This window comes from Bradyrhizobium sp. 186, assembly GCF_023101685.1.
Taxonomy (GTDB): domain Bacteria; phylum Pseudomonadota; class Alphaproteobacteria; order Rhizobiales; family Xanthobacteraceae; genus Bradyrhizobium.
This window is the reverse complement of sequence record NZ_CP082164.1, coordinates 4,572,292-4,629,174: the sequence shown is the minus strand read 5'-3', so window position 1 is coordinate 4,629,174 and position 56,883 is coordinate 4,572,292. Positions and strand designations below refer to the sequence as shown.

General features: G+C 63.4%; 51 protein-coding genes and 4 pseudogenes (1 of these 55 only partly in view). 21 read left to right on the top strand and 34 right to left on the bottom strand.

The window, feature by feature from the left end; translation table 11 throughout:
• Positions 1-108: 108 nt before the first annotated feature.
• Positions 109-735 (bottom strand): TetR/AcrR family transcriptional regulator, encoded by a 627-nt coding sequence (locus IVB18_RS22035; RefSeq protein WP_247991051.1) that lies wholly within the window; start codon positions 733-735, stop codon positions 109-111.
• A 64-nt stretch (positions 736-799) separates the two neighbouring features.
• On the bottom strand, positions 800-1,333 hold the full coding sequence (locus IVB18_RS22030; RefSeq protein ID WP_247991050.1) for a PaaI family thioesterase: 534 nt from the start codon (positions 1,331-1,333) through the stop codon (positions 800-802).
• A 155-nt stretch (positions 1,334-1,488) separates the two neighbouring features.
• On the opposite strand from IVB18_RS22030, the gene IVB18_RS22025 reads away from it, so the two are divergent.
• The 3 genes from IVB18_RS22025 to IVB18_RS22015 all read left to right on the top strand — a co-directional run bounded on the left by IVB18_RS22025 (position 1,489) and on the right by IVB18_RS22015 (position 5,052).
• The gene (locus tag IVB18_RS22025) at positions 1,489-2,259 is read left to right on the top strand and encodes an enoyl-CoA hydratase (RefSeq protein WP_247991049.1); all 771 of its coding nucleotides are present in this window, start codon (positions 1,489-1,491) and stop codon (positions 2,257-2,259) included.
• A 167-nt stretch (positions 2,260-2,426) separates the two neighbouring features.
• Positions 2,427-3,623: an acetyl-CoA C-acyltransferase gene (locus IVB18_RS22020; RefSeq protein WP_247991048.1), complete on the top strand. Its 1,197-nt coding sequence runs from the start codon at positions 2,427-2,429 to the stop codon at positions 3,621-3,623.
• A 112-nt stretch (positions 3,624-3,735) separates the two neighbouring features.
• The gene (locus IVB18_RS22015; protein WP_247991047.1) at positions 3,736-5,052 is read left to right on the top strand and encodes an MFS transporter; all 1,317 of its coding nucleotides are present in this window, start codon (positions 3,736-3,738) and stop codon (positions 5,050-5,052) included.
• Between the two features lie 160 nt (positions 5,053-5,212).
• On the opposite strand, the gene IVB18_RS22010 is transcribed toward IVB18_RS22015, so the two are convergent.
• The 8 genes from IVB18_RS22010 to IVB18_RS21975 form a co-directional block, all read right to left on the bottom strand.
• Positions 5,213-5,758 carry a hypothetical protein gene (locus tag IVB18_RS22010; protein WP_247991046.1) on the bottom strand — a complete coding sequence of 182 codons (546 nt, stop codon included), beginning with the start codon at positions 5,756-5,758 and terminating at the stop codon, positions 5,213-5,215.
• A gap of 193 nt (positions 5,759-5,951) precedes the next feature.
• Complete coding sequence (locus IVB18_RS22005) at positions 5,952-6,620, bottom strand: TadE/TadG family type IV pilus assembly protein (protein WP_247991045.1); 669 nt, start codon at positions 6,618-6,620, stop codon at positions 5,952-5,954.
• A gap of 18 nt (positions 6,621-6,638) precedes the next feature.
• Positions 6,639-7,190 carry a TadE/TadG family type IV pilus assembly protein gene (locus IVB18_RS22000; RefSeq protein WP_247991044.1) on the bottom strand — a complete coding sequence of 184 codons (552 nt, stop codon included), beginning with the start codon at positions 7,188-7,190 and terminating at the stop codon, positions 6,639-6,641.
• Between the two features lie 10 nt (positions 7,191-7,200).
• Entirely contained in the window at positions 7,201-8,610 is a 1,410-nt protein-coding gene (locus IVB18_RS21995) for a pilus assembly protein TadG-related protein (protein WP_247991697.1), read from the bottom strand.
• Between the two features lie 308 nt (positions 8,611-8,918).
• Positions 8,919-10,625, bottom strand: coding sequence for a response regulator (locus IVB18_RS21990; RefSeq protein WP_247991043.1), 1,707 nt, complete (start codon positions 10,623-10,625; stop codon positions 8,919-8,921).
• Positions 10,622-12,136, bottom strand: a complete 1,515-nt coding sequence (locus IVB18_RS21985; RefSeq protein WP_247991042.1) for an ATPase domain-containing protein — start codon at positions 12,134-12,136, stop codon at positions 10,622-10,624. The genes IVB18_RS21990 and IVB18_RS21985 overlap by 4 nt, the downstream gene beginning before the upstream one ends.
• 153 nt (positions 12,137-12,289) lie before the next feature.
• Positions 12,290-13,849 (bottom strand): carboxyl transferase domain-containing protein, encoded by a 1,560-nt coding sequence (locus IVB18_RS21980; protein WP_247991041.1) that lies wholly within the window; start codon positions 13,847-13,849, stop codon positions 12,290-12,292.
• Positions 13,779-14,753, bottom strand: a complete 975-nt coding sequence (locus IVB18_RS21975; RefSeq protein ID WP_247991040.1) for a helix-turn-helix domain-containing protein — start codon at positions 14,751-14,753, stop codon at positions 13,779-13,781. Before IVB18_RS21975 ends, IVB18_RS21980 begins: the two co-directional genes overlap by 71 nt.
• 95 nt (positions 14,754-14,848) lie before the next feature.
• Between IVB18_RS21975 and IVB18_RS21970 the strand changes: the two genes are divergently transcribed.
• The 4 genes from IVB18_RS21970 to glsA all read left to right on the top strand — a co-directional run bounded on the left by IVB18_RS21970 (position 14,849) and on the right by glsA (position 20,365).
• A complete protein-coding gene (locus IVB18_RS21970) occupies positions 14,849-15,070 on the top strand; it encodes a biotin/lipoyl-containing protein (protein ID WP_247991039.1) in 222 nt (73 codons plus the stop codon).
• A 146-nt stretch (positions 15,071-15,216) separates the two neighbouring features.
• A complete protein-coding gene (locus IVB18_RS21965) occupies positions 15,217-16,383 on the top strand; it encodes a TAXI family TRAP transporter solute-binding subunit (protein ID WP_247991038.1) in 1,167 nt (388 codons plus the stop codon).
• A 36-nt stretch (positions 16,384-16,419) separates the two neighbouring features.
• On the top strand, positions 16,420-18,495 hold the full coding sequence (locus IVB18_RS21960; protein WP_247991037.1) for a TRAP transporter permease: 2,076 nt from the start codon (positions 16,420-16,422) through the stop codon (positions 18,493-18,495).
• A 22-nt stretch (positions 18,496-18,517) separates the two neighbouring features.
• The gene (gene glsA, locus IVB18_RS21955) at positions 18,518-20,365 is read left to right on the top strand and encodes a glutaminase A (protein WP_247991036.1); all 1,848 of its coding nucleotides are present in this window, start codon (positions 18,518-18,520) and stop codon (positions 20,363-20,365) included.
• A 16-nt stretch (positions 20,366-20,381) separates the two neighbouring features.
• Here the strand turns inward: glsA and IVB18_RS21950 are convergent, their stop codons facing one another.
• Together IVB18_RS21950 and IVB18_RS21945 are read right to left on the bottom strand one after the other, a co-directional pair.
• On the bottom strand, positions 20,382-20,684 hold the full coding sequence (locus IVB18_RS21950) for a nucleoside triphosphate pyrophosphohydrolase family protein (protein ID WP_247991035.1): 303 nt from the start codon (positions 20,682-20,684) through the stop codon (positions 20,382-20,384).
• Between the two features lie 24 nt (positions 20,685-20,708).
• Positions 20,709-21,236: a carboxymuconolactone decarboxylase family protein gene (locus IVB18_RS21945; RefSeq protein WP_247991034.1), complete on the bottom strand. Its 528-nt coding sequence runs from the start codon at positions 21,234-21,236 to the stop codon at positions 20,709-20,711.
• Between IVB18_RS21945 and IVB18_RS21940 the strand changes: the two genes are divergently transcribed.
• The gene (locus IVB18_RS21940; protein ID WP_247991033.1) at positions 21,235-21,480 is read left to right on the top strand and encodes a hypothetical protein; all 246 of its coding nucleotides are present in this window, start codon (positions 21,235-21,237) and stop codon (positions 21,478-21,480) included. The genes IVB18_RS21945 and IVB18_RS21940 overlap by 2 nt on opposite strands.
• A gap of 245 nt (positions 21,481-21,725) precedes the next feature.
• Here IVB18_RS21940 and IVB18_RS21935 read toward each other — a convergent pair whose 3' ends face one another.
• From IVB18_RS21935 to ugpC, 14 genes and pseudogenes are all read right to left on the bottom strand, one after another.
• On the bottom strand, positions 21,726-22,085 hold the full coding sequence (locus tag IVB18_RS21935; protein ID WP_247991032.1) for an OB-fold domain-containing protein: 360 nt from the start codon (positions 22,083-22,085) through the stop codon (positions 21,726-21,728).
• Positions 22,082-23,011: pseudogene (locus IVB18_RS21930) on the bottom strand (thiolase family protein); the annotation flags it as partial. The gene IVB18_RS21935 and the pseudogene IVB18_RS21930, both read right to left, overlap by 4 nt.
• A gap of 12 nt (positions 23,012-23,023) precedes the next feature.
• On the bottom strand, positions 23,024-24,439 hold the full coding sequence (locus tag IVB18_RS21925; RefSeq protein WP_247983252.1) for an IS4 family transposase: 1,416 nt from the start codon (positions 24,437-24,439) through the stop codon (positions 23,024-23,026).
• Between the two features lie 110 nt (positions 24,440-24,549).
• Positions 24,550-24,765 (bottom strand): annotated as a pseudogene (locus IVB18_RS21920) (thiolase family protein); the annotation flags it as partial.
• Between the two features lie 149 nt (positions 24,766-24,914).
• Positions 24,915-26,114: a CoA transferase gene (locus tag IVB18_RS21915; protein WP_247991031.1), complete on the bottom strand. Its 1,200-nt coding sequence runs from the start codon at positions 26,112-26,114 to the stop codon at positions 24,915-24,917.
• 125 nt (positions 26,115-26,239) lie between these two features.
• Entirely contained in the window at positions 26,240-26,440 is a 201-nt protein-coding gene (locus tag IVB18_RS21910) for a hypothetical protein (protein WP_247991030.1), read from the bottom strand.
• 124 nt (positions 26,441-26,564) lie between these two features.
• On the bottom strand, positions 26,565-27,734 hold the full coding sequence (locus IVB18_RS21905; protein ID WP_247991029.1) for an acetyl-CoA acetyltransferase: 1,170 nt from the start codon (positions 27,732-27,734) through the stop codon (positions 26,565-26,567).
• 58 nt (positions 27,735-27,792) lie between these two features.
• Positions 27,793-28,443 (bottom strand): bifunctional 4-hydroxy-2-oxoglutarate aldolase/2-dehydro-3-deoxy-phosphogluconate aldolase, encoded by a 651-nt coding sequence (eda, locus tag IVB18_RS21900; protein ID WP_247991028.1) that lies wholly within the window; start codon positions 28,441-28,443, stop codon positions 27,793-27,795.
• A gap of 22 nt (positions 28,444-28,465) precedes the next feature.
• The gene (locus tag IVB18_RS21895; RefSeq protein WP_247991027.1) at positions 28,466-29,452 is read right to left on the bottom strand and encodes a sugar kinase; all 987 of its coding nucleotides are present in this window, start codon (positions 29,450-29,452) and stop codon (positions 28,466-28,468) included.
• A 23-nt stretch (positions 29,453-29,475) separates the two neighbouring features.
• Positions 29,476-30,462: a D-erythronate dehydrogenase gene (denD, locus tag IVB18_RS21890; RefSeq protein WP_247991026.1), complete on the bottom strand. Its 987-nt coding sequence runs from the start codon at positions 30,460-30,462 to the stop codon at positions 29,476-29,478.
• A 79-nt stretch (positions 30,463-30,541) separates the two neighbouring features.
• Positions 30,542-31,417 (bottom strand): carbohydrate ABC transporter permease, encoded by an 876-nt coding sequence (locus IVB18_RS21885; protein WP_247991025.1) that lies wholly within the window; start codon positions 31,415-31,417, stop codon positions 30,542-30,544.
• 2 nt (positions 31,418-31,419) lie between these two features.
• Positions 31,420-32,367: a sugar ABC transporter permease gene (locus tag IVB18_RS21880; RefSeq protein ID WP_247991024.1), complete on the bottom strand. Its 948-nt coding sequence runs from the start codon at positions 32,365-32,367 to the stop codon at positions 31,420-31,422.
• A gap of 69 nt (positions 32,368-32,436) precedes the next feature.
• Entirely contained in the window at positions 32,437-33,750 is a 1,314-nt protein-coding gene (locus tag IVB18_RS21875; RefSeq protein ID WP_247991023.1) for an ABC transporter substrate-binding protein, read from the bottom strand.
• 49 nt (positions 33,751-33,799) lie between these two features.
• Positions 33,800-34,861, bottom strand: coding sequence for a sn-glycerol-3-phosphate ABC transporter ATP-binding protein UgpC (gene ugpC, locus IVB18_RS21870; protein WP_247991022.1), 1,062 nt, complete (start codon positions 34,859-34,861; stop codon positions 33,800-33,802).
• A 203-nt stretch (positions 34,862-35,064) separates the two neighbouring features.
• Here ugpC and IVB18_RS21865 point away from each other — a divergent pair, with 203 nt between their 5' ends.
• From IVB18_RS21865 to IVB18_RS21840, 6 genes are all read left to right on the top strand, one after another.
• Positions 35,065-36,165 carry a LacI family DNA-binding transcriptional regulator gene (locus tag IVB18_RS21865; protein ID WP_247991021.1) on the top strand — a complete coding sequence of 367 codons (1,101 nt, stop codon included), beginning with the start codon at positions 35,065-35,067 and terminating at the stop codon, positions 36,163-36,165.
• Positions 36,166-36,278: 113 nt separating this feature from the next.
• Positions 36,279-38,108, top strand: a complete 1,830-nt coding sequence (locus IVB18_RS21860; protein ID WP_247991020.1) for an IlvD/Edd family dehydratase — start codon at positions 36,279-36,281, stop codon at positions 38,106-38,108.
• Between the two features lie 133 nt (positions 38,109-38,241).
• Positions 38,242-38,973: an SDR family oxidoreductase gene (locus IVB18_RS21855; RefSeq protein WP_247991019.1), complete on the top strand. Its 732-nt coding sequence runs from the start codon at positions 38,242-38,244 to the stop codon at positions 38,971-38,973.
• Between the two features lie 20 nt (positions 38,974-38,993).
• Positions 38,994-39,740 carry an SDR family NAD(P)-dependent oxidoreductase gene (locus tag IVB18_RS21850; RefSeq protein ID WP_247991018.1) on the top strand — a complete coding sequence of 249 codons (747 nt, stop codon included), beginning with the start codon at positions 38,994-38,996 and terminating at the stop codon, positions 39,738-39,740.
• Positions 39,741-39,768: 28 nt separating this feature from the next.
• Positions 39,769-40,926 (top strand): serine hydrolase domain-containing protein, encoded by a 1,158-nt coding sequence (locus IVB18_RS21845; protein WP_247991017.1) that lies wholly within the window; start codon positions 39,769-39,771, stop codon positions 40,924-40,926.
• A gap of 3 nt (positions 40,927-40,929) precedes the next feature.
• Positions 40,930-41,322 carry a GFA family protein gene (locus IVB18_RS21840; RefSeq protein WP_247991016.1) on the top strand — a complete coding sequence of 131 codons (393 nt, stop codon included), beginning with the start codon at positions 40,930-40,932 and terminating at the stop codon, positions 41,320-41,322.
• A gap of 11 nt (positions 41,323-41,333) precedes the next feature.
• On the opposite strand, the gene IVB18_RS21835 is transcribed toward IVB18_RS21840, so the two are convergent.
• Positions 41,334-42,245: a DMT family transporter gene (locus IVB18_RS21835; RefSeq protein ID WP_247991015.1), complete on the bottom strand. Its 912-nt coding sequence runs from the start codon at positions 42,243-42,245 to the stop codon at positions 41,334-41,336.
• Between the two features lie 91 nt (positions 42,246-42,336).
• On the opposite strand from IVB18_RS21835, the gene IVB18_RS21830 reads away from it, so the two are divergent.
• From IVB18_RS21830 to IVB18_RS21820, 3 genes are all read left to right on the top strand, one after another.
• The gene (locus IVB18_RS21830) at positions 42,337-43,275 is read left to right on the top strand and encodes a LysR family transcriptional regulator (RefSeq protein ID WP_346732653.1); all 939 of its coding nucleotides are present in this window, start codon (positions 42,337-42,339) and stop codon (positions 43,273-43,275) included.
• 3 nt (positions 43,276-43,278) lie between these two features.
• Positions 43,279-43,959, top strand: a complete 681-nt coding sequence (locus IVB18_RS21825; protein ID WP_247991014.1) for a site-2 protease family protein — start codon at positions 43,279-43,281, stop codon at positions 43,957-43,959.
• Positions 43,960-44,021: 62 nt separating this feature from the next.
• Entirely contained in the window at positions 44,022-44,444 is a 423-nt protein-coding gene (locus tag IVB18_RS21820; protein ID WP_247991696.1) for a hypothetical protein, read from the top strand.
• Here IVB18_RS21820 and IVB18_RS21815 read toward each other — a convergent pair.
• The 6 genes from IVB18_RS21815 to IVB18_RS21790 all read right to left on the bottom strand — a co-directional run bounded on the left by IVB18_RS21815 (position 44,432) and on the right by IVB18_RS21790 (position 50,356).
• The gene (locus tag IVB18_RS21815; RefSeq protein WP_247991013.1) at positions 44,432-45,226 is read right to left on the bottom strand and encodes a TonB family protein; all 795 of its coding nucleotides are present in this window, start codon (positions 45,224-45,226) and stop codon (positions 44,432-44,434) included. The genes IVB18_RS21820 and IVB18_RS21815 overlap by 13 nt on opposite strands.
• A gap of 16 nt (positions 45,227-45,242) precedes the next feature.
• Positions 45,243-45,716, bottom strand: coding sequence for a TonB system transport protein ExbD (gene exbD / locus IVB18_RS21810; protein WP_247991012.1), 474 nt, complete (start codon positions 45,714-45,716; stop codon positions 45,243-45,245).
• Between the two features lie 3 nt (positions 45,717-45,719).
• Positions 45,720-46,634, bottom strand: a complete 915-nt coding sequence (gene exbB / locus IVB18_RS21805) for a tonB-system energizer ExbB (protein ID WP_247991011.1) — start codon at positions 46,632-46,634, stop codon at positions 45,720-45,722.
• Positions 46,631-47,320 (bottom strand): Fe2+-dependent dioxygenase, encoded by a 690-nt coding sequence (locus IVB18_RS21800; protein ID WP_247991010.1) that lies wholly within the window; start codon positions 47,318-47,320, stop codon positions 46,631-46,633. The genes exbB and IVB18_RS21800 overlap by 4 nt, the downstream gene beginning before the upstream one ends.
• Positions 47,321-47,342: 22 nt before the next feature.
• Positions 47,343-49,889: a TonB-dependent receptor gene (locus tag IVB18_RS21795; protein ID WP_247991695.1), complete on the bottom strand. Its 2,547-nt coding sequence runs from the start codon at positions 49,887-49,889 to the stop codon at positions 47,343-47,345.
• 227 nt (positions 49,890-50,116) lie between these two features.
• Positions 50,117-50,356 (bottom strand): hypothetical protein, encoded by a 240-nt coding sequence (locus IVB18_RS21790; protein ID WP_247991009.1) that lies wholly within the window; start codon positions 50,354-50,356, stop codon positions 50,117-50,119.
• Positions 50,357-50,752: 396 nt separating this feature from the next.
• Between IVB18_RS21790 and IVB18_RS21785 the strand changes: the two genes are divergently transcribed.
• The 4 genes and pseudogenes from IVB18_RS21785 to IVB18_RS21770 form a co-directional block, all read left to right on the top strand.
• On the top strand, positions 50,753-51,925 hold the full coding sequence (locus tag IVB18_RS21785) for an efflux RND transporter periplasmic adaptor subunit (RefSeq protein ID WP_247991008.1): 1,173 nt from the start codon (positions 50,753-50,755) through the stop codon (positions 51,923-51,925).
• Positions 51,922-55,068: an efflux RND transporter permease subunit gene (locus tag IVB18_RS21780; RefSeq protein ID WP_247991007.1), complete on the top strand. Its 3,147-nt coding sequence runs from the start codon at positions 51,922-51,924 to the stop codon at positions 55,066-55,068. The genes IVB18_RS21785 and IVB18_RS21780 overlap by 4 nt, the downstream gene beginning before the upstream one ends.
• Positions 55,069-55,130: 62 nt before the next feature.
• On the top strand, positions 55,131-55,703 hold the full coding sequence (locus IVB18_RS21775; protein WP_247991006.1) for an invasion associated locus B family protein: 573 nt from the start codon (positions 55,131-55,133) through the stop codon (positions 55,701-55,703).
• Between the two features lie 72 nt (positions 55,704-55,775).
• Positions 55,776-55,967, top strand: a pseudogene (locus IVB18_RS21770) (hypothetical protein); the annotation flags it as partial.
• Between the two features lie 63 nt (positions 55,968-56,030).
• On the opposite strand, the pseudogene IVB18_RS21765 reads toward IVB18_RS21770, so the two are convergent.
• Positions 56,031-56,883, bottom strand: a pseudogene (locus tag IVB18_RS21765) (DUF262 domain-containing protein); its annotated part runs 815 nt beyond the window's last position; the annotation flags it as partial.

The window sequence follows — 56,883 nt, the reverse complement described above, 5'->3', positions numbered from 1 at the left end:
GTAGGGTGGGCAAAGCGACGGGACGCGGCGTGCCCACCGCTTCTGTTGCGATCATGGAGAGATGGTGGGCACGGCGCAAGGGCGCCTTTGCCCACCCTACGGCATCCCCTAGTTCTGCTTCTCGCGCGGCTTCTTCGCTACCGCCTTCACCGGCTCGCGGCGCGCGCCGTCGAGCGCACTATCCTTGCCGGCCTTCAGCACCTCGTCCGACAGCTCGCTGGTGCCGGCAATGCGCGCCAGCAGCATGGTGCCGGCCATCGTCGCCAGCGTGGCGATCGCCTGCTTGCGTGCGGCCTTGCGCGGCAGGCCGGGAATGTAGTCCACGATCATCTCGATCATCTCGTCGAGCTTGCCGGCAAAAGCCTTGCGCGTCTTCGGGCTCTCGCGGGAGATCTCCGCGCCCAATGAGGCGATCGAGCAGCCGTGGCCGGGATTGTCGCGATGTAATGCTGAGAGATAGGTCTCGACGATCTGGGTGAGCTGCTTCTCCGGCGCGACCTGATCGGACTGCTTGCGCCAGTGCTCCATCGAGCGGTCCATAGCGTAGGCAAAAGCCTCGATCACCAGCGCCTCGCGGGAATCGAAATGCGCATAGAACCCACCATGGGTGAGGCCCGCCTGTTTCATGAGATCGGCGACGCCGATGCCGTGGGCGCCCTTTTCGCGCAGCCGCACGGAAGCCTTCTTCACGATGCGGTCGTGGGTTTCCTGCTTGTGTTCCCGGGAGTAGCGCATGCGGTTCTCATTGGATGTCGGAAGTCATTTCATAACACGCAAATGCCGAAATGGCTGCATTAATTCATGTTAAGTTGTTGCCGATCATGGAAAAGGTTGCAGTTGCATGGACCGCGAGCGCCCCCTTGCCGTCGCGGACGAAGCCCTCGGCGTAGCTGGTCTGCCGCCCCAACTTGATCACCTTGCCTTCTGCCGAAATCAGCCCCGAACGGACCGAGAGCGGACGCAGGAAGGTCAGCTTCAGATCGAGCGTAACGGATCCCTGCCCGGCCTCTAGCCTGGTCGAGATCGCACAACCCATGGCGGTATCGAGCAGCGCCGCGGCGGTCGCCCCGTGCAGGAGGCCGATGGTATTTTCGAGATCCTCCCGGGGCGCCAGTTCCATGACAATCCGCCCCGGCTCGACCACGGCCATCGTGAAACCAATCAGCTTTGCGAAGGGTGGCGGCGGCAGGCGGCCGTCGCGAATCCCGAGCATGGCGTCCATGCCGGAAAGCCCCATCGCCGCCTTCGCAACCGGCGTCGGCACCTGCCAGTCCACCACACGCTCGCGCCGGAGCTCGGGCGAAAACAGATCGAGTTGATCGATGTCGGTCATGGTCGCCTCTTGGTATGATTTACATCATACTATGCTGCGGACTTCACGCTGGCAACTCCGTTTCCCCGCCCGCTTGACAAGCACCCCGTTTCGGCCCGGAAGTGATCTCGACCGGCGCGCTATCGCGTACGTCCACGAAACTTCGAGATCCCACAATGGAAATGCTCAATCATCACTGCGGCGTGACGCGCGATGCGCGCGGCGTCGTTCATGTCACGATCTGCAATGCCGGCTCGCTCAACATCCTGGGCTCGCCCGTGACCGACGCGGTGCGCGAAGGGTTGCAGCAGCTTGCCTCTGACCGCAGCATTCGCGTCGTGGTGCTGCGCGGCCAGAGCGAGAAGAGCATGATCGGGGGCGCCGACATCAAGGAGATGGCGAAGCTCGATCAAAAGTCGGCGGAGGCCTTCATCAGCCGCCTGCGCGATCTCTGCGAGGCCGTACGCGCCTTCCCCGCCCCCGTGATCGCGCGGATGCCCGGCTGGTGCCTCGGCGGCGGGCTCGAAGTCGCGGCCGCCTGCGATTTCCGGATCGCCGCGCACGATGCACATTTCGGCATGCCGGAAGTGCGTGTCGGCATCCCCTCGGTGATCCACGCAGCGCTGCTGCCGCGCCTGATCGGGTGGGCCCGCGCGCGCTGGCTGGTGATGACGGCGGACAACATCGACGCGCCGAAGGCGCTGGCCTGGGGACTGGTCGACAAGGTCGCGCCGGAGGGCGGGTTGGATACGGCCGTCGAGCACACCGTAAAGGCGCTGCTCGAATGCGGCCCCGAGGCGCTGCGGTCGCAGAAGGCGCTGCTGCGGCAGTGGGAGGAGCTGCCGCTGACGGAGTCGGTAAATTTGAGCGTGAAGGTATTCGGCGAGTCGTTTCTGACGGACGAGCCGACGCGGCTGATGCAGGCGTTTGTGAGTCGGAAGCGGTAGCCTCTCTCCCACATGCGGTGTCATGCCCGCGAAGGCGATCTCCCGAACAGCACAACAAATCTCATCCGAACCACGACAATTTCTCATGCCCTGCGCAGTTGCATTTTTTGCGCTGCATCATATGATGGTAATAATCTTACCTACCCGCCATCGCAGGGAGCTCCACCATGGCCGAAGCCGCCGATCCCGTCGTCATCGTCTCCACCGCGCGCACCCCGCTCGGCCGCTTTATGGGCGAATTGTCGCCGCTGGCTGCGCATAAGCTCGGGTCGCACGTGATCGGCGCGGCGCTGGAGCGTGCAAAGCTGGCGCCCGAGAAGGTCGACGAGGTCTTCATGGGCTGCGTGCTGCCGGCCGGCCAAGGCCAGGCGCCGGCGCGGCAGGCGGCACGCGCGGCCGGCCTGCCCGATTCCACCGGCGCAACCACGGTCAACAAGGTCTGCGGCTCCGGCATGAAGGCGACCATGCTGGCGCACGACATCATCCGCGCGGGCTCGGCCGAGATCGTCGTCTCCGGCGGCATGGAGAGCATGAGCAATGCGCCCTATCTGCTGGCGAAAGCGCGCGGCGGCTATCGCGCCGGCCATGACCGCATCATCGACCACATGATGATGGACGGACTGGAGGACGCCTACGAGACCGGCCGCTCGATGGGCGATTTCGGCGAGGCCACGGCAGAAGCCTATCAGTTCACCCGCAAGGACCAGGACGCCTATGCGATGGAAACGCTCAGCCGCGCCCGCAAGGCGGTCGAGGGCGACGCGTTCAGGGCAGAGATCGCGCCGATCACGCTGACCGAGAAGGCGGGTCCCCGAATCATCGCCAATGACGAGCATCCGCTGAAGGTCGATCCTGCAAAAATCCCCGGATTGAAGGCAGCCTTCCGCGCGAATGGCACCATCACGCCAGCAGCCTCCTCCGCGAATGCCGACGGCGCCGCCGCGCTCGTCCTGACGAAACGGTCGCTCGCCGATCGCAACGGCCTGCCGGCGCTGGCCGAGATCAAGGGCCACGCCACGCACAGCCAGGAGCCGCAATGGTTCACCACGGCGCCGATCCCGGCGATCCGCAAGCTGCTCGACAAAGTCGGCTGGAGCGTCGGCGACGTCGACCTGTTCGAGATCAACGAGGCCTTCGCCGTGGTGGCGATGGCGGCGCAGCGTGATCTCGGCATTCCCCGCGACAAGCTGAACGTCAATGGCGGCGCCTGTGCGCTCGGCCATCCCATCGGCGCCACCGGTGCGCGGCTGATCGTGACGCTGCTGCACGCGCTCGAGGCACAGAACCTCAAGCGAGGTGTGGCGGCACTCTGCATCGGCGGCGGCGAAGCCACCGCGATTGCGGTCGAGCGTCTCGCGCACTGACGCAACAAAGTCCGAAAATGAGGGAACTCCGTCATTTCCGACAGGCCGTTCCCGTGCCATTCTGCAACCTCGCGCAGTCTCCCAAAAGCCTGCCCATCAACGTTGAGGCCCAATGATCTCGAACTGGCTCGCGGCATCGCTCAGCCGCCGCAATATCCACTACGGCTGGGTGATGGTCGGCGTGACCTTCCTCGCCGCGCTGATCAGCGCCGGCACGGTCGGCGCGCCCGGCGTGTTCATCGTTCCCCTGCAGAAGGAGTTCGGCTGGAGCACGGCGGAGATCTCGTCCGCGCTATCGATTCGCTTCATCCTGTTCGGGCTGATGGCGCCGTTCGCGGCAGCCCTGCTCAACCGCTACGGCCTGCGCAACGTCACGCTGACCGCGCAGCTCATCGTCGTCTCGGCGTTGGTAGCCTCGCTCGGCATGACCGAGGTCTGGCAGCTCGTTCTGCTGTGGGGCGTCGTGATCGGCATCGGCACCGGCATGACCGCGCTGGTGCTTGGCGCCACCATCGCCACGCGCTGGTTCGCAGCAAGCCGCGGCCTTGTCGTCGGCATCATGACCGCGAGCGTCGCCACCGGCCAGCTCGTGTTCCTGCCGCTGCTGGCAAGCTTGACCGAACGCTTCGGCTGGCGGCTTGCGCTCGGCTTCGTCTGCATCATGCTCGGCGTTTCCGCGCTGGCGGTGCTGCTTGCGATGCGTGACCGCCCGAGCGATCTGGGCCTGCGTCCGTTCGGCGACAAAGGCACCGAGCCGCTGCCCGCGCCGCCCGTCAGCCACGGCTCGATCACGGCCGTGGCGCTCGGCACGCTGCGCGACGCCTCGAAGTCGCGCGCGTTCTGGATCCTGTTCGCGACCTTCTTCGTCTGCGGCGCTTCGACCAACGGTCTCGTCCAGGTCCACCTGATCCCGATGTGCCTCGACTTCGGCATCCCGCAGGTGCAGGCGGCGAGCCTGCTCGCTGCAATGGGCATCTTCGACTTCTTCGGCACCATCATGTCGGGCTGGCTGTCTGACCGCTACGACAATCGCTGGCTCTTGTTCTGGTACTACGGCCTGCGTGGGCTCTCGCTGATCTTCCTGCCGTTCAGCGACTTCTCGTTCTACGGCCTGTCGATCTTCGCGATGTTCTACGGGCTCGACTGGATCGCCACGGTGCCGCCGACGGTACGCCTCACCGCGCAAAAATTCGGTCCCGAGCGTGCCAATCTGGTGTTCGGCTGGATCTTTGCCGGCCATCAGCTCGGCGCCGGCACCGCCGCTTTCGGTGCGGGCCTGTCGCGAACGCTACTCCAGAGCTACCTGCCCGCCTTCTTCATCGCCGGCGCGCTCTGCGTGTTCGCGTCGCTGATCGTGCTGGCGCTGTCGCGGCAGCCGAAGCCGCAACCCGCAATGGCGCAGGCCGCGCGTGCAACTGGGCCGGCGTGAGCCGGCTCAGTACCTGATCGTGGTGGTAACCCCGAACACCGCGGCGTCGCCGATCCGGGAGGTCCGCCATCATCACGCACTCCGCAATGCGCCCATGCCCTGCCCGTCAACAGGCGCTTCGCGGAGCGACAGGTATCGACATTGATGTCGGCTGTAGTCCTCAGGTCGCCGCACCGCGCGGGTTGACGACCGTATAACCCCGCAATGAACGCGCGTGTATTCTCGTTGCGCGTCCGCCCGAGTTGGCGTCATACGCCATCCAGGTGTCTCCTTCGAGATGCTGCTCCAGGACGAAGAGGTGTCCGCGTCGTGCCGCAACCATTCCCGGCGCCGGCGATGCACGGGGAAAGCGTAGCCAGTTGGCCGCCAGATTCAATTCCGGCACCACACGACCGAACACGCGCAGGGCCGCGCCACAGCCACAGAAGGACGACGGGCAGCCGGCCGGTCGACCGCCGACGATCTGGCCGGCAGCGACATTCACCGCCGCAGCGGCGCCACCAGCGTCGGCCACTGAGAGGTGTGTTGAGCGGAGCGTTTGCAATGAGGACCGGGAAACGCGCTCGCGACGCGGTTGCGAATACGAGAAGTCGCAGGGCATGATCACGTTGCATTCGGGCACGCGGTTGATGCGGTAGGGTCGCGCTTCCGAAGCGGTCGAGCAGGCAGCAAAAATGAGAAACGCAGAAAGGACTAGCTTGAACATTGCAGGACTCCGAATTGAAGGGTCCTGCCCCGGACAAGGAGCAACCAATAACAGTTCGGCCGAAACGCGCCTAAAGGACGGCTGAAAATGGCCGAATTTGCGCGCCGCCTTTTCAAATCTCCTAAGCTACACGTTGCGATCGAACTTACTAACCCGCGGAGTACGAAGCTCTGCCTCTACCCCCTGCGCGCAGCTAACAGGTCTTCAGTTGCAGATGCTGGATGCATGTGCACGTCGTCGTCGTCGCCGCGGAATACTTCACGTCGTAGTATGGAAATGTCGACGTGCTCGGGCTGTTCGTCGAGCAGCGCGGGAACAGGTAATAGCTGTCGGTCAATTTGACGGTGCCGGCGATCGTGTAGCCGAGGTTGGGCGTGTAGTCGTAGGACACCTCGCTTAGAATAAGCGAGATGTTGGCATTGCTGGGATTCTTGGTATCAGGTGCGGTAAACGACGACAATGTCATCTGCTGACCGGTTGCTCTCGCTCCCGTCGAACTGGTCGACTTGCTCCATTGAACCGTCGCTTTGCCGGTGCTGTCCGTCGAGACTTCGGAGACCGTGATCGTCATCAGGGAGGCGCCGCTGCCATTCTTGACGGGATAAGGCGCCATGACAGCCGCCGAAGCCGCAAGGATGCTGTCCATCCGGGCCGCGCTGACCTGCGTATTTTGCGAAACCATGTCACCGACAGAGTGCGCAGTTGCGCTGACCTTGACGTTCATGGCCAGCCCATTCCCGAGCTCGACGCCGCCGATATAGAGCACCAGCATGAACGGGACCACGATGGCGAACTCGGTCGCTGCAACGCCACGAACGTCGGTGCACAGGTGCCGCACGCGAAACGACAGGCCGGCGATCATAGCTGACTCCTTCTAGGATTACGGCTCATTCTGGAAAGCGGCGGACGCCATGATCTGCCGGTTGCCGTCCGAGAGATTTGAGAGATTGAATCCGAGCGGCCCGAGGACGACCGGCCATACGTACATCACCCGGAGAACAACGATATCGCCGACATCCCCAGGATTGAATTGCCAGGTATTCGTGACTGCTCCCTTGCTGTCGAAAGTCAAGGTGGGCATCGCCGTGTCCGCCGTAGACCACGAATTGGCAACCTGCACGTCGACCATCAAGCCGCTGCAGGTGAAGAATATCACGACCTGATCGCAGACCTTCTGCTTGAATGCAGCCTGCGTCATCGCCTGATCCTTCACCTGCCCGGTCAGGAGCAGGCGGCTGGATTGACGCACCACGGATTCGAGCAACTCCTGCGCGAAGAAAACCAGAAACGTCTGAATGAGCGCGATGATGAGGGCGAGGAACGGCGCGGCCACGAGCGCGAATTCGACGGCCGTGGCTCCCTTGCTATCCCCCGCGAAAGCGGCACAGCGATTGCCGCGTCTCCTCTTTGTTGCGACGTCCGGTCCGGTCATGGCGGCTTCCCTACTGCACCAGGTTGGCAGTGCTTGACGCAACCTTGATGAAGAGGTTCGTCAGCGCCGTGGAAATGTCGCCGCCGGTCTGAACATCCGCGAACAGACCGGGCGAGGCGCACGACTGCAGCCTTTGTGCGATCAGGCCCGAGGACGACGATGGATTGTTGAACTGCGCGATGCGGCTGGTGTACCAGCTGTTGGTCGGCAATTGCAGATATTCGGTGTAGAGAATCGCAATGCGGATGCCTCGGTTCTTGATGGTATCGCATGTCGCGGTGTCGAGCGGCTGCTGGCACCGATATTTCGAGCCGGCCGTTGGGAGCGGCAGAGTCGCCTTCGGGTCGCATCCCGAACTGGTCGAAATGAGTTTATCTTCGACGCCGTCGGTGACGAGAAAGATCACCTCCTGTGGGGTATCGCCCTGCTGATTGGTGCCGGTGCCCGGTAGGGGCATAATGGCGTTGACACCCGAGAGCCCGCCCGAGATGTCGGTGCCATAGTCGGTGTTGCAGCTGCCGGAAATGACGCAATTTTGGTGGTCAACTGTCATGAGTTGAATATTGGCGATCTGCGTACCGGCGGTGGTCGGGCTGGTCAGCGTCTGGATCGTATTCAGGCCGTAGTCGAAGGTGTAGATGGCGGCCTTGTAGGTGGTGTTGTTGAGCGCCGACATACACTGCATGACGCCGCCCGAAACGCCCGACTGCGGGCACGACCATGGTCCCACGAGCAATTGCTTGACAGCATTGGCCACAAGATCGATGCGCAGCGTGACGTTGTTCGCGCGCGCGATGGTTAGGTTATCCTTGGTTGACGCACTTGCGCCGGAGTCTTTGCTGGGATTCAATTCATGGCAGGCGAATCCGCAGTTCGCCGACCCCGAAGGCTGTTTGCTTGTGTAGGAAATCAGGTTGTCGATGTCATTCTGAGTCGCCGCAATCGCCATCGACGGAGAGTCGTCTAGCAGCAGATAGAAGTTCATGTTGGGCGCGCTCGAAGCCTTCGCAGTCGCGGAGCCGTTGATCTGCCAGGTCTGCTTGCCGAGAACGCCCGGGAAATTATTGACGGACTGGGCGGTATAGGAAACCGTGATGGTCCGCGCGAGGCCGGAATCGACGACATTGATCGTTGGTATCGGAGTCGTCGACAGGCCTGGAAGATTTGCCTTCGCTGCAAAGACGGCTGCCGCCGTCGCCTGGACGACGGTGCTGTCGGTCTGCGTCAGCATCGCCGGCCTCACGGCCGCGATCGCCGCCGCATCGGCAGCCGCGTTCAGCTGCTCCCGCTGCCGCAAGGCCAAAGTGTAGTCGAGCGCCATGCCCAGCAGAAAGATGATGGGGACCAGCATGAGCGCGAAGATAATGGCGACGTTGGCTTTCCGATCTCTCGCGAAACGAAGCACTGCGCAGCGGAGCATGACCTTCATCCTAATTGCCGTCGCTGCGGCACAGACGCTTCCCTGGACTCTTGCGACCGGAGGAGACGGTCAGGTTTCGCCGCCGATCCCTCGCTCGTCACGGCGGAAATATGGCTATGGCCCTCTTAATCAACGCTTACGGGCAATCCATAAACATGGAGGCGACAGATTGAGATGTGTCATATTGAGAAAGCATCATTAACGCCGACTAAACGGGTTCGTCGAGATCGAAGCGGTTGAGGTATCGCGGTGACGCAAAAGGCGCGCACCGCAGGATCACCGTCCCGGGAGCCAATCTGCGGCCAGCCTCAGGACGTGCCAGAGCGCTTGGATTCCGCGTCGCGCCGGAAATTCCGCCTGGCAGCGCCAAGCGCTGCTGCCAGCTCGTCGATGTGGTAGGGTTTCCGCAGGATCTGAACTCCGGCCATTTCGGCGTCATGGACTGCAGCTTCGGAGTATCCGCTCGTCAGCAATACCGGCAGGTCGCTTCGTCTTCTCTTGATCTCTCGCGCGAGCTCAACCCCGTTCATGCCACCCGGCATCATGATATCGGAAAAAACGAGGTCGACAGAGCGGCCGTCCGCGAGGGCACCGAGGGCCGCCGCGGCGCAGGCAGCGCGCGTGACTTCATAACCGAGCTGCGCGAGCATCTCACTGACCAGTGCGGCGACCTCGTCGTCATCTTCGACCAGCAGAATCTGGCCACGGCTGGCCTTCTTCGGCGGAGCCCTTGTCAAGTCGATGAGATGCCGTTCTTGAGACGGAAGATTCATGGATCGCGGCAAATAGAGCTCGATGCTGGTGCCCTTGCCAACCGTCGACTTTATTCGAACCGCCCCCTGTGACTGGGTCGCAAATCCGTGGACCTGAGGAAGCCCAAGTCCCGAGCCCTTCCCGACGTCCTTCGTCGTGAAGAACGGCTCGAAAACCCGCGACAGGATTTCGGGGCCCATGCCAACGCCGGTGTCGACCACCGAGAGACGGACGTAGTCGCCGACGATCTGCCCATCGTTCAGATTGGGCAGGTTCTCACCGCGGACAACGATCGTGCCGCCGTTGGGCATCGCATCCCGCGCGTTGACCGCCAGGTTGAGAATGACCAGCTCAAGCTCCCCGGGGTCGACCTCCACCGGCCAAAGACTATCCGGAAAATCAAATTCGACATGAACGTCACCTCTCAGGCTCCGATCGAGCAATTCGCGCATACCACCGATCTGCAATGCAACGTCAACAGGCTCCGGCCGGAGCTTCTGCCGGCGGGAGAAGGCCAGGAGCTGCCTGGTCAAGCTGGCACCACGCTGCGCAGCCTGGACCATCCCCTCCATGAGACGACGCCGGCGGGCTGGGTCGGTCTGACGGTTGAGCATATCCAGTCCGCCGGAGATCACCATCAGCAGGTTGTTGAAGTCGTGGGCTACTCCGCCAGTCAACTGTCCGATGGCTTCGATCTTTTGTGCATGCCGAAGCGTCTCCTCGACGCGCGCGCGCTCTTCCATTTCGACGCGCAACTGCTTGTTGGCTTCCTCGAGCGCTCGCGTGCGCTCGACCACGAGCTTCTCGAGTTGCTGAGCCGCTCGCTCACGCGCTTCGAGCAAGGTCCGAATCTCATATTGCCGCCGGCGTGCCCGCAGCGCGGATTGAACCGCGCTGGTCAGCGTTATCGGCTGAACCGGCCGTTCAAGCAGCGAAACGTTATGGAGTGCCTCGACGATGCTGCGGCGCCAGGCAACCACCGCCGGCTGCTCTCGATGGCTGGTGAGAATGACAAAGGGCAGATCAGACCAAGGCGGCTGCCGCTCGATCCACTGTGCCAGCGGGGTCGCGTCCCTCCCGAACAAGCCTTCCTCGGCGAGAAAAACGGCGCCGACGCCGGCCGTCATCTCGGTAATCAGTTCCGGGAGACCCCGACAATTGATCGCTTCAAGATTCGAACTACGGAAAAGCTCGGCGGATGCCGGTCCATCGCGGCCGATCGGAGCAAACACGAGAACGCATTGATCTCGGTCGCGGCTCATTCAGTGGGCCCTTCTGGCATTGCCTCGCCGGTGTAGCGCGGATTGCCGGAGAAGATGCCGCTGAACTCCCTCAGCGGAGGGCCGAGCGTGATGCCGGCGCTGCTGAGGCGAAACTCCCGGATGGTATGCTCGTGATTGCCGCTGCGCTTCTTGACGACCGACAGGGCGCGCCGCACCGTTCCGCCCGCTTCAAAATAGCGCAACATCAGCACCGCATCGCTCAAATAGCTGATGTCGAGAGGCGTATCCATCGGACCGACCAGCCCATGTTGAGCGAGGATCAAGATGGTCAGCACGCCCTGTTGCGCGAGATAGGTCAGGAGTTCGTGCATCTGGAGGATGAGAAATCGCTCATCGGGCATTGCGTTCAGGTAGCCATTCAGACTGTCGATGATGACCACGCGAGCGTTGTCCACATGGACGCTCTTCCGCACGTTGGCGGCGAACTCGCCCGGTGACAGCTCGGCCGGATCAATCTGTTGAAACCGGATAAGCCCCGTTTGAAGGTATTGCTCGAGAGGCAGCCCAAGCGTTCGAGCCCGGGCTTCCACCGTGCCGCGACCTTCATCGAAGGCAAAGAATACGGCGTGCTCGCCGCGTTTGGCGGACGCTATCGCATAGGTCAGCGCCACCGAAGATTTGCCGACACCGGCCGCGCCGATGAGAAGCGCGTTGGTGCCGCGCTCGAGCCCGCCTCCAAGCAGCTGGTCGAGTTCGGCATTGCCGCTGGGCGTAAACTCACCGGCAAACGACCTATGATGTTCGGCAGCTACCAGGCGGGGGAAGATCCGCAAGCCTCCTGCTTCGATCGTAAAATCGTGGAAGCCGCCGCGAAATCGAATGCCGCGCATCTTGATCACGCGAAGGCGCCGGCGCTCTGCTCCATAGTCGATGGCGAGCTGTTCGAGCATCACGACGCCGTGCGCGATGGAATGGAGCTGCAAGTCATCCTGGAAGGACGAGAGGTCGTCGAGGATGATGACCGTGCAATTTCGGTTCGTGAAGAAATGCTTCAGGGCCAGAACCTGGCGCCTGTACCGGAGCGGGTTCTGAGCGAGGAGGCGCAATTCGGACAGGCTGTCCAGCACCACCCGGGTGGGATTGATCCGTTCGACCTCCTTGAAAATGAGATTGGTCGTTTCGCTCAGTTCCATTTCGGCGGGATGGAATACGGTAAGCTCGCGCTCCGGATCGAGCGTCGTCTCCGGCGGGACCAGTTCGAAGATATCAACGCCATCCAGCGACCAGCCGTGCCGCCGCGCAACGAGCGCCAGCTCGCGCTCGGTCTCAGACAAGGAGATGTAGAGCACCCGTTCACCACCACGCACACCTTCGCGGAGGAATTGAAGCGCCATCGTGGTCTTGCCCGTGCCGGGCCGCCCCTCGTAGAGATACATGCGGTTGGCATCGAGGCCGCCACACAGGATGTCGTCCAGGCCATCGCTGCCCGTCGAAATCCTGGGCAGATCTCCAGAATCCCTGCTTTGAGCCCCGCTGGATGTGCCTGCCATTGGACCCCCTGACGCTCCTTCCAGAGCAGGGCGCGACCCGGCCCACCGGGGTCCGCAAGGCTAGCGACCCAAGCTCCGACCGAGAAGCGACATCAGCAAAGAACGCCGAGGCGGGTTCCAGGTTCCACGTCTGGGAATGTGAGCGCGGAGGACCTACGGCCTGATCGACATGTTCCCCGACGGGCCCGGCTTGCGCAGCGGCTCCGCCAGCCGTGCGAACTCGCAGAGGAGTGAGCGCGTCTTGCGGGGGTCGATGATCTCCTCGACCCAGAACTTTTCGGCGGAGCGGAACGGTGAGCGCAGCTTGTTGAGACGGTCCTCGATCTCCTTCAGCTTCACCGCCTTGTCCTCGGCCGCGTCGATGTCGGCGCGGTAGGCGGCTTCGATGCCGCCTTCGAGTGGGAGCGAGCCCCAATAGGCCGAGGGCCAGGCGTAGCGGATCGAGAAGCGGTCGGCCGGCTGATGCACCACTCCGGCGACGCCGAAGGCGTTGCGCAGGATCACCGTGCACCAGGGCACCGTGGTCTGGTTGACCGCGGCCATGACGCGAACGCCGTGGCGGATCGTGGCGGCCTTCTCGGCATCCAGCCCGATCATGAAGCCGGGGCAATCCATCAGATAGACGATCGGCAGATGGAAGGTCTCCGCGAAGTCGACCCAGCGCACCACCTTCTGGCAGGCATCCGCCGTCCAGCAGCCGCCATAGTGGAAGCTGTCGCTGGCAAGCAGCAGCACCGCCCTGCCCTCGAGCCGCGCGAGGCCGGTGATGATCGGCTTGCCGAAATTGGAGGCGACCTCGAAGAACGAACCTTTGTCGACGACCGACTCGATGATCGGCCGCATCTTGTAGACCTGCTTGCGGTTGCGCGGCACCGCGTTCATCAGCGCTTCTTCGGTGCGCTCCGGATCGTCGGTGCAGGGCACGGTCGGCGGCAGTTCGTAAACGGACGAAGGCAGATAAGAGAGGAAGCGCCGTACGCAGGCAAAGGCCTCCTCCTCGGTCTCGACGGCATGATCCACCGCGCCGGCGCGGGTCTGGATGTCGGCGCCGCCGAGATCCTCCTTCGACAGATCCTGCCCCAGCCGCTTCACCACCGGCGGGCCCGCGACGAACATCGCGGATTTTTTGGTCATGATGGAATAGTGGCTGGCGGCAAGACGCGCCGCGCCAAGGCCCGCGACCGAACCCAGGCCGAGCGCGACCACGGGCACGCGGGAGAGATTCTCCGTCGTGAAGCGATACCAGCGCGTGCCGCCGATGCCGCCGGGCAGATTGGCCGCTCCCTTGGTCTCGATCGTCTTGACCGAGCCGCCACCGCCGGAGCCTTCGATGATGCGGACGATGGGCAGGCGGAAATCGTGCGCCATCTCCTCCGCCATCAAAGGCTTTGCCGAGATCGACGCATCGGCCGAGCCGCCGCGCACGGTGAAATCGTCGCCGACCACGACCAATGTGCGGCCGTCGACGCGCGCACGGCCGAACACGCAGTTCGCCGGCGTCACGCTTTTGAGCTCGCCGGTTGGATCGTATTCGCCGATGCCGGAGACGGCACCGATCTCGTGAAAGCTGCCTTTGTCGATCAGTCCGTCGATACGTTCCCGAACAGTCAGCCGGCCCTGGTCATGCTGTCGCTTGACCTTGTCAACGCCGCCCATCTCCCGCGCGAAGGCCTCGCGCCGGGCGAGTTCGTCGAGTTCCGGCTTCCAGTTCATTCACTCCCTCCGAATTGATCGGCTTGTTATTGTTATGCACCGCCATCGCGATCGGCTTGCGCGCGAGACGATTGTTGAAGACATCGCCTTCCGCGCCCTCGAGCAGGCTGCCCAACGAGCGGCCGAGCTCGAGCATCGGCGGCGCGACTTCGGCATGCAGACGCTGCTCGTCATACATCGCGGACAGAAGGCCGATCGTGATGACCACGAAGGTCTGGTATTGCGGCGACCAGATCGGGACCGCGAGCCCGTTGATGTGCGGGCTCCACAGGCCGCAGGCCACGACATAGCCGCGCTCGCGCAGGGACTGCCGGTTGGCCTCGATGCGGGGCCTCAGGATCGTGGCGGCCTCGGGAGCTTCCCGTTCCATTTCCGCGATGAAGGCATCGCCGACCTCCGGCGCCATCGCCGCGGTGTAGGCCGCGCCTGCGGCGGTCGAGGCCATCGAGATTCGGCTGCCGGTGCTCTCATGCAGGCCGAGGGCGGTCGCCGAGCGCGCGAATTGCAGATAGACGAGATGAAAGCGATCGGGGACGACGAAGCCGACCGTGCCCGGCAATTGCTCGGCGACTTCCTGGAGCCGCTGCCGGATCATGCTGCGCAATTGCGCGCCCTTCATCATCGACGCGCTCATCGCCACTGCGCTCGGGCCGATGCGATACTTTTGATCGCGCGGCAGATAGACCAGTTGTCCCATCCGCGTCAGCGTGTGCGTGAGCCGCGACACCGTCGAGCGCGGCAGACCACAGCGATTTGAAATTTCGAGATTGCCGAGTCGGGCCTCGTGGCCCTCGAAGCATCGCAACACGTCGAACGCGCGCGAGACCACCTGGATGACATCACCTTCACCGGCATCACCGGCGAGGACTCCTTGCCTACTCAACCGCTCCGAACGTCGTCCCATGATCCCTACCAGTTGTTCCGCTGTGCGGAATTAAATTCCGCTTGCAGACGAAGCTACCTCAGGCATTTTGCGACGACAACAAAAAGGCGATTGGCATGCCAGATATTAAGATCGTCACCGAAGTCGCGGGGCGCGTCTGCGCAACTCCCGTGCAAGTTGGAGGAACCGTCGCAGATGGCGATGACGTTGTGGTGGTCGAAGCCATGAAGATGGAGATACCGGTGTCCTCGCCCGCGGCCGGCACGCTCAAATCGCTGCTCGTGAAGCTCGACGACGTTGTCGCCGAAGGCCAGGCCATCGCGATCGTTGCGAGTTGAGCGAATTTTCGACGTGTCCGCGACAATCTGTCAGACCGACGCTTCGCATTTGCGGTACGGCGTTGCCATCGCCGATGGCCGATGACATGATCGAATCCAAACAAGAAAGTCTTCGCGGCGAAAGCGAGGACGATGGGAGGGAAAACATGCTTCGTGGGCTGATCATGCTCGCGCCTGCCTTGGTGGCAGGCATTTCTTTTGTGTCCACACGCTATGCGTTTGCCGAAGACATCAAGCTGCCGGCGACGTTTACCTTCACCGCCTATGACACCGGCACTGCCGGCTTCAACATCGCGGTCGGCGTCGGCAAGATGATGAAGGACAAATACAACACTGACGTGCGCGTGCTGCCCGCCGGCAACGACGTTGCGCGCCTGGCGCCGCTGCGCGCCAAACGCGCGGTGTCCGCGGCGATGGGATCTGGCACCTATTTCGCGCAGGAAGGCGTGTTCGAATTCGGCAGCAGGGAATGGGGACCGCAGCCGCTCCAGATCCTCTTGTCCAGCGTCGACTGCAATTGCGGCTCGCTCGGCGTTGCCGCCGATGCCGGCGTGAAGAAGATCGGGGATCTCAAGGGCAAGCGCGTCGGCTTCGTGGTCGGCTCGCCCGCGCTGAACCAGAATTCGCTCGCGGTGCTCGCGTTCGGCGAACTGACGCAGAAGGACGTCAAAATCGTCGAGTTCGCAAGCTATGGCGCGATGTGGAAGGGCCTCGTCAACAACGACACCGACGCGGCCTTCGGCACCACCATCACCGGTCCCGCCAAGGAAGCCGAGACCTCGCCGCGCGGGCTGATCTGGCCGCCGCTGCCGGCCAAGGACAAGGAGGGCTGGGCGCGGATGCAGAAGGTCGGCTCGTTCTTCTTCCCGCAGACTGCGACCTGTGGCGCCGGCATCTCGCCGGACAAGCCGATCGAGCTCGGCAACTATCCCTACCCGATCTTCGTCGCCTACGCCGCGCAACCGGCCGACCAGGTCTATGCGATGACGAAGGCAATGATCGTGAACTACGACGCCTACAAGGACTCCGCGCCCGGCGCCGGCGGGCTTGCCGCCGATCGCCAGACCAAGAACTGGGTCGTGCCGGTGCATCCCGGCGCGGTGAAGGCGCTGAAAGAAGCCGGGCAATGGACCGATGCGCAGGATGCCCACAACAGCAGACTGATCAAGCGCCAGGAGGTGCTCGCGGCCGCCTGGGCGGACTATGGCAAGTCCAATCCGCCCGCGGACGACAAGGCCTTCCTCGAGGGCTGGATGAAGGCGCGCGCGACGGCGCTTGCCAAGGCCGACATGCCCAACGGCTTCGAGGATTAGTCCACAGCGGTTACCAACCTACGCGCGAGATCGATCATGTCGTCTGCTTCAGTCTCCTCCGGCCCGCAAGCGCAGGCCAAGCGGATCGTGTTCGACGATCCGCACGGCGCTGCCGGCAACATGCAGGAAGCGGAGGTGACGCGCGTCCGCACGCTGCAAGGGGCTTGGCGCTGGGCTCTGGTCGTCGCGACCGCGGCGACGATCCTGCTCTGCATCAACCAGCAATTCTCGCTACGCTTCTTCATCGGCTACACCCAGCTCAACACGGAGTACTTCTATCTCCTGATCGCCTTGATGCTGCCTTTCACCTTCCTGATCTTCCCGGGCACCGAGCGCGCCCCGCTCGACCGCATTCCCTGGTACGACCTCGCATTCTTCGTCGTCACCTTCGCCGCGGCCCTGCTGCTGATGTCGAACGTGCGCAAGGCGGCGGAGGCCGGATGGGAATTCGGCGGCGCGCCCAACAGCGTGATCGCCGCGGGCCTCGTGATGTGGGTGATGCTGATGGAGGCGCTGCGCCGCACCGGCGGCTGGAGCTTGCTGCTGAGCGTATTTCCCTTCACCATCTATCCGCTGTTTGCGGAGTCGAGCTGGCTCGGGCCGTTCCGCGGCACCCAATCGACGCTGGAACAGGCGACTGCCTATCACGTGCTGTCTGGCGAGAGCCTGCTCGGGATTCCGATCCAGGCGTTTGCCGACACCGTGATCGGCTTCCTCGTGTTCGGCACCGCGCTGATGATGACCGGGGCCGGCAAATTCTTCATCAACCTCGCCTTCGCGCTGTGCGGGACGTTCCGCGGCGGCGCGGCGAAAGTCTGCATCTTCGCCAGCGGCCTGCTCGGCATGATGTCGGGCTCGATCATCTCCAACGTGCTCACTGCCGGCACCATGACCATTCCGGTGATGAAGAAGAGCGGCTTTCGCGCCTCCTATGCCGGCGCGATCGAGGCCTGCGCCTCGACCGGCGCGGTGCTGGCGCCGCCGGTGATGGGCGCGACCGCCTTCGTGATCGCGCAGTTCCTCAACGTCAGCTATGCCGACGTCGCGATCGCTGCGATCATCCCGGCCGTACTCTATTACGTCGGGTTGTTCATGCAGGTCGACGCCTATGCGGCGCGCCACGGGCTGAAGGGCATTCCACGCGCCGAGTTGCCGCGGATCATGGATACGATCCGGGACGGCTGGTACTACGTCTTCGTCATCGCGCTCCTGATCGTGATGCTGCTCTACTTCAAGCGCGAGAGCCACGCGCCGTTCTTTGCCACCGCGCTGCTGCTGGTCCTCAACCAGCTGTTCTCGAAGGACACGCGTTGGACTCTCACGACGATCAGTAAATTCCTGGAGGTCAACGGGCGCACCTTCGTCGAGCTCGTCGGCATCCTCGCCGGCTGCGGGCTTCTGATCGGCGCGTTCTCGATGACCGGCGTGGTGTCGAGCCTGGCCAACGATTTGTTGCGGATCGCGGGCGACAATCCCTTCCTGCTGCTCGGCATGTGCGCGTTCACGAGCCTGATCCTCGGCCTCGGGCTGACGACCACGGCCTGCTACATCTTCCTTGCCATCCTGGTGGCGCCCGCGCTGGAGAAGCTTGGGCTGAACAAGATGGCCGTGCACATGTTCATTTTCTACTGGGGCATGCTGTCGTCGATCACGCCGCCGGTCGCGATCGCTTCCTTCGCGGCCGCAGGCATCGCCGGGTCGCCGGCGATGAAGACCGGCTGGGAATCGATGTGGGTCGGCAGCATCATCTATTTCATCCCGTTCTTCTTCGTGCTCAATCCGGCGCTGGTGCTGCAGGGGCCGAGCCCCTATCTCGCCGGCCTCGGCCTGATGGCGCTCGCCGCGTTCGGCACGCTGTTCATCTGCGGCGGCATCCAGGGCTACCAGCCCTTCGTCGGCGATCTCCGCGGCACGGGCGCGCTGGAATGGCCGCTCCGCGTGCTGCTGGTGATCGGCGGCTTCGTGGTGGCGACGCCCGGCGGCGGGATCATGCCGCTGTCGCAGTTGCAGGTCACGCTCTTGGGACTTGCGATCCTGACGCCGACGATTTTGATCGCGCTTCTGCTGATCCGACGGCAAGGGCCGATCCCGGACGGGTTGCGCGTGCCCTGATTGCGTTGCACAACAGGAGGCGATGAAACCGCACTCGCCTCCCGCCTCCGCCTGGGCCCGCTCAAGACCGCCGTTGCTGCGGTTTCTGGACACTTGCCTCAATGAATTCTCGGCCGAGACCTCGGGCGCCGTGGCCGACTACATCCCCGAGCTCGGCAAGGCCGACCCTGCCTATTTCGGCATCAGCCTCGCGACGCTGGACGGCCATGTCTACGAAGTCGGCGACAGCCGGATGCCTTTCACGATCCAGTCGATGTCAAAGCCGTTCGTATTCGCGCTGGCGCTGGATCTGCTCGGCGCAGGCAAGGTCGAGAGCGCGATCGGCGTCGAACCCTCGGGCGATCCCTTCAACTCGATCCGGCTCAATTCCGACAATCACCCGTTCAACCCGATGGTCAATGCCGGTGCGATTGCCTGCACCGGGCTGATCCAGGAGAGCAAGGGCGCCGCGGCCTTCGAGCAGATCCGCCTTGCGCTCAGCCGCTTCGCAGGGCGCGATCTCAGTGTCGACGAGGCCGTCTATACTTCGGAAAGCCAGACCGGCGACCGCAACCGCGCCATCGCCTATCTGCTGAAGACCAATGCGGTGATCTCGGACAATGTCGCGGCCGTGCTGGACGTTTACTTCCGGCAATGCGCGGTGCTGGTCACCGCGCGCGACATCGCAGTGATGGCGGCAACGCTCGCCAACCGCGGCGTCAATCCGGTGACGGGCGAGCAGGTGCTGACGCCCTACGCGATCTCGCGCACGCTGTCGGTGATGACGTCGTCGGGCATGTACGACTATGCCGGCGAATGGATCTACCGGATCGGCATACCCGCCAAGAGCGGCGTCGGCGGCGGTATTCTCGCGGCCCTGCCCGCCCGGCTCGGGCTCGGCAGCTATTCGCCAAGACTCGACAAGCACGGCAACAGCGTGCGCGGCATCAAGGTCTGCGAGGCGCTGTCCACGCATTACGACCTGCACATGCTCAACCGCAGCGACGATGCCCGCAACGCGATCATTGCCGACTACGACATCGGCAAGAGCCCGTCGCGGCGCGTCCGCCGGCCGCAGGAGCGCGAGATTTTGGCAGCCCATGAGCAGGAGGTGCGGGTCATCGAGCTGGTGGGCACGCTGTCGCTCTCGGCGGTCGACTACGTGTCGCGCCGGCTTGCAGCGCGGCCGCGGCCGCAATTCGTGGTGTTCGACCTGCACCGCGTCACCTCCACCACGCGCGCAGGCGCCCGGCTGGTGGCCGAAGCCTTCGAGGAGCTCGCAGCGCTGAACGTCACCGTGATCCTGTCCGGCGTCAAGCGCGCCTCGAAGGAATGGAATACGTTGCGAGAGTGGACCGCCGAGCTGAAGAACGTCCGGGACTTCTACCTGCTCGACACCGCGATCGAATGGGCGGAAGACCAGATCGTCTACCGCCATGGCGGCTCGATCGACTTTCACGAAACCACTGAGCTCGTCGAGCAGCCGCTGCTCTCAGGACTTAGCGCGGAAGAGCTGACCGATCTGGCATCGCTCTGCACCATCCGCACCTATCAATCCGGCGCCAGGATCGTGGCGGCCGGCGATTCCGCGGATTCCCTGTTCTTCCTGCGCAGCGGCGCCGTCCACGTCACCCTGCCTGACGGCGTACGGCTAGCGACACTGACCGCCGGCATGGCCTTCGGCGAAATGGCGCTGCTGGAAGCCACCCGCTCCGCCGATGTCTTCTCCGACATGGCAGCGACCGCCTTCGAGGTGCCTCTTAAGGCTTTCGAGCGTTTCCGCAAGCAGCACCCGCATGCGAGCGAGCGCGTCATGCGCAATTTGGCGCAGCTTCTGGCCGATCGCCTGATCGTCGCCAACGCCAAGGTGGATATCCTGACGTCGACGTGAGCGCTGCTGATACCGATCAGCGGCTCGCCGCCTCGCTCAGCCGCCGGTTGATCCGCGCCGCGCTTGCTGCGAGCAATTCAGACGGCTTTTGGCCGGTCGCCGCGCACAGGCAGGCCCAGTAGTAGATGACATCGCCGAGCTCATCGACGAGACCCGCCTGATCGAGCCAGCCGTCGCGCAGCAGCTTCTTGATGTGCTCGGCAACCTCGCCCGATTCTCCGGCGAGGCCAAGACCGAGATAGGACAGCCGTTCGTTCGACGGATGCTCTTCGACTTTCGCAATCGTCGCGGCCCAGGCCGCATATTCATCGATCGTCATCGGCATCTCTCGCGCTGCTTCAGATCAGCCCACCACTTCCGTGACCGGCTGGAGATCGATCTCGAAGGTCTCGAGGAATTTCGAGGTCATGATGTAGAAGCCGACCGAGAGCTGCAACTCGACCAGTGCCGCCGGCGTCAGTCTTGACGCGATCGCCTTGAAGGTCGCATTCGACGGCTTGTTCAGCTTGACGATCTCATCGGTGAACGCAAGCGCGGCGCGCTGCGTGTCGTCGAAGCAGCTCGCGGCGTGCCAGTTCTCCAGCGCCTCGTTCTGTTCGTCGGTGACGCCGACATTCTTGCCGATGCGCTTGTGCGCGACGATCTCGTACGGCGCTTCGCACAAAATGCCCGTGCGTGTGATTGCAAGCTCGCGCACGATCGGATCAAGCTCGCCCTTGTGGCGGATGGCACCGCCGAGGCGGCAGTACTGCTCAAAATAGCTTGGCGAATGCGACATCATCCGGAAGATGTTGGCGTTGCGGTTCTTGTCGAGAATTTCGCGGGTGCGGTCGGATGCCTTAAACGGGTCGCTGTAGTTGATGCGGGCCATGATTTACCTGAAGATTTTCCCTGAGCCTTTGATGCTTATTGTCGTTGTCGACGAGAGTTCCCGGAAACTGTATGCGCGCGTGACCTCAGGAGCAACATTATCGAGTCAAAATGCCGCCGCATTGCTGATCGACCTTGGCACAGTCGATATTCGCCGCGTGGGGACACATTGCAGCGGATACTCGAAGTGGGGTGTTCCGAGTAAAAACAATTGGCCGTCGGGTGCGCAGCGCGCGCAGCGATGAGTCACGCCCAAGTCTAGGGAGAAAAGGCATGAAGGAAGCCACCAAGGGGGCGGCCTCGGGAGCGCTCGCGCATATGCTGGCGGTGACGGCGATGCTCGTCATCGCCAGCATCTTGTTCTACGGGCGTTAGCAAGAGTTGCGTTAGTCAGAGTTTTCGTCATTCCGGGGTGGCGCTTCGCACACGCCAGGCCCAGAATCCCGTTCCAGGCTCGGTCCCTTGGACCGCCCCCGAATGACGAATCCCACTATTTCCTCTTTGCGAAGAACGGCACGAGCTTTCCCGCGAACGGTTTGAAGCTCGCGGTGACCTCATCGCCGATGGCGAGATTCGTCTCGCCATGCGCCATCATGCGAAAACCCTCGGCACAATCGACCAGCACGATGTTGTAGGGCACGTGCGCGCGCGTTTCGGGCGTGGCGGCGCGACAGACCAGCGAGGTTGCGTAGACCCTGCCCTTGCCGCTGGCGCGCTGCTCGCGCGGATCAGGCGCGCCGCAGGTCGCGCAGAAGGCGCAGTGGAAATATTGCACATGGCCGCATGAGCCGCAGGTCTGATAGGTGATGGCCCGTTCACCCTTGGTCCAGTCCGCTAGACGCTCGTTCATCGCACCTGCTCCAGAAACATGCTGACATGCGACGACAGCACGCCGCCGTCGCCATGCAGCAGCGCAATCGAGGCGTCGCGTACCTGCCGATTTGCCGCCCGTCCCGTCATCTGCAAATGCGCCTCGACCAGATGCGCCATGGCGCCACCGACGCCGCAATGGCCATAGCTGAGCAAGCCGCCATGGGTGTTGAGCGGCATCGCGCCGTCGCGGCCGAAGTGGCCGGCGCGCACCCGCGCGGCCGCCTCGCCGCGACCCGCGAGGCCGAGGTCTTCCAGCAGCATGGCGAGCGTGATGGTGAAACTGTCGTAGATGGCGGCATAGCGTACGTCGGAGATCGCAAGGCCGGTGGCTTCCTTGGCACGCGCGATGGAAATCTCGGCGCCGAGTTCGCTGAGCGCTGGCGCGGCCGTGACGTGTTGATGGGTGTGCGCCTGAGCACAACCGCGAATGCGCACGCCGGCCTCGCCCGTCCGCTCGCGGCTGATGACCAAAGCCGCGCCACCGTCTGACACCGGGCAGCAGTCGAGCAGCTTGAGCGGCATCGCCACCGGCTTCGATGCCATGACGTCGGCGACCGTGATCGGCTCGTGGAATTGTGCGCCGGGATGGGTGCAGGCGTGGGCGCGCATCAGCACCGCGAATTCGGCGAGGTCTTCTTCCGTCACGCCATATTCGTGTATGTAGCGGGTGGCGACCAGGCCGTAATAGGCGGGGATGGTCGGCCCCAACGGCACCTCGTAGTCGGGATGGCCGACCTGCGCCAATGCCTGGATCGAGGCGTCGCGGCTTTGCCCGGTGAGACGATTCTCGCCGGCAACGACGAGCACGTTACGCACGACGCCTGATACGACGAGGTGATGCGCCAGCATGCTCATCGCGAGCCCCGTGGCACCGCCTACCTGGACAGCGTGGGCGTAAGCCGGGTAAGCCGGCTTTCAATTACCCACAATTTCTGCACCGACTATGGCCCCCAGCGCGATGTCGGTCAGGCGCGATAGCCCGCGCCACATGACCGTGTTGCCGGGCGGAGGATCGTGGGCGCGGGCGAGATAGCCGCCGAGCCTGGCGATCTTGGCCAGGTAATGTGAGAGGGTTTTCCGTCGAGCTTGCGGTTTGTCATTCACGAGTCGATCGAGCAGGGCGATTTCAGTTGCGGTCAACGCAAGAGTCGGTAGCGCCCCTGGAGCTGCGCGATTGAGCATCGTCATCCAGAAGACCCGCCAACTGAGGATGCAAAAGACAGAGATCAGGTTGGTCAGACGCTGGGCGGTCCGGAGCTTCGATTCCTCAGCTTTGCAGCCCGATTTGAGGATCTTGTGGAAGACTTCGATTTTCCATCTTAAGGCATACCATTCGAGTTTCTCGATTGCGTCGGCGCGTGAGCCCACAGGCAGATCTGTAATCAGCTTCCACTCGATCTTCTTTCTGTTCTTCGGCGTTACGCGCTCTTCGGCATGGATCACCGTCAAGATCAGCGCAGGATAGCGCTTCTGCTTCCCAATTGGCGGCAGGACGCGAATCTTGCGATATCTGATCTCAAGGACGGCTTCATCGGGATCGCCGTTGTTGTTTCTGACGTCGATGCGATGCAGTCCTTTGACGGCGACCTCGTCCATTTCGTCGGCGATCGTGTGATCCCCATCCCCAGCCAAGCGATTAACGCAAGTCCTGATCACGAAATGCGTTCCAGCTTCGCGAGCCGCGCAGAACAGCTCATAGATGTCGCTCTCGCGATCACCGATATGGATGCATCGTCCCGGATCGCGCAGCAGCTCTGTGGATTGCCGGACATTATCCAGCCATCGGACGCTCTCCTTCTTCTCGATGGGAACGCGCGTCGGGTTGATCTTCTTTTTAAGCGCGGCAGTCCCCTTGAATTTCTTTCGGGTCCAGAATTTGACGGCCGTCAGTCCAAGCGGCAGCCCCTCGGTCGTTACCGCCAGGCTCGAGTGCATCAGGATGCCGCAAACCGTGTGCGATCTCAGGCGGCCGGCCTTGTCCCGGCCGCTGTTTATGCTCTTGGTGATCCCGATCGCGTCTGAGTCCTCCCTTCGATAGCTGAACTCGGTTGTATCATGGAGCACCAGAACAGCACCGCCTGTGGCAATCGTGCGCTCACGCGTCGATTGAAAGTGGCCTGCCAGAATGTCCGCCTCACTGACCCGGTCGTTGGAGAAAAAACGATAGGCAGCCTTTGTGTTGGCCCAATCCTGGCAAACCAGCGGAATGCTTTCTCCCATGGCGCTCCCGATCTGCGCCACCAGTTTGCGGAGCCGCTTGTTCAGGCGCTCGTCGGCAAGGCTGCAGCCCGCGAGCTCACGATCAAACCATGCGCCTGCTTCTCCGTCCATTGGCACCGCCCCCGCGAATCGGTGCCAGACAAGGAATCACGGTCGATTCCTGCGATGCAACAGTTTATGCGCTCCCTCAGCCCACTCGGCTAAATGTGGGTAATTGAAAGGTAAGCCGGACGGATACCAAAATGCTCGGCGAACACGGTCGCCAGCATGATGTGCGGCGAGACGGTGGAGTAGCCGCAGAGGATGCCGTCGATATCCGAGCGTCTCAGCCCGGCATCGTCGAGCGCGAGCTGGGCGGCCTTGCTCATCAGGTCGAGCGAGGATGATCCTTCATGCTTGCCAAAGGGCGTGAAGCCGACGCCGGTGATGAAGCTCATGGCAGTCTCTCTCCGTCGTCATTCCGGGGCGCGCCCGCTTGGGGCGCGAGCCCGGAATCCATAACCACCATCGTGAGTATGGATTCCGGGCTCGCGACGTTGTCGCGCCCCGGAATGACGGATGAGAGAGTTTGCACCAACACTTCTCCCTATTCCGGCGGCGAACGCGTGACGCCATCGTGGACCATGGCGGCAATCTCATCCTGGGAGTAGCCGATCTCGTGCAGAATCTCCGCGCCATGCTCGTTGAGCCCCGGCGCCAGCCGCACCGGCTCGGCCTCGGTGTCCGACCATGTGGCCGTCACCTTCATGCTGCGGATCGGGCCTTCGGTCGGATGGTTCACGACCGGGAAGAAGCCGGTCGCCTCCAGATGCTCATCATGCAGGATGGTTTGCAGGTCGTGCATCGGCATCACCGGAACGTCGGCCTTGGTCAGCAGCTCGATCCATTCAGCCGTCGTTCGGGTCTCGAAGATGCGCGCGAGCTCGGCATAGACGACATCGATGTTGGCGGCGCGGCCCGCGAAGGTAGCAAACTTCGCATCGGCGCGCAGATCGTCGCGGCCGGTCGCCTCGAAGAAACTATGCCACTGCTTGTCGTTGTAGACGATGACACTGAGATAGCCGTCCGATGTCTTGTACGGCCTGCGGTCGCGCGAGAGATGGCGGGCGTAACCGCCCTTGTCGAGCGGCGGCTCGAAGGTGAGCCCGCCCATGTGATCGCCCATGACGAAGCCCGCCATGGTCTCGAACATCGGGACGTCGACGCGCTGGCCGCGTCCGGTGCGATCGCGATGTACGAGGCTGGCGCAGATCGCGCCGACGGCGGTGAGGCCCACAATGCGGTCGACCAGCGCGTTCGGCACATAGCGCGGCACGCCGTCGCCGGTCTGCGCCATCAGGGCCGGCAGCGCGGTCGCGCCCTGGATCAGATCGTCATAGGCGGGTTTTGCCGCATAGGGCCCGTCCTGGCCGAAGCCGAACACGCCGGCATAGACGAGGCGCGGATTGATCGCGGAGACGACGTCATAGCCGAGCTGAAGCCGCGCCATCGCCTGCGGACGGACGTTGTAGACCAGCACGTCGGCTCCCTCGATCAGCCGCAGCACGGCCTCGCGGCCTGCGGCTTTCTTCAGATCGAGGCAGATCGAGCGCTTGCTGCGGTTGGTGTTGAGGAACACCGGGCCCATGCCGGAGTGGCGCATCGGACCGATCAGCCGGGTGACGTCACCCTCGATCGACTCCACCTTGATCACGTCGGCGCCGTAGTCGCCGAGCATCTGGGTGGCATAGGGCCCCATCAGCACGGTCGTCATGTCGATGACCTTGATGCCCTTCAGCGGCCCCATCGTTCACTCCCGATTGCGCGGGCTCAAGGCGCGGCCCGCGATTTCGGTCCAGCTAACGGCAGCGGCGCCGCGCACGCAAGTGCGGCCGGGGTATGGCCGCATGCGCCGCGCGGCGATATCGCGAGCTATTTCTTCTGGCGGGATTCGCGGATCTTCAGCAGTCGGTCGAGCTCGTCGTTCTGCTGGTTGATGCGGTCGGCGACGCGCGCCTCGTTCTGCTCGCCCGAGGCGGCGGCGGCCTGCTCGATCAGCTGCCTGATATTGTCCTCGAGGATCGCGATGCGATCGTTGAGTTCGTCTATCGATAATGAAGATTCATTGCTCATGACGCATTCCTTGCAAATCAATCAGGAGCAGTAGGGTGGGCAAAACGAAGCATGCCCACCATGACATAGCACAAATAAAGTGGTGGGCACGGCGCAACGGCGCCTTTGCCCACCCTACAAAAACTTACTTCAGCGGCTCCAGCACGGAGACGTAGTTGGCGACCGCGGCACCGCCCATGTTGAAGATGCCGCCGAGCTTGGCGTTCTTGATCTGCATGCCTTCGGGCGCTTGGCCGGCGAGCTGCATCGCGGTCATCACATGCATGGAGACGCCGGTGGCGCCGATCGGGTGGCCCTTGGCCTTCAATCCGCCGGACGGATTGACCGGCAGCTTGCCGTCCTTCAGCGTCCAGCCTTCCTTGATGGCCCGGGCGCCTTGCCCCTTCGGCGTCAGGCCCATCGCCTCATACTCGATCAGCTCGGCGACCGTGAAGCAGTCATGGGTCTCGACGAAGGAGAGATCGGTGAGCGCAACGCCGGCCTTCTCCAGCGCGCGCTGCCAGGCAACCGTGCAGCCCTCGAACTGGAGGATGTCGCGCTTGGACATCGGCAGGAAGTCCTGCGCGTGCGCGGTGGCACGGAAGCCGATCGACTTGCTCATGCCCTTGGCGGTCTCGGCGTCGGCCAGCACCAAGGCAGCTGCGCCGTCGGAGACCAGCGAGCAGTCGGTGCGCTTCAGGGGACCGGCGACGTAGGGGTTCTTCTCGCTCTCGGCGCGGCAGAACTCGAAGCCGAAATCCTTGCGCATCTGGGCGAAGGGATTGGCGACGCCGTTCTTGTGGTTCTTGGCGGCGATCAGCGCCAGCGCATCGGACTGGTCGCCGTATTTCTGGAAATAGGAGCTGGCGATCTTGCCGAACACGCCGGCGAAGCCGCCGACGGTGTCGCCGTCCTCCGGCAGATACGACGCCTTCAACAGGTTCTTGCCGATCTCGGCGCTCGGCGTGCGCGTCATCTGCTCGACGCCGACGACCAGGACGATCTTGGCCGCCCCCGCGGCGATCGCGCGAACCCCCTGATGCACGGCGGCCGAGCCGGTCGCGCAGGCGTTCTCGACACGGGTCGTCGGCTTGAAGCGCAGTTTTGGGTCGGCCTGGAGCACCAGCGAGGCGGTAAAATCCTGCGGCGAGAAGCCGGCGTTGAAATGGCCGAGCACGATCTCGTCGACGTCGCCAGCCGAAATACCGGCGTCCGCCATCGCCTCGTTGGCGACGCGCGTGACGAGGCTTTCGACGGTTTCGGTGTCGAACTTGCCGAACGGCGTATGCGCCCATCCGACGATGCTGGCGGTCATGGTTATTCTCCCTAGGGTCTCTTACTGACCTAAGTCTTAGCCCAAGGATGGCAAGACTTCACGTGGCTTTCAGGGCTTTCAGCGTGCGCTGGCAGATGGCAGTTATGCCGGCCCAGTTCCCGGCCCTGATCTCCGCCGTCGGACACAACCATGAACCGCCGACCGCCACCACATTGGGCTCGGCGAGCCAGGTCGCCGCATTGGCCTCGCCGACCCCGCCGGTGGGACAGAACCGGACATTCGGGAAGGGACCGCCGAGCGCGCGCAGGCCCTTGATCCCGCCGGCCTGCTCGGCCGGGAAGAATTTTGCGAGGTCGAAACCGTGCGTCAGGGCCATCATCAGCTCGGAGGCGGTGGCAATGCCTGGCGCGAACGGCAACGCGCTGTCGGCCGCGGCCTTCAAGAGGTCGGGAGTCAGGCCCGGGCTGATGCCGAACTTGACGCCGAGCTTCTCGACACGGGTGAAGTCGGCCGGATTGAGAATCGTGCCGATGCCGACGATCGCCTCGGGTACTTCGGCCATCATCGCCCTCGCCGCCTCGATCGCAACAGGGGTGCGCAGGGTCACCTCCAGCGTGCGGACGCCGCCGGCAACCAGCGCACGCGCCAGCGGCACAGCATCCTGGATACGCTCGATCGTGAGGACGGGGATAACGGTCGCGTCCCTGAACAGCGTGGCGAGTTGGTTCTGTTGGGCAGTCGTGGTCATCTCGTGGGTCTTGGCTTTCGTTTCACTTGGTCGCCTGGCGTGAGGTCGCCGGCCGGTGCCGCTTCTTCGGCGGCATGGCATAGCCCGGAATGATGGCGCCGGGATAGCAGATCACGAGGCTGGCGAGGCGATGCCCGGCCTGTGCGGCCTCGACGGGGTCGGACCCGGCGAGCCGGGCGGCGATATAAGCCGCGGCAAAACTGTCGCCGGCCGCGGTGGTATCGACCACGGGCCTGGTCAGGGGTTCGGCGCGGACCTCGCTGGTGCCGCCGGGGAAACGCAGCAGGCTCACCGGCTCGGCGAGCCGGAACACCAGTTCCGGCGACGGGATGCGCGCCATCAGCTGGTCGTGGCTTTCGCCGGGATAGAGCGCGTGCAAATCCTCGGTCGAGGTCAGCACGATGTCGGCAGCCGCGAAGGCCGCCGCAAAGACCTCGCGGGCGACGTCGCGATCGGGCCAGCCGCGTGCGCGAAAGTTGGTGTCGAACACGAAGCGGGTGCCGAGCAGGCGCGCGCGCTTGATCGCGGCGAACAGGCGCTCACGCCCGGCCGCGTCGTAGATCGAGAGCGTGATCGCCGAGAGATAGACGATGTCGTAGCTCATCAGCGAGTTGAGCAGCTCGTTCGTCTCCGGCAGATCCATCAGCCGGCGCGCCGCAGCACTGTCGCGCCAGTGGAAGAACTGCCGCTCGCCCTTTGCATCCAGCTGGATCATGTAGAGACCGGGCAGCTTGCCCGGCAAGCGCAGGACACGACGGGTCCCGACGCCCTCCGCCGTCCAGGCCGCGATCATCTCATCGCTCAAGGCGTCGTCGCCGAGCGCGGTGAGATAATCGACCTTGACCTCGAGCCGCGCCAGATAGACCGCCGTGTTGAGGGTATCACCGCCAAAGCCGCGCGAGTACAGGCCGCCACCCTGCCCTTGCCCGCTGGACTGGCCAGCAGAATGTCCCCCTTGGGCCTGCCGGAGCTCGACCATGCATTCGCCGATGCAAGCAACGCTCGCCATCACTTTACCCGCTCAGTCACAGATCACGCGACGAAATTGCCGCCGAGCTCGTCTTCGATGTGAATGCGGATGATGTCGTCAAAGGTCTTCTCGGCGGTGGTGAAGCCGAGCTCGAGCGACCGCTTTGGATTGAAATTGCGCGGCCAGCCGCCGACGATGCCGACGATGAAGGGATCCGGCTCCCGCTTGATGCGGGCGGCGACCTTTTCGCCCGCGACCCGCTTCAGCGCCGCGATCTGCTCGCCGACCGTGGCCGACAGGCCCGGCATGGTCAGGTTGCGGCGCGGGCCGACGGTGGCAAGGTCCATGGTGCCGGCATGGAGCAGGAAGCCGACGGCGGAGCGCGGCGTCGCATGCCAGTGCCGGACATCTTCGGACACGGGAAGGATCACTTCCTTGCCGGCGAGCGGCTCGCGCAGGATGTTGGAGAAGAAGCCGGATGCCGCCTTATTGGGCAGGCCGGGCCGGATGCAGATGGTCGGCAGGCGGATGCCGATGCCGTCGAGGAAGCCGCGGCGCGAATAATCGGCGAGCAGCAGTTCGCCGATCGCCTTCTGGGTGCCGTAGCTCAAAAGCGGCGTATGGAAGAACTCGTCACCGATCGCCTCCGGGAACGGCGCGCCGAACACCGCGATCGAGGAGGTGAAGACCACGCGCGGCTTGTAACCGCCGCCCGCAAGCCTGACGGCGTCGAGCAGCATCCGCGTACCGTCGAGGTTGATGCGGTAGCCCTTGTCGAAATCGAGCTCGGCCTCGCCCGAGACGATCGCGGCGAGATGGAAGATCACGTCGGGGCGGCCGGCAATCAGCTTTTCAGCCGCGCCCGGCACGGCGAAATCGCCCGACACTGTTTCGACGGCAAAACCGGCCTTTTCGGGCTTCTTCGGCTCGACCACGTCGTGCATAGTCAGCTTGGTGATGTCGCTCTTGCCGAGCCGGCCGTCGCGCAACAGCCGTTCACACAATTTGCGGCCGACCATGCCGGCGGCGCCCAGAACCAGAATGTGCAAGAGCCTACTCCTTCTTATTGGCCGGAACGCGCCGCTACTGGCACGTTCTCTTGGCGCGCTCTCAAGGCAGGCCCCGCGATCACTCCTTCACGGCGCCGGTCATTGCCGACACATAGTACTCCACGAAGAAGGAATAAAGGATAACTACGGGGACCGAGCCGGTCAGGGCTGCGGCCATCAGCGCGCCCCAATGATAGACGTCGCCGTTGACGAGCTCGGTGATCGCGCCGACGGGGATGGTCTTGTTCTCGGACGAGGAGATGAAGGTCAGCGCGTAGATGAACTCGTTCCACGACAACGTGAAGGCGAAAATGCCGGCCGAGATCACCCCCGGAAGCGACAGCGGCAGCGTGATCTTGGTGAGGATCTGGAGCCGTGTTGCCCCGTCGATCAGCGCACACTCCTCGAGCTCATAGGGAATGGTGCGGAAATAGCCCATCAGCAGCCAGGTGCAGAACGGAATCAGGAAGGTCGGATAGGTCAGGATCAGCGCCAGATTGCCGTCGAACAGGCCGAGCTGGAACACCGTCGCCGCGAGCGGAATGAACAGGATCGACGGCGGCACCAGGTAGCCGAGGAAGATCGCCAGGCCGACATAGCGCGAGCCCTTGTAGCGCAGCCGCTCGATCGCATAGGCCGCGCAGACGCTGGCGAACAGCGAGATGAAGGTCGAGGACACCGACACGATCACGGTGTTCCACATCCAGAGCGGATAGTCGGTGTCGAAGAACAGTTTCTTGATGTGCTCGAGCGTCGGATGCACGATCCAGAACGGGTTGTACTTCTCGTAATCGTACATCTCCGCGTCCGGCTTGAACGTCGCAACCGCCATCCAGTAGAACGGGAACAGCAGGAAGATCATGATCAGGCCGAGCGGAAGATAGACGCGGATAAATCTCCGCGGCAGGCTTTCCAAATAGGACATTCCGACGGTTTGGTCGTCCACAGTGGTCATGATCAGTCCCTCCCGCCCTGCTGCCAGCGAGAACGCTGAAGTCCGAAGAAGCTCAACAGAATCGCCGCGACCAGGAACGGGATCATCGCATTCGAGATCGCCGCCCCCTCGCCGAGATTGCCGCCGGTGATGGCGCGCTGGAACGACAGCGTCGCCATCAGATGCGTGGCGTTGATCGGCCCGCCGCGCGTGATGGTGTAGATCAGCTGGAAATCGGTGAAGGTCATCAGCACCGAGAATGTCATCACGACGGCGATGATCGGCGATAGCATCGGCAGCGTAATGTGGCGGAAGCGCTGCAGGTTGGTCGCGCCGTCAAGATTGGCCGCCTCATAGAGCGAGGGCGAGATGGTCTGGAGTCCGGCGAGCAGCGTGATCGCCACGAAGGGCACGCCGCGCCAGATATTGGCGACGACCACCGACCAGCGCGCGTTCCAGGGATCGCCGAGGAAGTCGATGTATCGCGTGATCAGGCCGGCCTTCATCAGCACCCACGAGATGATCGAGAACTGGCTGTCGTAGATCCACCAGAACGCGATGGCCGAGAGCACCGTCGGCACGACGAACGGCAGCAGCACAATCGCCCTGATCATCGACTTGAACGGCAGCCGCTCGTTAAGCAGCAGCGCCAGGTAAAGTCCGATGGCGAATTTCACGATGCTGGCGGACACCGTGTAGAAGATGGTGTTGAAGACCGACAGCCAGAACACCGAATCCTTCGAGAGCGAAACGAAGTTCTGGAAGCCGATGAAGCGCCCGACACCGCCGATCTTGGTATCCGTCATACCGAGCCAGAAGCCCAGCGCCAGCGGATAAGCCAGAAACAGCACGAGGATGGTGATCGCCGGCACCATGAACATCGCGCCCAGGAAATTTCGGCTTTCGAATGCTCTGGACCAGAGGCTGCTGCGCTTGACCTGCGCGACGCCGGGCTCGGCCATAACTGCCATGTCGGACTCCCCTTACGGAACGACGACGGCGGCGTCCAGTGAGCTGGACGCCGCCGTCTGTGCCTATAATCAGACCTGATAGTAGCGCTTGGCGCGCTCGGCGGCGCGCGCTGCCGCCTGCTTCGGCGTCGCCGATCCCGAGGCCGCCTCGGCGAACATGTCGACGACGACGAAGTCGCCCATCACGGCGGCGGAGGCGTAGCCGAGATCGCCGGCAAAGCCGTTGTCGCGGCAGCGCTTCAGGCAGTCACGGTACGGCGTGATCTTCGGGTCAGAGGTCCAGACCGGGTTGTCGTTATAGGCCGGCAGCGGCGGCGACACGTAGCCATTGGAGGCGACCTCCCAGGCGTCGTAGTTCTCCTTGTCCCACATGAACTTGATGTATTCTTTCACCGCCTTGGGATATTTGGAGTGCTTGTAGCCGTAGGCGACCAGCACGTTCTGCTGCTCGGTCGACACGCCGACGGGACCGATCGGCATCGGCGCGTGATCCATGTCCTTGGCGATCTCCTGCTGCTTCGGATCCGTGGAGTTCTTGCCGACGGTCCAGATCGAGATGCCGTTCAGCGTCAGGCTGAGCTCGCCGTTCAGGAACGCCTTGTTGTTGTTGGAGTCATTCCACGACAGCACGCCGGGGATGAAGGTTTCATAGAGCTGCTTGACGTATTCGAGCGCCGCGATCGTTTCCGGCGAGTCGATCACGACCTCGTTCTTTTCGTTGACGACCTTGCCGCCATGCGACCACAGCGCCCACTGGCACCAGCCGTTGGCATCGCCCGTGGCGTGACCCAGCGCGAAGCCAGCCGGGGTATTGTTCTTCTTCAGGGCCTGGCAGAGCTTGAGGAAGCCGGCCGTGTCCTTGGGGAATTGCTCGAAGCCCGCAGCCTTCATGTGGCTGACGCGGTAATTCATGCAGCCGCCGGTCGCACCCTGCGGAATGGCGATCCAGCTATTGCCCTTCTTGCCGTACTTCTCGGCGACCGGATACCAGCCGCCATACTGGGCGCCGAGATAATCGGCGACGTCAGTCATGTCGATCAGCTTCTCCGGGAATTTGTGGGGATCGTCGAGCGTGCCGAGGATGAGGTCGGGACCGGCGCCGACATTGGCGGCAACCGCGGCCTTCGGCCGGATGTCTTCCCAGCTCTCGGCTTCCAGCTTCACCTTGACGCCGGTCTTTTCGGAGAACTTCTTGGTCTGCTCGGCGAACTTGTCGAACTCGGCCTGGATGAACTGCTTCCAGCGCAAGACGCGGATGGAGGCGTTCGGCTCCGGCACGTTGGTCCACTCCGCCGCACGGACCGGGACGATGCCTGGGCCAGCCAGCAACGCTGCGCCGCCCAGGCCAGCTTTGAGCACACTACGCCTGTTGAAATCGCTCATCGTTCTCTCCCTGATTTTTTATATTTGTATTGGTTGGTTTTTTACGTCGTTACATGCGTTTACCGGTCGCCTCGTCGAACAAGTGAACCACGGACGGATCGGGCTTCAGCCGAACCTTGTCGCCGGGGTTGAACTGGTGACGCTCGCGGAAGACCGCGACGACCTGCTCACCACCGAGCTTTGCAAACACCTGCGTTTCGGAGCCGGTCGGCTCGACCACGACGATCTCGGCTTCCGCACCGTCGTCAGCGATGGTGAAATGCTCGGGCCGGACGCCAAAGACCACAGGACGGCCGTCGGACGCCGCCGGCGCGCTCTGCAGCGGCAGCTTGACCCCGTTCGGTCCCTCGAAGGTCGCAACGCCATTGACGCGCACATGGCCTTTCAGGAAATTCATCGCCGGAGAGCCGATGAAGCCGGCGACGAACTGGTTCTCCGGCTTGTCGTAGAGCTCGAGCGGCGTGCCCATCTGCTCGACGATGCCGTCATGCATGACGACGATCTTGTCGGCCATGGTCATGGCCTCGATCTGGTCGTGGGTGACGTAGACGGTGGTCGTCTTCAGCCGCTGATGCAGCTCCTTGATCTCGGTGCGCATGGCGACGCGCAGCTTGGCATCAAGGTTCGACAACGGCTCGTCGAACAGGAACACCTGCGGATCGCGCACGATGGCGCGGCCCATGGCGACGCGCTGGCGCTGGCCGCCGGAGAGCTGCCGCGGATAGCGTTCGAGCAGCGGCGACAGCGCCAGAATTTCGGCGGCGCGCTTGACGCGCTTGTTGATCTCGTCAGAGCTCGCGCTCCGCAGCTTCAGCGAGAAGCCCATGTTCTCGCCGACGGTCATGTGCGGATAAAGCGCGTAGTTCTGGAACACCATCGCAATGTCCCGCTCCTTGGGCTGGACATTGTTGACGACGCGGTCGCCGATCGAGATCGTGCCGGAGGTGATGTTCTCGAGGCCTGCGAGCATGCGCAGAAGCGTCGACTTGCCGCAGCCGGAGGGGCCAACCAGGACGACGAATTGGCCGTCCTCGATCGGAATCGAGACGCCGTGCAGGACTTCAAAATTGCCGAACGATTTCCGCACGTCGCGGATTTGCACAGACGACATCTAGCTCCCTCCTTCGACTCGACGACGCAACTGTCGCGCCGCCACCGTCTTGTTTTTTCAGACTTCACCGATCGAAGCCCGATCTTATCGAGCAACATTGTCGGCAGTTTGCGCGGTTTTGGCAATTTCTCTTTGGTTAGTCGTTGCTGGTAGCGCTGTCAACGTTCCTTTGTTTGCGGGAGTGACTGTGTTAAGAGCAACAAATGGGTCGAAAGCGCACCAAGTCAGGCAAAATCCGGCTGGCGGAAGTCGCCGAGCTCGCCGGCGTCAGCCCGATCACCGCCTCCCGCTTCTTTCGCAATCCCGAGGCGCTGTCGGTCGCCAAGCGGACGCGGGTCGAAAGCGCCGCCAAGGAGCTCGGCTATGTGCCGAACCTCGCCGCACGGGCGCTGGCCTCGCACCGCACCGAGGTGATCGGCGTGCTGATCCCGTCCCTGACCAACAACGTGTTCTCCGACGTGCTGCGCGGCATCTATGATGCATCCGAGAACAGCCGTTACTCGATCCAGTTGTCCAACACACGCTACAGTATCCTCCAGGAGGAGAAACTGCTGCGCCTGTTTCTTGCGCAGAAGCCGGCCGGGCTGATCGTCACCGGCATCGACCAGACCGCGGAATCGCACGCGATGTTGGAGGCCGCCGACTGCCCGATCGTGCAAATCATGGAGATAGGGCCCAATCCGGTCGACATGATGATCGGCTTTTCGCACTATGATGCAGCTCGCGCGGCGATTGCGCACCTGTTCGAGCAGGGTCACCGAAAGATCGGATTCGTCGGCGCGCGCATGGACCCGCGGGTGCAGCGGCGGCTCGACGGCTATCAGGCCGCCATGAAGGATGCGGGTCTGTTCGACCAACGCTTGATCGTTGCCACCGGCACGCCGACCTCCGTCACGCTCGGCGGCGCGCTGTTCGCCGATCTGCTGGCCAAGTCGCCCGATATCGACTCGGTGTTCTGCGCCAATGACGACCTGGCGCTCGGTGTGCTGTTCGAATGCCGCCGCCGCGAGATCCCGGTACCCGACCAGATCGCCATCATCGGATTCAACGACCTCGAATTCATGGCCTCCGCCGTCCCCACCCTGACCAGCGTGCGCACCAACCGCTACGAGATGGGCCGGACGGCCGCCACCATGCTGATCGATGCGATCGAAGGGCGGCGCCCGGAACAACCTGTGCTCGACCTCGGCTACAAGGTGATCGAGCGCCAGAGCTCGCCGGTGCGGCGTTCGGACAGCAGGCCGGCCGTTTCCGGCGCGGGCGTGCCGAACAAAATGGTAGCGTTACCAAGTGGCCATGAATAGTATCGCATTTGTGAGGAAACGACCCGCCAGCCGCCATCGCTCGCGCCGCTGGGCATCGCACAAGCTGACACCATAAGACCGACGCCAGTGCGTTTGCATTGCAGGAGAGATCAATGACAAAAAAGCCGACCAACGGGCATGCGCCCGCCAGCAACGGCAGCCGCCGCCATCTTCGCTCGCAGGAATGGTTCAACAACCCGCATAATCCGGGCATGACCGCGCTCTATATGGAGCGCTACCTGAACTACGGTCTCACCCGCGCCGAACTCCAGTCCGGCAAGCCGATCATCGGCATCGCCCAGACCGGCAACGACCTGTCGCCCTGCAACCGCCACCATATCGAGCTCGCGCACCGGGTTCGCGAAGGCATCCGCGAGGCCGGCGGCATCGCGATGGAATTCCCGACCCATCCGATCCAGGAGACCGGCAAGCGCCCGACCGCGGCGCTCGATCGCAATCTCGCCTATCTCGGCCTGGTCGAGATTCTGTACGGTTATCCGCTGGACGGCGTGGTGCTGACCACCGGCTGCGACAAGACCACGCCCGCCTGCATGATGGCCGCCGCGACCGTGAACCTGCCCGCCATCGTGCTGTCGGGCGGCCCAATGCTCAACGGCTGGCATGCCGGCGAGCGCACGGGCTCGGGCACCATCGTCTGGAAGTCGCGCGAGCGGCTCGCCGCGGGCGAGATCGACTATGAGGAGTTTATGGAGATCGTGGCCTCGTCCGCTCCGTCGGTCGGGCATTGCAACACCATGGGCACCGCCTCGACCATGAACGGACTTGCGGAAGCGCTCGGCTTCTCGCTGCCCGGATGCGCAGCGATCCCGGCGCCCTATCGCGAGCGCGGGCAGATCGCCTACGAGACGGGCAAGCGCATCGTCGAGATGGTCTGGGAGGACTTGAAGCCTTCGGACATCCTGACCCGCAAGGCGTTCGAGAACTGCATCGTGATCAACTCGGCGATCGGCGGCTCGACCAACGCGCCGATCCACATCAACGCGCTGGCGCGCCATATCGGCGTCGAGCTCACGATCGACGACTGGCAGAAATTCGGCCACGACGTGCCGCTGCTGGTGAACATGCAGCCGGCCGGCTTCTATCTCGGCGAGGAGTTTCACCGCGCCGGCGGCGTGCCGGCCGTGGTCCGCGAACTGATGCAGCACAAGCGCATCCATGAAGACGCGGTCACGGTGAACGGTCGCGGCATCGGCGAGAACTGCGCCAATGCGCCCAAACCCGACAACGACGTGATCTGGGCTTACGACAAGCCGCTGGTGAAGGACGCCGGCTTCCTGGTGCTGAAGGGCAATTTGTTCGATTCCGCGATCATGAAGACCAGCGTGATCTCCAAGGAGTTTCGCGACCGCTATCTCAGCAACCCGAAGGACCTCAACGCCTTCGAGGGCCGCGCCATCGTGTTCGAGGGACCGGAGGACTACCACGCGCGCATCGACGATGCCGCGCTCGACATCGACGAGCGCTGCGTGCTGTTCATCCGCGGCACCGGACCGATCGGTTATCCCGGCGGCGCCGAGGTCGTGAACATGCAGCCGCCGGCGGCGCTGATCAAACGCGGCATCCACTCCCTGCCCTGCATCGGCGACGGCCGCCAGTCCGGCACCTCAGGCTCGCCCTCGATCCTCAACGCCTCGCCGGAAGCCGCTGCCAATGGCGGGCTTGCGATTCTCAAGACCGGCGACAAGGTGCGCGTCGACCTCAACAAGGGCAGCGCCAACATCCTGATCTCCGACGACGAGGTGAAGAAGCGCCACGCCGAGCTGAAGGCCAATGGCGGCTTCAAGCATCCGCCGAACCAGACGCCGTGGCAGGAGATCTATCGCAACACCGTCGGCCAGCAATCGACCGGCGCCTGCATGGAGCTCGCCACGCGCTACCAGAACGTCGCGGGCACGTTTGGCGTCGCGCGGGATAATCACTAACAACGATTGTCATTCCGGGATGCGCCGCGAGGCGCAGGCCCGGAATCCATACTCCCGATCGTGGTTATGGATTCCGGGCTCGCGACTACGTCGCGCCCCGGACTGACGACAGCAAATAAAGGAGAACAAGAACATGACAGACCGCCTCAAGGGAAAGCGCGCTGTTGTCACGGCTGCTGCGGCAGGCATCGGGCGCGCATGCGCAATTGCCTTCGCGCGTGAAGGCGCAACCGTGATCGCTACCGACATCAATGAAAGCGGCATCGCCAGCCTGACCAAGGAAGGCATCGCCGAGACGGCAAAGCTCGACGTTCGCAACACCGCCGACGTCAACGCCTTTGCCAAGCGCATCGGCAAGATCGACATCCTGCTCAATGCGGCGGGCTTCGTGCACCACGGGACCATCCTGGACTGCTCGGAAGAGGATTGGGATTTTTCGTTCGACCTCAACGTCAAGTCCATGCACCGGACCATCAAAGCATTCCTGCCGCTGATGCTGGCAGGCGGCGGCGGCAGCATTGTCAACATCTCGTCCTGCGCGGCGCTGCGGCCGCCGGCCAACCGTTATGCCTACAGCGCATCCAAAGCCGCGGTGTCGCTGCTGACGCGCGCGGTTGCGCTCGACTTCATCACGCAAGGCATCCGCTGCAACAGCATCTGCCCCGGCACCGTCGAGACCCCCTCGATGCTCGACCGCGCCGCCGCCCAGGGGCCCCAGGGCAAGGAGATGTTCGTCTCCCGCCAGAAGATGGGCCGGCTCGGCACCGCAGACGAAATCGCGTCGATGGCGGTCTATCTCGGCAGTGACGAAAGCGCGTTTACCACCGGCGTCGACCTCGTCGTCGACGGCGGTTACATGCTCTGACGTCCAAGGGATCAGACCTCATGAACAAGATCGATCTCAACGGCCGCGTCGCCATCGTCACCGGCGGCGCGCAGGGTTTTGGCCGCGCCATCACCCAGCGCTTTGTCGCTTCCGGCGCCAAGGTCGCGATCTGGGACTTTGACGCCGCGCTTGCCGAAAAGACGGCGAAGGAGATCGGCGGCGACGTCCGCGTCTTCAAGGTCGACATCACCGACACCGCTGGCGTCGAACAGGCACGCGATGCGACGCTTGCCGCCTTCGGTAAGATCGACATCCTCGTCAACAATGCCGGTATTGCCGGCATCAACAAGCCGGTCTGGGAAACCGATCTCGAGGAATGGCGCAAGGTGCTGCGCATCAACCTCGACGGTCCCTTCATCTGCTGCAAGGCGGTCGTGCCCGCGATGCTCAAGCAGAAATACGGGCGGATCGTGAACATCGCCTCCATCGCCGGCAAGGAAGGCAATCCGAACGCGTCGCACTACTCGGCCTCCAAGGCCGGCCTGATCGCACTGACGAAATCGCTCGGCAAGGAGCTCGCCGCGCACGACATCCTGGTGAATGCGGTGACGCCGGCGGCGGCGAAAACCGCGATCTTCGACCAGATGACGCAGCAGCATATCGACTTCATGCTCTCGAAAATCCCCAAGGGCCGCTTCGTGCTGGTCGAGGAGCTTGCGGCGATGGTGGCCTGGCTCGCATCAGAAGATTGTGCCTTCTCCACCGGTGCTGTGTTTGATATTTCCGGTGGCCGGGCGACCTATTGAGACCTTGGGCGCCCGAGGGGGGCGGACCATGAAGCTTGGGCGTCGGGATATCGTAAAACTCGCAGCGGGCGCATGCGCGCTGCCGCTGCTTCCGCGCGGCGCGCTCGCACAACTGGCGCCCAATCCGGCGAGCATACGCCCGCCGTCGTCAGCCGAGCGCGCGGCGATGGCGAGGCTGGCGCGTGCCTTCATGGACAAATATGACGTGCCGGCGTTCTCCTTTGCGATCGGCTATGCCGGCACGGTCGTCCATCAGGACGCCTTCGGTCTTGCCGATCGCGAGCAAAACGAAGCGGCGACGCCGCGGCACCTGTTCCGGATCGCCAGCGTCAGCAAGATGATCACCTCCGTCACGATCTTCCGCCTGATCGAGGAGAACCGCGTCAAGCTGGCGGACCGCGTCTTCGGCCCCGGCGCGATCCTCGGCACCGATTATGGCCAGCCGCCCTATTCTGCCGGCATCGACCAGATCACGCTCGAGCACCTGCTGACGCACACCGCGGGCGGCTGGAGCAACGACAACCGCGATCCCATGTTCACGCATCCGCGGATGGACCGTGCGCAATTGATCAGTTGGACGCTGGCCAACCGGCCGCTGGACCGCCCGCCAGGCCAGGGCTACGCCTACTCCAATTTCGGCTATTGCGTGGTGGGGCGGATCATCGAGAAGCTCACCGGCCAGGCCTATGCCGAGCACGTCCGCGCCGAGGTGCTCGCCCGTTGCGGCGTTACCGACATGACGATCGCGGGCAACACGCGCGACCAGCGCCAGGCCGGCGAGGTCGCCTATTACAGCCGCGGCGAAAGCCCGTACGACATGGACGTGAGGCGAATGGATTCCCACGGCGGCTGGATCGCCACGCCGACCGACCTCGTGCAGTTCCTGATGCATGTCGACGGCTACGCCAGGCCAGCGAACATCCTGCGGCCGCGCACCATCCAGGTCATGACCATCGCGCCCAGCTACAGCCCGGACTATGCCAAGGGCTTCTGCATCAACAAGTTCGACAATTGGTGGCACAATGGCAGCCTGCCGGGCACCAGCACCATCGCGGTCCGCACCCATGGCGGCTTCTGCTGGGCTGCCTTCACCAACACGAGGCGCGCGAATACGAAGATGGACGGTGATCTCGATGAGCTCAACTGGACCATGGCGCGCCAGGTCGGCGAATGGCGGGTGGCCTGAGCCATGATCCGGGAAGGCGGATGCCTGTGCGGCGCGGTGCGGTTCAAGGCCGAGGGTGAGCCGCTCAACGTCCGCGTCTGCCATTGCCGCAACTGCCAGAAGGCGATGGGCTCGCCCTTCTTCGCCCGTGCGCAGTTCGACCAGACCGCGTTAACCGTCGAGGGCGACACCGGGCGCTATGCGTCGTCCGAGAACATCGACCGCGTGTTCTGCAAGCGCTGCGGCACACGACTGTTCTCCTGGCGGCGCAACGGCACGCTGGCGGGCGTCGCGCTCGCCACCTTCGACGACCGCAACGCCTTTGCGCCGAGCGACCACATTTGGGTCTCGGAGAAAATCGCCTGGCTGAAGCTCGACGACGGCCTGCTGCAATATCCGACGACGATCCCGGCATGACCCACGTGATGTCAGGATCGGTTTGAAGCGGACGCGCTGGCGGCCTGAATGCGATGCCCCGTCGTCGTGGCGATCCATATCCCGGCAAATACCGCGACGATGCCAGCCGCCAGATTCCAGCGCAGCGGCTCGTGCAGCAGGTAGGCCCCGACCAGCGATGCCGTGATCGGATTGACCGTCACCGAGATCGCCACGCGCGTCGGCGTCGTTCGTTCCAGCGCGAAGGCCCAGAGATGGAAGGTCAGCGCGGCACCGAAGGCACCGAGATAGAACGCCGCCAGCCATTGCGGCGCGCCGAAACTCATAACCGGCGCAAAGCTGCCGCGAAAACACGAGAGCAGGATGAGGCTGGCCGCGCCCGCCGCCATGCTCATGGTGGTGAAGGCGATCGGGCTGGAGCGCCGGATCAGGGGCCGCGACCAGATGCCGTACAGCGCCATGCACAGCGCGGCAGCGACCATCAGCAGATCGCCGCGCCAGGCGCCAACCGGTGCCGAAGTCAGGTCGGAGAGAAGCGCGACCGCAACGCCCAGCGTCGCCACCACGACACCGACCGATTTGCGCCACGTCAGGGCTTCGCTGCCGAGCGCCGCCCCGATCACCAGCGTTAACAGGGGAAGCGTCGACAAAGCGAGCGCGCCGCGCGCCGCGGTCGTGAAGATGAGCGATGCATTGAACAGGACCGGAAACAGGGCGAAGAACAGAAAGCCGAGGGCAACCACGGCGCCCCAGTCCCCTCGCTCCGGCCAGCGATCGCCCCTCAGGAACGTCAGAGGCAACAGCAACAGAAAGCCGATGCCGAACCGGAATGAACCGATCGCGAGCGGATCGATTACACTGACGAGATAGCGCGTGGCGCCGATCGAGGTCCCGCCCAACCCGCTCGACAGCACGGCGGCCAAAACGCCAGAGATTTCGCCCACAGTCTCTCTCGTTGAACAGCTTTGCGGACAGCATACGAGGCGCGCCGAAACAGGGAATGGAATTTCCGTCATGCTGAGATAACGTTTCGTCATGAACGTCTCCGATCTCGACCCCGATCTTCTGAAGGCCTTTCTCGCAGTCGCCGAGCATCGCTCGTTCACGCACGCGGCCGCGACGCTCAACCGGACCCAATCGGCGGTGAGCGTCCAGATCAGGCGCCTGGAGGAGCGGCTCGATGCAAAACTGTTTCACCGCACCAGGGCCGGCGTCGCGCCGACCGCGGCGGGCGAAGAGCTACGCGTCTATGCGAGGCGCATCCTCGCCCTCAATGCCGAGGCAATCGGAGCGCTCCGCGCGCGCAAGACCGAAGCCGTGGTTCGCCTCGGCGTGATGGACGATTATGGCACGATCGTCATTCCGCCCCTGCTGGCGAGCTTTGCCAAAAGCCATCCGCCGGTCCAGGTCGAGATTGAGACCGGGCTGACCGCGACGATGCCCGCACGGCTTGGCGAAGCCTACGACCTCGTCATCGCCATGCATCCGCAAGGACGCGGTGACGGCGAGTTGCTGAGGCGCGAGCAGGCGGTATGGGCGGCGGCCGCCGCCTATCCGGCCGGGACGCAAGATCCGCTGCCTGTCGCGCTTTACCCGCCGGGCTGCCTGTTCCGCCAATGGGCTGCTGAGGCCCTCGATGCCGCCGGCCGGCCGTGGCGCCTTGCCTATGTCAGCCGAACCTTGGCAGCGGTCGAGTCGATCGCGGCCGCGGGCCTTGCGGGTCACGGTGGTCAAGGCCGGCACCCTACCCCCTCGCCTTCGCCCCCTCTGCGCGCGCGACGGCCTGCCGCCGTTACCTGCGGCAGACATCCGCCTCCACCGCGCGCGCAGCCTATCGCGCGCCGGGGCGCTGCTGGCGGATCATTTACAGCGTGGCATTTCAGAATCGGCCACCATATGTTGACCTGCAGCGTCGCTGCACCGCCGGTTTGGCTGGGTCGGCTGCAAGGCCGCATACAAAACCGGGACAGATAAGCCGTGAATATTTCCCTCTATGACCTCTCGGTCTGGGTGTTGCCGCTGTTGCTCGCCATCACCTTCCACGAAGCCGCGCACGGCTTTGTCGCGCATCGCCTCGGCGACAACACCGCATGGAAGCTCGGCCGCGTCAGCTTCAATCCGCTCCGGCACATCGACCCGTTCGGCACCTTGATCCTGCCGGCGATGCTGCTGTTTGCGCATTCGCCGTTCCTGTTCGGCTATGCCAAGCCGGTGCCGGTGAATTTCCGCAATCTCAACAACCCCAGGCTCGACATGGTCTGGGTGGCGCTGGCGGGGCCCGTCACCAACATCCTGCTGGCGCTCCTGACGGCTCTCGCCCTCCACGCTCTGCCCTGGGCGCCGGCCAACTCGGCGCAATGGATCTTCGACAACCTCAAAAATGCACTGGTGATCAACGCCGTCCTGGCCGTCTTCAACATGATGCCGATCCCGCCGCTCGATGGCGGACGGGTCGCGGTCGGGCTATTGCCCCGGCCGCTCGCCCTGGCGCTGGCCCGACTCGAGCCGTTCGGTATGCTGATCCTGATCGGACTGCTGATTTTGCTGCCGCTGGCCGGTTCCCAGTTCGGTCTAAATCTTGATGCTATTTCAGCAATACTGCGAACGTTGACCGGTTATGTGATTCAGGCTGTTCTCTTCCTGACCGGCAATGCGTAGTTGAACCGCCACACCGATTACAAGCCGAAGGGCCCGAGGCCGACTTGGTCAAAGCTGCCGATATGCTGATTGCGCGACGCGCCGACACCCGTGCCCGCGCCGATTTCGCCACCTGGAAGATGATGGCCAAACTCAACGGGTTGTCCGCGCTGCCTCCTGAGGCTCAGGAATTCCTCGCCAGCTACAAGAATCTCCTGGCGCAGATGGGCGAAGGCGAGGCCACCGAGGCCACCACGGCTGCGATCTATAAGGCCTATTATGCCGAGATGGGGGGCGCGGGAACCGCGCCAGACGTCCGCGCCCGCCCGCCCGAGCCGTCGGCGGACAATGTTACCGCCTTCCGCCGCCCGGCGCCGAAGCCGAAGAAGGCAGCCTCCTTCGTGGCGGCGACGTTTGGCGGGAGCCAGAAGCGGCCGCTCCCGGTGGCGCTGATCTTCGCCTGCCTGGTGGTGGTCTACGTCGGGATCCGGCTTTACTGGCGCTGAGCCGAGGGGCGCGCCGCGGCCTCAGCCTTGCCCGCCTTCTCGTTCTTCCTGAAGATCACCGGCAAGACGAATGTCAGCCCATCGTCTGCGACCAGCGCCGGTGGCGTCGGTACGGGATCGGAGCGCGTGACCATTCCGATGGCTGCGTCGTCGAAGGCCGGATCGCCAGAGCCCTTCTCGATGGCGACCGAGATCACATGCCCGAGCCGATCGAGCGTCAGCCGGACCGAGAGTTCAGCGGCCTTGAACAGGCCCTTGGGATAGCGCTTGTGCCGGTCGAGATGCGCGACCAGGTCCTTTTCCCAGCCCTGGCGGATGCGAACGGAGCGGTCGCTCTTCTTCTCGGCGTCGGACGTCGGCATCGCCGTCGCTTCGGCCGCAGGTGAAGCTACTGAGGCGTTAGTCGGGACAGCCGGGGTTTTGATGTCTTCCTCGACCGGCTTCTTGGTCTCGTTCAGCGCCACAGCCCGGTCGGCCTCCTCGGTCTCCGTCGGGATATCCTTCGGAAGGCTGCTTTCCTTGAGTTCCGCCTTCTGCTCGGTCAGCTCGGGCGACGCCACGGACTCGTTCGAGTCTGGTCCCGGCGGCAACTCGCTGGGTTCGCCATTGGGAGACATCGCCTCCAGACCCACTTCGATACCTTGCGGATCGGCGATGAAGTCCTGCTCGTCGCCGCGCAAATTGGCGAGCGCCAGAGCCGCGCCCCCGAGATGGAGCGCAACCGCGCCCACTGCGGCGATCACCCACAGCTTGCGAGACGGTTTCAGTTCGAGATCGGACATCGGCGTCGGGCCTTCGTCACGGCTTCGGTGCTGCCGCAGGCGCGTCCTGCGGGGGCGCGGCCCCCGGGACACCCTCCAGCGTCACCAGCTTGACCCTGGAATAGCCCCCCTTGTTCAGGAACTCCAGCACCTCCATCAGTTCGCCATACGGCACGGCGCGGTCGGCGCGCAGGAAGATGTATTTGTCCCTGCTCATATCCGCTGTGTTGTCGAGCGCACCGACCAGTTCGACACGCTTGACGAAGGTTTCCCCGATCGCCACCGAAAGATCCGGCTTGATGGTGACATAGGTCGGCTTGTCCGGCTTCTTCTGGGGCGTCGACGTCGACGTCGGCAAGTCGATCGGCAGGTCGACCGTCGAGAGCGGAGCAGCGACCATGAAGATGATCAGCAGCACCAGCATGACGTCGATGAACGGCGTGACGTTGATCTCATGCGTCTCGGAGAAATCGTCGTCATCGACGTCGTTGTCTGCAATCGAAGCGCCCATCGTTCACTCCGCCGCGCGCGAATGCACGCTGCCGTGGCTGCGATCGAGATCGCGCGACAAGAGCCGCCCCGATGCGCCCGAGGCGCGGCTGACGAGCTCGAGATAGCTCTTCGTCACGCGCGAAAAGTGGTTGTAGATGATGACGGCGGGGATGGCGGCGACGAGACCGATCGCGGTGGCGAGCAGCGCTTCGGCGATGCCGGGCGCGACCACGGCGAGGTTCGTCGTCTGCGACTTGGAGATGCCGATGAAGCTGTTCATGATGCCCCAGACCGTGCCGAACAGGCCGACGAAGGGCGACGTGGCGCCGATGGTCGCGAGCACGCCCATGCCGATGCGGATGCGTCGCTGTTCTGCGCGCACGATCTCGGCGAAGCTCGAAGCCGCGCGCTCCTTGATGCCGGTATCGCTGGAGATGCCCGCCGACATCCGCGCCTCGCGCAGTGCCGCCGCCAGGAAGGACGGCAAGATGCCCTCCTTGGCGCCGAGCGCCATCTGCGCTTCCGCGAGCGAGCGCGCTTCCGCGACCTTCTTCAGCGCCGAACGAAGCTTGGCGGACGCGACCGACAGTTCGATCGACTTGGCGATGAAGACGGTCCAGGTCACGAGCGAGGCGAAGGCGAGCCCAATCATCACCGCCTTCACGATGATGTCCGCAGACATGAACATCACCCAGGGCGACAGTTCCTTCATCATCGGCGCGGCCGACTTCAATGTGCGGCCGCCCGCGTCGACGGATGCTCCGTCGGGCGTCGAGGCCGTCGGTGCGGCGGCTGCCGGCGCAGCGGGCGCGGTAGCCGTCGAGGCCACTGGCGCCGCCGGCTGGGTTTGTTGCTGGGCGGAAACAGGAGACGCGAGCCAGGCGGCCGCCAGCATCACGGCTGCGGCAAGGCTTGCTTGGAAAGATGTGCTCTTCATACTTCGGCCCAGTAGCGAATGAGGTTGTGATAGATACCCGTCAATTTGACCGTTTCGGGATCGTCACGCCCGAGCCGTCCCACCAGCGCCTGAATGGCGGTGTCGAGGTCAAAGATCATGCTACGGGCTTGGTCGTCACGTATCATGCTCTGAAGCCAGAAGAAAGACGCAACCCGCGTTCCCCGGGTCACCGGGGTGACAAGATGCAGGCTGGTCGAGGGATAGAGCACGCAGTCCCCCGCTGGCAACTTCACTTCGTGCGAGCCGTAGGTGTCCTCGATCACAAGTTCGCCACCATCGTACTCCTCCGGCTCGCTGAGGAACAGCGTGACCGACAGGTCTGTGCGGATGCGAAGGCCGGTCAGGCGATCGCCGCGGATCGCATTGTCGACATGCAGGCCGAAATGGTGGCCGCTGTTCGCCGCATAGCGGTTGAACAGCGGCGGGAATATCTGCAGCGGGATCGCCGCCGCCAGGAACCGCGGATTCGACGTCAACGCCGAAATGATGCGGTTGCCCAGCTTGCGCGCGACCTCGCTGTCCGGCGGCAACTGCTCGTTGCGCTTGACCATGGCCGACTGCGCGCCGGCGGTGGAGCGGCCGTCCTCCCATTCGCTGGCGTCCATGATGCGGCGGAAATCCGCCACATCATCTTTGCTCAGGACGCCTTCTATGCATGTCAGCATGGGACCTCGTTTGTTGCTCGGCTCAGTACCGCGCCGAGATGACCAGATAGGCGGCGCGACCCGGTGCTTCGAGCACGAAGGGCGCGGCACTCTGGTACAGCGCGTCGTAGTAGCGCTTGTCGAAGATGTTGTTCACGAACAGCTTGACCTGCCAGTTCTTGTTGATCTTGGCTTCCGCGAACACGTCAAAGCGCCAGTAACTCGGGAGCGACGTGCCCTGGTTGGCCGCAAGCAAGGTGCCGCCGTAGATCTTGGAGCGGTACACCGCCTGCCCGCCGAGCTCCCAGGTGTCGTTGAGCTGGTACTTCGAGAGCAGGCTGAACGACTCGTGCGCGACATTGGCGAGCGGACGCCCGACGTTCGTCGGATACAGGGCCTTGTTCGCGGACGGCGCCAGCGACTGGGTCACTTCCGACTGCATCAGCACGAGCCCGCCGAACACGCTCCATTTGTCGGTGATCTTTCCGCCGACGCCGAGATCGATGCCGCGAATGCGGTAGGCGGCGCCGGCCGTAATACAAGACACGGTGGTGGCGGGGGCCACGGGAGCATACGTGCAGCCAAGCGCCGCAGCGGTGGCGGCATCACCGACGTTCTGAGACTCGCGCGCGTTATCCTTCGTGGTCTGGAACAGCGCCGCGGTCAGCAGCAGATGACGATCGAACAGCTCCCATTTGGTGCCGAGTTCGATGGCCTTGTTCTTCTCCGGCCCGAAGATCTGATTGTTGCCGCCGGCGAGGGTTGGATTGAGGCCGCCATAGGCCGTGCTGGTACCGTCGAACTCAGCACCGACCGGGTTTGCCGAAGTCGCGTAGGCCACATAGACGCTGCCGTTCGGCAAAGGCTTGAGCGTAAGCCCGAGATTGAAGTTGGGGATCAGGAATTCCGCAGACTGCTGGCCGAATGTGCCATTCGCGGCATAACCGGATGCCTTGATGCTGTAATCGTCGTAGCGGAAACCGCCATTGAGGATCAGGAGGTCATGATAGTTCGCGCTATCCATGACATAGCCGCTGACCGTATCGATACCGATCTTGGTCGGCAAGCCCGCCAGTGCGAGCGCTTTACCGGGCAAATACGTGTCTTGAGGAAAGAAGACGCTGACGCCCGTCGGCGAACCGGCTGGGGTTGTGGGAATTCCGTTCCCCTCGGAGGTGAGCCCGAGATACTTGTCGATCGACGATCTCTCACGATCGACTTCGATTCCCGCCAGCGCGGTGTGCTTGAACCCGACCCCGTCCTGGAATTTGTAGGTCGCCTCAGTCTGATTGGCGAGCACGTCGGTGATCTGGAGACGGCTCTGCGGGTTCATCGTGAGCGTCGAAGCCGAGAGCGGGGTGGCGACCACCGGACTCTCCGGTAGCGTTCCGACGTAGTTCTGGGTGGAGCGCGAAGCGCGGAACTTGTTGCTGACCATCAGATCGGGCGTGATCTGCACCTCTGCGTTAATCGTGCCGATATCCTGCCCAGTTCGGAAGAAGTCTCGGTTGATCTGGCCATACCAGTTGTTGCGGTTGGCGCCGAAGTCCGGGAACGGACCGCCCGCGGTCGACGCCGTGCTCGGCCGGTAATACGGCACGCCAAAGTCCGGAACGCCGGTCAGTTCGGTGTGGATGTAGTTGCCGGTGACCTTGATCGTGTCGGTCGGCGTCCAGGTCGTGGCGACGAAGGCGCCGTTTCGGTTGTCCTTGACGTAGTCACGCCCGGCGACATTGGCGTCCTGGAATAGACCGCCGGCGCGAACGGCAAGCCTCGGGTTGATCACCTGGTTGACGTCGAGCGTCACACGCTTGGTCTGGTCGGTGCCAAACGTGGTGTCCGTATTGTAGAAGCTCTTCTCCGTCGTCGCCTGCTTGGTGACGATGTTGATCGCACCACCGGCGATACCACGGCCGGAAAAGGTCGAGCCTGGACCACGTAGGATCTCAACCTGCTCGGTGAAGAAGTTCTCGCGCACGCTGACGCCGGAATCGCGCACGCCATCGATGAAGATGTCGTTGCGGGCATCGAAGCCGCGGATGAAGAAGCGGTCACCGAACGCGTTGCCGCCCTCGCCCGAGCCGAGCGTGACGCCGGCCGTGCTCAGGATCGCCTGCTTCAGCGTCGTAGCGTTCTTGTCCTCGAGCACTTCCTTGCTCAGGACGGTAATCGACTTCGGCGTGTCGACCAGCTTCTCCGGAAACTTGCCGCCGGCCTGAACATGATCGACCTTGTAGGGCGCCGCGGGATCCGCATAGGGATTGCGATCGGCAGCCGGTGCATTGGAAGGGACGACCGGCGCCGTTGCGGCCTGCTGGCGCTGCTGCGCCGCACGCCGCAGCGCGTTGCGCGCACGGATCTGCTCCGCCGTCGGCTTCGACGCCGTCGGCCGCGGACGCTCGACCGGAGCATCCACCGTCACCGGCGGCAGGTTCGACTGCTGTGCATGTGCGCCGCTCGACACCGACGCCACCGCGATCAAGCTCGCGACCGCCGAGACCGTCTTGCCAGAAACACCCGACGATCTTTCATCCCACGAATCGAACGCTACGACCGAACGCAACGACTTCGGTGCGACCACCTGCCCCATTACCAAACGCCCCATCTTCTTGTTCGCTCATTCAGTTCGACGAACGACGGGGTGTTGGTATCGGCCGCAAAATAGCGGGTCAATGCGAGCAACCCGCGAGAACGCTTGAATAAGTCCAGATCAAAACGATTCTAAACTCTCCTTTGAAATCGTTCTAAATCGAAATTTGGATTCGTTCTAAAACCAGCGCGAAAAGTACTGCATCAGTGGGGGGCGCGTTCACGGCTTCAATCGCTGCTCGGCGGCTTCATCAGCGAGAACAATTCATCGACAGTCTGCTGCGCAATCGCACGCACGCGATCGGAATTGTCCATGCCGGCGATGTTGACGCCTTTCACGACGGCTTTGATCTCGTCGCGGAAGTCGGTGAGGAAGCGCAAGGGATCGCGCTGCTCGTTGGCGACGCGCGCGATCAGGCCCGTGATCAAGATCTGACACGCGATCAGCTTGCCGTTCAGTTCGTCCATCCTGCGCTCCCGTTGTGGCGGGCCGATATGAACGATGTCGATTTTCCTGACAACCGGAACACCGTGCGAGCGCTTTAGAACCGTTCTCGCGAAAGCAGGTCCCGCTCCGTTCGAAGCAGCTCCGCCGGCTTTGCGGAGAGCTCGATGTGTCCGCCCCACACCGGTTCCGAGCATTGCGCAGCTCTTGCTCGCGGATCGTTCGCGGCGGGAAAATGCAGCACTGCACACAGTTGCGCCAGAGGGTTGCCTAAGGGGTGCAAAGCTTTCCAATTGTTTAGGATTCTCAAGCGATAGTGCTGTTTACACTGGAACTTGGCGTGTATTATACAAGCGCGCTGGAACCCTTTGATTGCCCCACAATTCGTGCTTCGGGCATGCGAGCCGACGCGAGCCGATATGAAAAAAACACGGCCGATCCTCTGGATTCTGATCATCGCGGCCGTGGCCTCCGCGGGTTACTATGGTTGGCAGAAATTCGCAGGTCCCGACGCCGGAAAGACCCAGACCGCACAGAAGGGTCCGCCGCGCCCGCCCGCCGTCCCCGTCAGCGTCGCGCCGGTCCAGAAGGCCGACTTCCCGGTCTATTTGACCGGGCTCGGTACGGTTCAGGGTTTTAACACGGTACAAGTCCGGACCCGGGTCGACGGCCAGATCGACAAGATCGCCTTCACCGAAGGCCAGATGGTCAACCAGGGCGATCTGCTGGTCGAGATCGATCCGCGCCCGTTCCGGGCCGTCCTCGACCAGGCCAAGGCCAAGAAACAGCAGGACGAGGCCAACCTCGCCAACGCCAATCTCGACCTTCAGCGCTACACCAAGCTCGGCGAATTCGCGACGCGGCAGCAGACCGACACCCAGCGCTCCACCGTCGCCCAGCTCACCGCACAGATCGCCGCCGACGAAGCCTCGATCTCCAACGCCCAGACCCAGCTCGACTACACTCAGGTCAAGGCGCCGTTCACGGGCGTGGCGGGCCTGCGCCAGGTCGACATCGGCAACATCGTCAACGCCTCAACTCAGACCGGTATCGTCACGATCTCGCAGGTCGAGCCGATCTCGGTGATCTTCACCGCGCCGGAGGATCAGCTTCCCTACATCACCGAGGGCCAGAAGGCCGGCGCGCTCAAGGTGATTGCGTTCACGACCGACGGCAAGAAGACTCTGGCCGAGGGCAAACTCGCCGTCATCAACAACCAGGTCGACACGACCAGCGGGACTATTCGCCTCAAGGCGGTGTTCGACAACAAGGACCACGCGTTGTGGCCGGGCCAGTCGGTTTCGACACGCCTTCTGGTGCGGACGCTGAAGGACGCGACCGTTGTTCCGGATGATGCGGTCCAGCATTCGACCAACGGCCTCTACGCCTATACCGTCAATCAGGACAACAAGGCCGAGGTCCACAAGATCAAGGTGAGCTACGGCATCGACGGGCGTTCGGTCGTCGACGAAGGGCTCACGCCGGGGCAGCAAGTGATCACCGGCGGCCAATTCAAGGTCCAGCCCGGAAGCCTCGTCTCTACGGCCGTCGCGAGTTCGGATCCAAGCCAGAACAAGGTACGACAGGAATGAACGCGGGCGGGATTTCGGCACCCTTCATCCGTTATCCCATCGGCACCTCGCTGCTGATGGCCGGCATTCTCTTTGTCGGTCTCGTCGCCTATCCCCTGCTGCCGGTCGCGCCGCTGCCGCAGGTGGATTTCCCGACCATCCAGATCACCGCCAACCTACCGGGCGGCAGCCCCGAGACGATGGCCTCGTCCGTGGCGCAGCCGCTGGAGCGCCAGTTCGCCCAGATCCCCGGCATCGCCCAGATGACCTCGACGAGCTATCTGGGCACCGCGTCGATCACCATCCAGTTCGACCTCAACCGCAGCATCGACGGCGCCGCCAATGACGTGCAGGGCGCCATCAACGCCGCCAGCGGCCAATTGCCGAAGAACCTGCCCTCGCCGCCGACCTACCGCAAGGTCAACCCGGCCGACGCCCCGATCCTGCTGTTGTCGGCGACCTCCGAGACACTGCCGCTGACCAGCGTCAGCGACGCGGTCGACGCCCAGCTCGCCCAGCAGATCAGCCAGCTTTCCGGCGTGGCGCAGGTCTTCATCGGCGGCCAGCAGAAACCCTCCATCCGCATTCAGATCGACCCGGCGAAACTTGTCGCCAAGGGCCTGTCGCTCGAGGACGTGCGCAGCCAGATCGCGATCACCACGGTTGACAGCCCCAAGGGCAATATCGACGGCCCGAAGCGCGCCTACACGATCTACGCCAACGACCAGCTCACCCAGTCCAAGGACTGGAACGACGTCGTCATCGCCTACCGCAACGGCGGCCCGCTGCGGATCCGCGACATCGGCCAGGCGGTCAGCGGCCCCGAAGACGCCAAGCAGGCGGCCTGGGCCAACGGCAAGCGCGGCGTGTTCCTCGTCGTGTTCAAGCAGCCGGGCGCCAACGTCATCGAGACCGTCGACAGGATCAAGGCGACCTTGCCTCGCCTTGTCGCGGCTATCCCGCCCGCGATCAAGATCGAGGTGATCAGCGACCGCACCACCACCATCCGCGCCGCCGTCGAAGACGTCCAGTTCACGCTGCTGCTGACCATCGCCCTCGTGGTCATGGTGATCTTCATCTTCCTGCGCAGCTTCTGGGCAACGGTCATTCCCGCCATAACGGTTCCGCTGGCGCTGCTTGGCGCCTGCGCCCTGATGTGGGTGTTTGGCTATTCGCTCGATAATCTGTCGCTGATGGCACTCACCATCGCAGTCGGATTTGTCGTCGACGACGCCATCGTGATGCTCGAGAACATCACCCGCTACATTGAGGAAGGCGAGGCGCCGATGGCCGCGGCCTTCAGGGGCTCGAAGGAAATCGGCTTCACCATCGTGTCGATCAGTATCTCGCTGGTCGCGGTGCTGATCCCGCTGCTGCTGATGGGCGGCATCATCGGACGCCTGTTCCGCGAATTTGCCGTCGTGCTGGCGATGACGATCTTCGTCTCGATGTTCGTGTCGCTGACGCTGACGCCGATGATGGCCTCGCGCTTCCTGCGCGCCCATGGCGAGGTGAACCACGGCCGGTTCTACCAGTGGAGCGAGCGCGGCTTCGATGCGATGCTACGCGGCTACGAATGGGGGCTCGACCATGCCCTGAACTGGCGGCGGACGACGCTCGCGATCTTCTTCGCGACCCTTGCCCTGTCGGTCTATTTGTTCGTCCTGATCCCGAAGGGCTTCTTCCCGCAGCAGGACGTCGGCCTGATCACCGCGACCTCGGAAGCCTCCCAGGACATCTCGTTCGCGGAGATGCAGCGCCGCCAGGTCGAGCTCGGCAAGATCGTGATGGACGATCCCGACATCGCATCCATCGCGATGAACATCGGCGGCAGCGGCCGGGCCGGCAACAACGGCAACATGTTCATCACGCTGAAGGCGCGCAACGAGCGCGATGCGTCCGCGCAGCAGATCATCGCGCGGCTGCGTCCCAAGCTCGAGAAGGTTGCCGGCGCCCGCCTCTATATGCAGGCGGCCCAGGACGTCCGGCTCGGCGGCCGGCCGACGCGTACGCAATATGAATTCACCTTGCAGGACGCCGATCTCGGCGAGCTCAACGACTGGGCGCCCAAGATCCTCGCCAAGATGGCGACGCTGCCGGAGCTGCGCGACGTCGCAACCGATCAGCAGACGCAAGGCACCACGGTTCAGCTCAAGATCAACCGCGATACCGCAGCGCGCTACGGCATCCAGCCGCAGCTGATCGACGACACGCTGTATGACGCCTTCGGACAGCGCCAGGTCACGCAGTATTTCACCCAGCTCAACACCTACAAGGTGATCCTCGAGATCCTGCCGGAGATGCAGGGCAGTCTCGAAAGCCTGAACAAGCTCTATCTGAAATCGCCGCTGACCGGCGACCAGGTGCCGCTGTCGACGTTTGCGACCTGGACCACCGATCCGGTCCGCCCGCTCTCGATCAGCCACCAAGGCCAGTTCCCGGCGATCACGATCAGCTTCAACCTCGCCCAGGGCATCGCGCTCGGCCAGGCCACCGAGGCCGTGCAGAAGGCGATGGCGGATCTCGGCGCGCCGCCGACGCTCAATTCAAGCTTCCAGGGCACTGCACAGGCGTTCCAGCAGTCGCTCGGCACGGTGCCGCTCCTGATCCTCGCGGCGCTGGTCGTGGTCTATTTGATCCTCGGCATCCTCTACGAGAGCTACATCCATCCGATCACGATTCTGTCGACCCTGCCCTCGGCCGGCGTCGGCGCGCTCGCGATCCTGATGGCGGCCGGCTTCGAGTTCAGCCTGATCGCGCTGATCGGCGTCATCCTGCTGATCGGCATCGTGAAGAAGAACGGCATCATGATGGTCGACTTCGCCATCGCTGCCGAGCGCGACGAGCACAAGACGCCGGCGGAATCGATCCGTCAGGCCGCGCTCCTGCGCTTCCGTCCGATCATGATGACGACGATGGCGGCCCTGCTCGGCGGCGTGCCGCTGATGCTCGGCCACGGCACCGGCGCCGAGATCCGCCAGCCACTCGGCTACGCCATGGTCGGCGGCCTGATCGTCAGCCAGGCGCTGACGCTGTTCACCACCCCGGTCGTCTATCTCTATCTCGACGAGCTCAACAACTGGTTCTCGGGATGGGGCCGTTCGGGTGACGGCGATGGCGACGAGGCGGTCGAGCACGGCACCGTCAAGGAAGCCGCCGAGTAAGCTTGCACCACGCGGCCCGCGACGGTACAGCGAGGCCTCGGTTCACGCCAACGCGGTACGCCATGCCCATGCAATCCAGACTTGTCGCCCTCGCTGCCGCTGTCCTGTTGTCGACAGGCGCCGCGCATGCCCAGCAGGGCGCCAAGAAGAACGCGGCTCCGCCGGCCGCGGCGGCACAGCCGGCGCCTGCTGCCACCCAGCAGCAAGCTGACGGTGCCCCGGCGCAGCAGCCCGGGTGGATCGCGCGCTGCTCCAGCCCGAGCCGCGACGCGCCGCTCGAATGCGCGATCGAGCAGAACGCGGTCCTGACCAAGACCGGCCAGACTATCGTCCTGATCAACATCCGCATCCCGACCGACACCCGCACGCCGGTGGCGCTGCTGCAATTGCCGCTTGGCCTCAATCTGCCGGTCGGCGCAAAGCTCCAGATCGACGAGGGCAAGGCGGTCGATCTCCAGATCCAGACCTGCGAAAATCGCGGTTGCTACGCCTCGACGCCGATCGCGCCCGACCTGCTCGCAAGCCTGAAATCGGGCAAGCAGCTGAAGGTCTCCTTCCAGAACATGGCCAAGGAGACGATCGCGATCCCGATGCCGCTCAACGATTTCGCGGCGGCCTACGACAAGATCAAGTAGCAGGCTTCTCCTCTCCTACTGCCGCGCCATCTGCGCGTTGCCAACGGCCTCGCCGTCGAGCCTCTGGTCATTGTCGTGCTGGGCACACTGGTGAATGCGATCCTCAACGATCCCGGCCCGCTGTCGATCCGGGCAAAGGAGATGGAGACGCGGCTCGCTGGTTGCCTGTTGCTGCTGCTTCAGGCGAGATCGGTCACCCGACCCCGAGATAGGCCTTCTGCAGTTTCGCATTCCGGGCAAGCTCAGTCGGTTTCGGAAGATTAGACATCCGGGATTTCGCTGGTCGCATGCGTATCGCCAAATAATCCGCGCTCGAGTTGCTAAGTGTTGTTGTCTCTTTTCGATAGCTTTGCGGTTCCACGTCGTTGCCGTCGCCAGCCCCTTTGTTGTTAGAAGTTCGCTCTTCGCAAATGTGAGCTTTTTCGTAGAGAATCCTTTGTTGCCCAGCTTCTCATTGATCTTTGTTAGCAAACACAAATTGCCCAACCTGGTAACGCAGTCCTCGACGATTTCGGGATCGGCCGTCAGAATATTCTTCCAATCCACGCCCGGCTTTCTAGGCAGAATATGTTCCACAGTGAGAACGGCCGGCTCAAATTCGCCTGCCATCTTTCCTTTCGCAATCCGCTGCTCTTCCTGTTCAAGAGCTTTCAAAAAATACTGTGCTTTCTGATTAGTTCTTTCGCTTTTGAGTGCAAAAGCGGCTTCGAAATCCGTATCCGATGGATAGACATCTTTTAGCTCCGCGAAGGCCGCAGAGGCAGTTTTCACCTGCCCGTCATAGATAGTTTGAGCGAGCTTGGCGCAGGCAGATTCGAAGCGACCAGTGTTTCCTCCTGTAATGAGAAGAAACCTGACAATGACGACTTCAAGCAGCCAGAGCAGTTTCTGCATCTCGGAAACAGAAAATCTCTTCAGCCCTGACAAGATCACTGGATGTGCCTGCTGGCTTCCGATCAGCTTAAGCGAAACGATTCCCGCACGCGCCTCTTTCGAATATGGAGCCCAAGTGGCATCCGTCGGCGAATCTAGCGCTGCATATTGCTCCGAGGCAGCCAATAGATCGATGGAGAGTGCGATAGCCTTATCGGCATCCGAATACTTCGTTCTGAAAGTATCAAACAATGAGCTGGCACGTATACGGCCGTGCCGGGAGGTCCAATATGCCTTAAGGAAGCTC

Coding starts and splice junctions, on each gene's coding strand:
- IVB18_RS21830 (WP_346732653.1), top strand. CDS start 42,337: ATGAACGTCTCCGATCTCGACCCCGATCTTCTGAAGGCCTTTCTCGCA.
- IVB18_RS21855 (WP_247991019.1), top strand. CDS start 38,242: ATGACAGACCGCCTCAAGGGAAAGCGCGCTGTTGTCACGGCTGCTGCG.
- IVB18_RS21940 (WP_247991033.1), top strand. CDS start 21,235: ATGATTTACCTGAAGATTTTCCCTGAGCCTTTGATGCTTATTGTCGTT.
- IVB18_RS22025 (WP_247991049.1), top strand. CDS start 1,489: ATGGAAATGCTCAATCATCACTGCGGCGTGACGCGCGATGCGCGCGGC.
- IVB18_RS21950 (WP_247991035.1), bottom strand. CDS start 20,684: ATGACGATCGATGAATATGCGGCCTGGGCCGCGACGATTGCGAAAGTC.
- IVB18_RS21775 (WP_247991006.1), top strand. CDS start 55,131: ATGCCCATGCAATCCAGACTTGTCGCCCTCGCTGCCGCTGTCCTGTTG.
- eda (WP_247991028.1), bottom strand. CDS start 28,443: ATGACCACGACTGCCCAACAGAACCAACTCGCCACGCTGTTCAGGGAC.
- IVB18_RS21850 (WP_247991018.1), top strand. CDS start 38,994: ATGAACAAGATCGATCTCAACGGCCGCGTCGCCATCGTCACCGGCGGC.
- IVB18_RS21875 (WP_247991023.1), bottom strand. CDS start 33,750: ATGAGCGATTTCAACAGGCGTAGTGTGCTCAAAGCTGGCCTGGGCGGC.
- IVB18_RS22000 (WP_247991044.1), bottom strand. CDS start 7,190: ATGACCGGACCGGACGTCGCAACAAAGAGGAGACGCGGCAATCGCTGT.
- IVB18_RS21980 (WP_247991041.1), bottom strand. CDS start 13,849: ATGAACTGGAAGCCGGAACTCGACGAACTCGCCCGGCGCGAGGCCTTC.
- IVB18_RS22030 (WP_247991050.1), bottom strand. CDS start 1,333: ATGACCGACATCGATCAACTCGATCTGTTTTCGCCCGAGCTCCGGCGC.
- IVB18_RS21860 (WP_247991020.1), top strand. CDS start 36,279: ATGACAAAAAAGCCGACCAACGGGCATGCGCCCGCCAGCAACGGCAGC.
- IVB18_RS21990 (WP_247991043.1), bottom strand. CDS start 10,625: ATGAGCCGCGACCGAGATCAATGCGTTCTCGTGTTTGCTCCGATCGGC.
- ugpC (WP_247991022.1), bottom strand. CDS start 34,861: ATGTCGTCTGTGCAAATCCGCGACGTGCGGAAATCGTTCGGCAATTTT.
- IVB18_RS21845 (WP_247991017.1), top strand. CDS start 39,769: ATGAAGCTTGGGCGTCGGGATATCGTAAAACTCGCAGCGGGCGCATGC.
- IVB18_RS21935 (WP_247991032.1), bottom strand. CDS start 22,085: ATGAACGAGCGTCTAGCGGACTGGACCAAGGGTGAACGGGCCATCACC.
- IVB18_RS21865 (WP_247991021.1), top strand. CDS start 35,065: ATGGGTCGAAAGCGCACCAAGTCAGGCAAAATCCGGCTGGCGGAAGTC.
- IVB18_RS21785 (WP_247991008.1), top strand. CDS start 50,753: ATGAAAAAAACACGGCCGATCCTCTGGATTCTGATCATCGCGGCCGTG.
- IVB18_RS21780 (WP_247991007.1), top strand. CDS start 51,922: ATGAACGCGGGCGGGATTTCGGCACCCTTCATCCGTTATCCCATCGGC.
- IVB18_RS21910 (WP_247991030.1), bottom strand. CDS start 26,440: ATGAGCAATGAATCTTCATTATCGATAGACGAACTCAACGATCGCATC.
- IVB18_RS21790 (WP_247991009.1), bottom strand. CDS start 50,356: ATGGACGAACTGAACGGCAAGCTGATCGCGTGTCAGATCTTGATCACG.
- IVB18_RS22015 (WP_247991047.1), top strand. CDS start 3,736: ATGATCTCGAACTGGCTCGCGGCATCGCTCAGCCGCCGCAATATCCAC.
- IVB18_RS21815 (WP_247991013.1), bottom strand. CDS start 45,226: ATGTCCGATCTCGAACTGAAACCGTCTCGCAAGCTGTGGGTGATCGCC.
- glsA (WP_247991036.1), top strand. CDS start 18,518: ATGAAACCGCACTCGCCTCCCGCCTCCGCCTGGGCCCGCTCAAGACCG.
- exbB (WP_247991011.1), bottom strand. CDS start 46,634: ATGAAGAGCACATCTTTCCAAGCAAGCCTTGCCGCAGCCGTGATGCTG.
- IVB18_RS21945 (WP_247991034.1), bottom strand. CDS start 21,236: ATGGCCCGCATCAACTACAGCGACCCGTTTAAGGCATCCGACCGCACC.
- IVB18_RS22005 (WP_247991045.1), bottom strand. CDS start 6,620: ATGATCGCCGGCCTGTCGTTTCGCGTGCGGCACCTGTGCACCGACGTT.
- IVB18_RS21800 (WP_247991010.1), bottom strand. CDS start 47,320: ATGCTGACATGCATAGAAGGCGTCCTGAGCAAAGATGATGTGGCGGAT.
- IVB18_RS21995 (WP_247991697.1), bottom strand. CDS start 8,610: ATGCTCCGCTGCGCAGTGCTTCGTTTCGCGAGAGATCGGAAAGCCAAC.
- IVB18_RS21880 (WP_247991024.1), bottom strand. CDS start 32,367: ATGGCAGTTATGGCCGAGCCCGGCGTCGCGCAGGTCAAGCGCAGCAGC.
- IVB18_RS21885 (WP_247991025.1), bottom strand. CDS start 31,417: ATGACCACTGTGGACGACCAAACCGTCGGAATGTCCTATTTGGAAAGC.
- IVB18_RS22035 (WP_247991051.1), bottom strand. CDS start 735: ATGCGCTACTCCCGGGAACACAAGCAGGAAACCCACGACCGCATCGTG.
- IVB18_RS22010 (WP_247991046.1), bottom strand. CDS start 5,758: ATGTTCAAGCTAGTCCTTTCTGCGTTTCTCATTTTTGCTGCCTGCTCG.
- IVB18_RS21970 (WP_247991039.1), top strand. CDS start 14,849: ATGCCAGATATTAAGATCGTCACCGAAGTCGCGGGGCGCGTCTGCGCA.
- IVB18_RS21985 (WP_247991042.1), bottom strand. CDS start 12,136: ATGGCAGGCACATCCAGCGGGGCTCAAAGCAGGGATTCTGGAGATCTG.
- IVB18_RS21925 (WP_247983252.1), bottom strand. CDS start 24,439: ATGGACGGAGAAGCAGGCGCATGGTTTGATCGTGAGCTCGCGGGCTGC.
- IVB18_RS22020 (WP_247991048.1), top strand. CDS start 2,427: ATGGCCGAAGCCGCCGATCCCGTCGTCATCGTCTCCACCGCGCGCACC.
- exbD (WP_247991012.1), bottom strand. CDS start 45,716: ATGGGCGCTTCGATTGCAGACAACGACGTCGATGACGACGATTTCTCC.
- IVB18_RS21965 (WP_247991038.1), top strand. CDS start 15,217: ATGCTTCGTGGGCTGATCATGCTCGCGCCTGCCTTGGTGGCAGGCATT.
- IVB18_RS21840 (WP_247991016.1), top strand. CDS start 40,930: ATGATCCGGGAAGGCGGATGCCTGTGCGGCGCGGTGCGGTTCAAGGCC.
- IVB18_RS21795 (WP_247991695.1), bottom strand. CDS start 49,889: ATGGGGCAGGTGGTCGCACCGAAGTCGTTGCGTTCGGTCGTAGCGTTC.
- IVB18_RS21905 (WP_247991029.1), bottom strand. CDS start 27,734: ATGACCGCCAGCATCGTCGGATGGGCGCATACGCCGTTCGGCAAGTTC.
- IVB18_RS21975 (WP_247991040.1), bottom strand. CDS start 14,753: ATGGGACGACGTTCGGAGCGGTTGAGTAGGCAAGGAGTCCTCGCCGGT.
- IVB18_RS21895 (WP_247991027.1), bottom strand. CDS start 29,452: ATGGCGAGCGTTGCTTGCATCGGCGAATGCATGGTCGAGCTCCGGCAG.
- IVB18_RS21820 (WP_247991696.1), top strand. CDS start 44,022: ATGCTGATTGCGCGACGCGCCGACACCCGTGCCCGCGCCGATTTCGCC.
- IVB18_RS21915 (WP_247991031.1), bottom strand. CDS start 26,114: ATGGGGCCGCTGAAGGGCATCAAGGTCATCGACATGACGACCGTGCTG.
- IVB18_RS21960 (WP_247991037.1), top strand. CDS start 16,420: ATGTCGTCTGCTTCAGTCTCCTCCGGCCCGCAAGCGCAGGCCAAGCGG.